52 protein-coding genes, 1 tRNA gene and 2 pseudogenes (1 of these 55 cut by a window edge) are annotated in these 57,203 nt (G+C 69.9%); 36 read left to right on the forward strand and 19 right to left on the reverse strand.

Annotated features, from left to right (window positions below; all coding sequences use genetic code 11):
• Positions 1-429, reverse strand: partial view of an SLATT domain-containing protein gene (locus OO52_RS18195; protein ID WP_030648344.1) — the 5' portion only. 321 nt of this gene lie to the left of the window's left edge; only the first 429 of its 750 coding nucleotides appear in the window; it begins with the start codon at positions 427-429; its stop codon lies beyond the left edge, outside the window.
• Between the two features lie 250 nt (positions 430-679).
• Here OO52_RS18195 and OO52_RS18200 point away from each other — a divergent pair, with 250 nt between their 5' ends.
• The 7 genes from OO52_RS18200 to OO52_RS18230 all read left to right on the forward strand — a co-directional run bounded on the left by OO52_RS18200 (position 680) and on the right by OO52_RS18230 (position 7,114).
• The gene (locus tag OO52_RS18200; protein WP_030648347.1) at positions 680-1,024 is read left to right on the forward strand and encodes a YbaB/EbfC family nucleoid-associated protein; all 345 of its coding nucleotides are present in this window, start codon (positions 680-682) and stop codon (positions 1,022-1,024) included.
• 73 nt (positions 1,025-1,097) lie between these two features.
• Positions 1,098-1,697: a recombination mediator RecR gene (recR, locus tag OO52_RS18205; protein WP_030342446.1), complete on the forward strand. Its 600-nt coding sequence runs from the start codon at positions 1,098-1,100 to the stop codon at positions 1,695-1,697.
• Positions 1,690-2,352: a DUF5063 domain-containing protein gene (locus OO52_RS18210; protein ID WP_030648350.1), complete on the forward strand. Its 663-nt coding sequence runs from the start codon at positions 1,690-1,692 to the stop codon at positions 2,350-2,352. Before recR ends, OO52_RS18210 begins: the two co-directional genes overlap by 8 nt.
• Positions 2,353-2,533: 181 nt before the next feature.
• Positions 2,534-3,805 carry an aspartate kinase gene (locus OO52_RS18215; protein ID WP_030342449.1) on the forward strand — a complete coding sequence of 424 codons (1,272 nt, stop codon included), beginning with the start codon at positions 2,534-2,536 and terminating at the stop codon, positions 3,803-3,805.
• Between the two features lie 16 nt (positions 3,806-3,821).
• A complete protein-coding gene (locus OO52_RS18220) occupies positions 3,822-4,883 on the forward strand; it encodes an aspartate-semialdehyde dehydrogenase (RefSeq protein WP_030648353.1) in 1,062 nt (353 codons plus the stop codon).
• 327 nt (positions 4,884-5,210) lie between these two features.
• The gene (locus tag OO52_RS18225; protein ID WP_078629588.1) at positions 5,211-5,891 is read left to right on the forward strand and encodes a SigE family RNA polymerase sigma factor; all 681 of its coding nucleotides are present in this window, start codon (positions 5,211-5,213) and stop codon (positions 5,889-5,891) included.
• Positions 5,892-6,034: 143 nt separating this feature from the next.
• Positions 6,035-7,114: a hypothetical protein gene (locus tag OO52_RS18230; protein WP_030648361.1), complete on the forward strand. Its 1,080-nt coding sequence runs from the start codon at positions 6,035-6,037 to the stop codon at positions 7,112-7,114.
• Between the two features lie 122 nt (positions 7,115-7,236).
• Here OO52_RS18230 and OO52_RS18235 read toward each other — a convergent pair whose 3' ends face one another.
• Both OO52_RS18235 and OO52_RS18240 read right to left on the reverse strand, forming a co-directional pair.
• Complete coding sequence (locus OO52_RS18235; RefSeq protein WP_196944764.1) at positions 7,237-8,028, reverse strand: SURF1 family protein; 792 nt, start codon at positions 8,026-8,028, stop codon at positions 7,237-7,239.
• Positions 8,029-8,071: 43 nt separating this feature from the next.
• Positions 8,072-8,851 (reverse strand): class I SAM-dependent methyltransferase, encoded by a 780-nt coding sequence (locus OO52_RS18240; protein ID WP_030648367.1) that lies wholly within the window; start codon positions 8,849-8,851, stop codon positions 8,072-8,074.
• 158 nt (positions 8,852-9,009) lie between these two features.
• Here OO52_RS18240 and OO52_RS18245 point away from each other — a divergent pair, with 158 nt between their 5' ends.
• Positions 9,010-10,836, forward strand: a complete 1,827-nt coding sequence (locus OO52_RS18245) for a S9 family peptidase (RefSeq protein WP_234339606.1) — start codon at positions 9,010-9,012, stop codon at positions 10,834-10,836.
• 2 nt (positions 10,837-10,838) lie between these two features.
• Here OO52_RS18245 and OO52_RS18250 read toward each other — a convergent pair whose 3' ends face one another.
• Positions 10,839-12,680 carry an NAD(P)-binding protein gene (locus OO52_RS18250; RefSeq protein ID WP_030648372.1) on the reverse strand — a complete coding sequence of 614 codons (1,842 nt, stop codon included), beginning with the start codon at positions 12,678-12,680 and terminating at the stop codon, positions 10,839-10,841.
• Positions 12,681-12,838: 158 nt separating this feature from the next.
• On the opposite strand from OO52_RS18250, the gene OO52_RS18255 reads away from it, so the two are divergent.
• Positions 12,839-13,849 carry a permease gene (locus OO52_RS18255; protein ID WP_030648374.1) on the forward strand — a complete coding sequence of 337 codons (1,011 nt, stop codon included), beginning with the start codon at positions 12,839-12,841 and terminating at the stop codon, positions 13,847-13,849.
• Positions 13,846-14,550 carry a TIGR03943 family putative permease subunit gene (locus OO52_RS18260; protein ID WP_030648377.1) on the forward strand — a complete coding sequence of 235 codons (705 nt, stop codon included), beginning with the start codon at positions 13,846-13,848 and terminating at the stop codon, positions 14,548-14,550. Before OO52_RS18255 ends, OO52_RS18260 begins: the two co-directional genes overlap by 4 nt.
• Positions 14,551-14,561: 11 nt before the next feature.
• Here the strand turns inward: OO52_RS18260 and OO52_RS18265 are convergent, their stop codons facing one another.
• Entirely contained in the window at positions 14,562-16,628 is a 2,067-nt protein-coding gene (locus OO52_RS18265) for an NAD(+) synthase (protein WP_030648380.1), read from the reverse strand.
• A gap of 92 nt (positions 16,629-16,720) precedes the next feature.
• Here OO52_RS18265 and OO52_RS18270 point away from each other — a divergent pair, with 92 nt between their 5' ends.
• From OO52_RS18270 to OO52_RS18305, 7 genes are all read left to right on the forward strand, one after another.
• Positions 16,721-17,092, forward strand: a complete 372-nt coding sequence (locus OO52_RS18270) for a hypothetical protein (protein ID WP_078876866.1) — start codon at positions 16,721-16,723, stop codon at positions 17,090-17,092.
• A gap of 257 nt (positions 17,093-17,349) precedes the next feature.
• Positions 17,350-17,439, forward strand: coding sequence for a K(+)-transporting ATPase subunit F (gene kdpF, locus OO52_RS46535; RefSeq protein WP_037629700.1), 90 nt, complete (start codon positions 17,350-17,352; stop codon positions 17,437-17,439).
• 7 nt (positions 17,440-17,446) lie between these two features.
• Positions 17,447-19,108 carry a potassium-transporting ATPase subunit KdpA gene (gene kdpA, locus OO52_RS18285; RefSeq protein WP_030648387.1) on the forward strand — a complete coding sequence of 554 codons (1,662 nt, stop codon included), beginning with the start codon at positions 17,447-17,449 and terminating at the stop codon, positions 19,106-19,108.
• 32 nt (positions 19,109-19,140) lie between these two features.
• Positions 19,141-21,240 (forward strand): potassium-transporting ATPase subunit KdpB, encoded by a 2,100-nt coding sequence (gene kdpB / locus OO52_RS18290; RefSeq protein ID WP_037629729.1) that lies wholly within the window; start codon positions 19,141-19,143, stop codon positions 21,238-21,240.
• A gap of 5 nt (positions 21,241-21,245) precedes the next feature.
• Positions 21,246-21,878: a potassium-transporting ATPase subunit C gene (locus OO52_RS18295; protein ID WP_030648389.1), complete on the forward strand. Its 633-nt coding sequence runs from the start codon at positions 21,246-21,248 to the stop codon at positions 21,876-21,878.
• Between the two features lie 766 nt (positions 21,879-22,644).
• On the forward strand, positions 22,645-23,619 hold the full coding sequence (locus tag OO52_RS18300; protein WP_030648390.1) for a daunorubicin resistance protein DrrA family ABC transporter ATP-binding protein: 975 nt from the start codon (positions 22,645-22,647) through the stop codon (positions 23,617-23,619).
• Entirely contained in the window at positions 23,616-24,410 is a 795-nt protein-coding gene (locus OO52_RS18305) for an ABC transporter permease (RefSeq protein WP_030648391.1), read from the forward strand. Before OO52_RS18300 ends, OO52_RS18305 begins: the two co-directional genes overlap by 4 nt.
• A 12-nt stretch (positions 24,411-24,422) precedes the next feature.
• Here OO52_RS18305 and OO52_RS18310 read toward each other — a convergent pair whose 3' ends face one another.
• Positions 24,423-27,659, reverse strand: a complete 3,237-nt coding sequence (locus OO52_RS18310; protein WP_030648394.1) for an ATP-binding protein — start codon at positions 27,657-27,659, stop codon at positions 24,423-24,425.
• A gap of 139 nt (positions 27,660-27,798) precedes the next feature.
• Between OO52_RS18310 and OO52_RS18315 the strand changes: the two genes are divergently transcribed.
• Positions 27,799-28,194: a DUF5958 family protein gene (locus OO52_RS18315; RefSeq protein ID WP_030648395.1), complete on the forward strand. Its 396-nt coding sequence runs from the start codon at positions 27,799-27,801 to the stop codon at positions 28,192-28,194.
• Positions 28,195-28,329: 135 nt separating this feature from the next.
• On the opposite strand, the pseudogene OO52_RS52750 reads toward OO52_RS18315, so the two are convergent.
• The 5 genes and pseudogenes from OO52_RS52750 to OO52_RS18340 all read right to left on the reverse strand — a co-directional run.
• A pseudogene (locus OO52_RS52750) lies at positions 28,330-28,602 on the reverse strand (GIY-YIG nuclease family protein); the annotation flags it as partial.
• 299 nt (positions 28,603-28,901) lie between these two features.
• Positions 28,902-30,236, reverse strand: a complete 1,335-nt coding sequence (locus tag OO52_RS18320) for a Dyp-type peroxidase (protein WP_030648400.1) — start codon at positions 30,234-30,236, stop codon at positions 28,902-28,904.
• 19 nt (positions 30,237-30,255) lie between these two features.
• Positions 30,256-31,269: a hypothetical protein gene (locus OO52_RS18325; protein WP_030648403.1), complete on the reverse strand. Its 1,014-nt coding sequence runs from the start codon at positions 31,267-31,269 to the stop codon at positions 30,256-30,258.
• A gap of 11 nt (positions 31,270-31,280) precedes the next feature.
• The gene (locus OO52_RS18330; protein ID WP_030648406.1) at positions 31,281-31,814 is read right to left on the reverse strand and encodes a hypothetical protein; all 534 of its coding nucleotides are present in this window, start codon (positions 31,812-31,814) and stop codon (positions 31,281-31,283) included.
• A 340-nt stretch (positions 31,815-32,154) separates the two neighbouring features.
• On the reverse strand, positions 32,155-32,676 hold the full coding sequence (locus OO52_RS18340) for a hypothetical protein (RefSeq protein ID WP_234339608.1): 522 nt from the start codon (positions 32,674-32,676) through the stop codon (positions 32,155-32,157).
• Between the two features lie 56 nt (positions 32,677-32,732).
• Here OO52_RS18340 and OO52_RS18345 point away from each other — a divergent pair.
• The 4 genes and pseudogenes from OO52_RS18345 to OO52_RS47400 all read left to right on the forward strand — a co-directional run.
• A pseudogene (locus OO52_RS18345) lies at positions 32,733-32,936 on the forward strand (tyrosine-type recombinase/integrase); the annotation flags it as partial.
• Positions 32,937-33,743: 807 nt separating this feature from the next.
• Positions 33,744-34,817 carry a hypothetical protein gene (locus OO52_RS18350; protein WP_030648414.1) on the forward strand — a complete coding sequence of 358 codons (1,074 nt, stop codon included), beginning with the start codon at positions 33,744-33,746 and terminating at the stop codon, positions 34,815-34,817.
• A gap of 217 nt (positions 34,818-35,034) precedes the next feature.
• Positions 35,035-35,844, forward strand: a complete 810-nt coding sequence (locus OO52_RS18355; protein WP_030648416.1) for a hypothetical protein — start codon at positions 35,035-35,037, stop codon at positions 35,842-35,844.
• Between the two features lie 18 nt (positions 35,845-35,862).
• Entirely contained in the window at positions 35,863-37,044 is a 1,182-nt protein-coding gene (locus OO52_RS47400) for a helix-turn-helix domain-containing protein (protein ID WP_078876883.1), read from the forward strand.
• 112 nt (positions 37,045-37,156) lie between these two features.
• Here the strand turns inward: OO52_RS47400 and OO52_RS50850 are convergent, their stop codons facing one another.
• From OO52_RS50850 to OO52_RS18375, 4 genes are all read right to left on the reverse strand, one after another.
• On the reverse strand, positions 37,157-37,771 hold the full coding sequence (locus OO52_RS50850; RefSeq protein WP_158712516.1) for a HEPN domain-containing protein: 615 nt from the start codon (positions 37,769-37,771) through the stop codon (positions 37,157-37,159).
• A gap of 2 nt (positions 37,772-37,773) precedes the next feature.
• On the reverse strand, positions 37,774-38,988 hold the full coding sequence (locus OO52_RS18365; RefSeq protein WP_199819937.1) for a DUF262 domain-containing protein: 1,215 nt from the start codon (positions 38,986-38,988) through the stop codon (positions 37,774-37,776).
• Positions 38,989-39,188: 200 nt separating this feature from the next.
• The gene (locus tag OO52_RS18370) at positions 39,189-40,436 is read right to left on the reverse strand and encodes a hypothetical protein (protein WP_030648423.1); all 1,248 of its coding nucleotides are present in this window, start codon (positions 40,434-40,436) and stop codon (positions 39,189-39,191) included.
• Positions 40,437-40,594: 158 nt separating this feature from the next.
• Entirely contained in the window at positions 40,595-40,987 is a 393-nt protein-coding gene (locus tag OO52_RS18375) for a GntR family transcriptional regulator (protein WP_030648425.1), read from the reverse strand.
• A gap of 503 nt (positions 40,988-41,490) precedes the next feature.
• On the opposite strand from OO52_RS18375, the gene OO52_RS18380 reads away from it, so the two are divergent.
• From OO52_RS18380 to OO52_RS18440, 13 genes are all read left to right on the forward strand, one after another.
• Positions 41,491-41,784, forward strand: a complete 294-nt coding sequence (locus tag OO52_RS18380) for a hypothetical protein (protein WP_030648428.1) — start codon at positions 41,491-41,493, stop codon at positions 41,782-41,784.
• Positions 41,781-42,785 (forward strand): DUF2637 domain-containing protein, encoded by a 1,005-nt coding sequence (locus tag OO52_RS18385; RefSeq protein ID WP_037629704.1) that lies wholly within the window; start codon positions 41,781-41,783, stop codon positions 42,783-42,785. The genes OO52_RS18380 and OO52_RS18385 overlap by 4 nt, the downstream gene beginning before the upstream one ends.
• On the forward strand, positions 42,785-43,165 hold the full coding sequence (locus OO52_RS18390; protein WP_030648434.1) for an RRQRL motif-containing zinc-binding protein: 381 nt from the start codon (positions 42,785-42,787) through the stop codon (positions 43,163-43,165). The genes OO52_RS18385 and OO52_RS18390 overlap by 1 nt, the downstream gene beginning before the upstream one ends.
• An 88-nt stretch (positions 43,166-43,253) precedes the next feature.
• On the forward strand, positions 43,254-45,479 hold the full coding sequence (locus OO52_RS18395) for a cell division protein FtsK (RefSeq protein WP_030648437.1): 2,226 nt from the start codon (positions 43,254-43,256) through the stop codon (positions 45,477-45,479).
• Positions 45,480-45,620: 141 nt separating this feature from the next.
• Entirely contained in the window at positions 45,621-45,872 is a 252-nt protein-coding gene (locus tag OO52_RS18400) for a hypothetical protein (RefSeq protein ID WP_030648441.1), read from the forward strand.
• Positions 45,873-45,910: 38 nt separating this feature from the next.
• Positions 45,911-46,552, forward strand: coding sequence for an XF1762 family protein (locus OO52_RS52085; protein WP_199819938.1), 642 nt, complete (start codon positions 45,911-45,913; stop codon positions 46,550-46,552).
• The gene (locus tag OO52_RS18410; protein ID WP_030648447.1) at positions 46,549-46,743 is read left to right on the forward strand and encodes a hypothetical protein; all 195 of its coding nucleotides are present in this window, start codon (positions 46,549-46,551) and stop codon (positions 46,741-46,743) included. Before OO52_RS52085 ends, OO52_RS18410 begins: the two co-directional genes overlap by 4 nt.
• A gap of 17 nt (positions 46,744-46,760) precedes the next feature.
• On the forward strand, positions 46,761-47,375 hold the full coding sequence (locus OO52_RS18415; RefSeq protein WP_030648449.1) for a hypothetical protein: 615 nt from the start codon (positions 46,761-46,763) through the stop codon (positions 47,373-47,375).
• Positions 47,372-47,602: a hypothetical protein gene (locus OO52_RS18420; protein WP_030648451.1), complete on the forward strand. Its 231-nt coding sequence runs from the start codon at positions 47,372-47,374 to the stop codon at positions 47,600-47,602. Before OO52_RS18415 ends, OO52_RS18420 begins: the two co-directional genes overlap by 4 nt.
• A 161-nt stretch (positions 47,603-47,763) precedes the next feature.
• Entirely contained in the window at positions 47,764-48,654 is an 891-nt protein-coding gene (locus OO52_RS18425) for a bifunctional DNA primase/polymerase (RefSeq protein ID WP_030648453.1), read from the forward strand.
• Positions 48,655-49,063: 409 nt separating this feature from the next.
• The gene (locus tag OO52_RS18430; RefSeq protein WP_030648455.1) at positions 49,064-50,215 is read left to right on the forward strand and encodes a DUF3631 domain-containing protein; all 1,152 of its coding nucleotides are present in this window, start codon (positions 49,064-49,066) and stop codon (positions 50,213-50,215) included.
• 224 nt (positions 50,216-50,439) lie between these two features.
• The gene (locus tag OO52_RS18435; protein ID WP_030648457.1) at positions 50,440-50,649 is read left to right on the forward strand and encodes a helix-turn-helix domain-containing protein; all 210 of its coding nucleotides are present in this window, start codon (positions 50,440-50,442) and stop codon (positions 50,647-50,649) included.
• A gap of 73 nt (positions 50,650-50,722) precedes the next feature.
• Complete coding sequence (locus tag OO52_RS18440) at positions 50,723-51,925, forward strand: site-specific integrase (RefSeq protein WP_030648459.1); 1,203 nt, start codon at positions 50,723-50,725, stop codon at positions 51,923-51,925.
• Between the two features lie 83 nt (positions 51,926-52,008).
• On the opposite strand, the gene OO52_RS18445 is transcribed toward OO52_RS18440, so the two are convergent.
• The 3 genes from OO52_RS18445 to OO52_RS18455 all read right to left on the reverse strand — a co-directional run bounded on the left by OO52_RS18445 (position 52,009) and on the right by OO52_RS18455 (position 53,988).
• Positions 52,009-52,082 (reverse strand) — tRNA-Pro (locus OO52_RS18445).
• Positions 52,083-52,147: 65 nt separating this feature from the next.
• Positions 52,148-52,906 (reverse strand): Pr6Pr family membrane protein, encoded by a 759-nt coding sequence (locus tag OO52_RS18450; protein ID WP_030648463.1) that lies wholly within the window; start codon positions 52,904-52,906, stop codon positions 52,148-52,150.
• A gap of 155 nt (positions 52,907-53,061) precedes the next feature.
• Positions 53,062-53,988, reverse strand: a complete 927-nt coding sequence (locus OO52_RS18455) for a metallophosphoesterase (RefSeq protein WP_030648465.1) — start codon at positions 53,986-53,988, stop codon at positions 53,062-53,064.
• Positions 53,989-54,082: 94 nt separating this feature from the next.
• Here OO52_RS18455 and OO52_RS18460 point away from each other — a divergent pair, with 94 nt between their 5' ends.
• Entirely contained in the window at positions 54,083-54,550 is a 468-nt protein-coding gene (locus tag OO52_RS18460) for a GatB/YqeY domain-containing protein (protein WP_030648469.1), read from the forward strand.
• Positions 54,551-54,801: 251 nt separating this feature from the next.
• Here the strand turns inward: OO52_RS18460 and OO52_RS18465 are convergent, their stop codons facing one another.
• Positions 54,802-57,141, reverse strand: a complete 2,340-nt coding sequence (locus OO52_RS18465) for a transglycosylase domain-containing protein (RefSeq protein WP_030648471.1) — start codon at positions 57,139-57,141, stop codon at positions 54,802-54,804.
• Positions 57,142-57,203: the final 62 nt, after the last annotated feature.

The following is a 57,203-nucleotide window of genomic DNA, read 5'->3' on the forward strand; positions in this document are numbered from 1 at the left end:
CCGCCGGTGCACCGCCTGGGCCGTGGCCACGTCCCTTATCCACCCGGACGTGACCCCGAAGAACCGGTCGATGCCGACGCAGGACACCGCGAGCAGCAGCGCCAGACAGCCCCAGGGCGCCACCCCGCCGGCCACCCCCGTCAGATCCAGCAGCGGCAGCGCCGCCCCGGCCACGGCCCCGGCCGCCGCCCCGACCCGCAGCACGCGCGCCCCGCGCCGCTTCCACACCCGGTCCCGCAGATACCAGGCGGCCGTCTCCAGTGCCCGCCGCTCCACCCACCGGTACAGCTCGTCCAGGCGCTCGGCGGGCTCGCCCCAGTCCCCGAGCGGAAAGGCCCGCCCGGTCAGATCGCCCGGCCGCAGCCCGGCCGCACCCTCGCCCCGCCCGTCCTGAGGCGGACCCTCGGGCTGCATCTCCGGCTGACCCACCCGGCACTCCCTACTGATCACGACCGGTCACGTTGCGTGACATTCCCTGCCGACGCGCGGCCACCTTCCTACCGCCCAACGGGTGGCGGAGAGGGGGCTTTCCCGGCTTTTCCGCCCGTAAGAGGGCCTTGATCAGGTATAGGACTCACGTTGTTCTCACTCGAAAGAGTGGCGGAGCAGTGGCCGCGTGGACCACGTAGGCTCATTCCCGACGGAGAAAAACGTCGGAGAAGACGGCGAGGAGCTGATCGTGATCCCCGGTGGTGGCCAGCCCAACATGCAGCAGTTGCTCCAGCAGGCCCAGAAGATGCAGCAGGACCTGCAGCGGGCCCAGGAGGAACTGGCGAACACGGAGGTCGACGGGCAGGCGGGCGGCGGTCTGGTGAAGGCCACCGTCACCGGCTCCGGTGAGCTGCGGGCGCTCAAGATCGACCCGAAGGCGGTGGACCCGGAGGACACCGAGACCCTCGCCGACCTCATCGTGGCGGCCGTCCAGGCGGCCAACGAGAACGCGCAGGCGCTCCAGCAGCAGAAGCTCGGCCCGCTGGCCCAGGGGCTGGGCGGCGGCAGCGGTATCCCAGGCCTGCCGTTCTGACGCCTCCGCCTTCCGGGCGGAGGCGCGAGGCAACTACCGTACGTACCGAAAGGTCTCCAGGAAGGGCAGTCCGTTGTACGAAGGCGTGGTCCAGGACCTCATCGACGAGCTGGGGCGGCTTCCCGGCGTCGGTCCCAAGAGCGCGCAGCGGATCGCCTTCCACATCCTGCAGGCCGAGCCGACGGACGTGAAGCGGCTCGCGCAGGCACTCCTGGAGGTGAAGGCGAAGGTCCGCTTCTGCGCGACCTGCGGCAACGTGGCGCAGGAGGAGCTGTGCGGCATCTGCCGCGACCCGCGCCGCGACCCCTCCGTCATCTGTGTGGTGGAGGAGCCGAAGGACGTCGTCGCGATCGAGCGCACCCGTGAGTTCCGGGGGCGGTACCACGTGCTCGGCGGCGCGATCAGCCCGATCGAGGGCGTGGGACCCGACGACCTGCGTATACGGGAACTTCTCGCGCGGTTGGCCGACGGGACGGTCACGGAACTGATCCTGGCCACGGACCCGAATCTGGAAGGCGAGGCGACGGCGACCTACCTCGCCCGCATGATCAAGCCCATGGGCCTGAAGGTCACCCGCCTGGCCAGCGGCCTCCCGGTGGGTGGCGACCTGGAATACGCGGACGAGGTGACCCTCGGCCGCGCCTTCGAGGGGAGACGACTCCTAGATGTCTGACGCCACACTGCACGCCTCGACGCAGAACCCGGACGACTTCGTGGTCCAGATCGCGGACCAGGTCGAGAGCTTCCTGGTGGCCGTCACGGAGGTGGCGAAGGGCGACGAGCCCGAATCGGCGGTTCCCTTCCTCCTCCTTGAGGTCTCCCAGCTCCTGCTGGCCGGCGGCCGGCTGGGCGCCCACGAGGACATCGTCCCCGAGGAGCGCTACGAGCCCGACCCGGGTCCCGAACCGGACGTGGACGAGCTGCGCGAGAACTACGCCCGGCTCCTGGACCCGATCGACGTCTACTCCGAGGTCTTCGACCCCTACGAGCCCCGCAAGGCGCCGGTGCCGGCCCGGATCTCCGACGACCTCGCCGACATCATCGCCGACCTCCGCCACGGCATGGTCCACTACCGCGCCGGCCGCACCACCGAGGCCCTGTGGTGGTGGCAGTTCTCCTACTTCTCCAACTGGGGCCCGACGGCCTCCGCGGTGCTGCGCGCCCTCCAGTCCGTCCTCATCCACGTCCGCCTCAACCAGCCCCTGGAGGAACTGGACGGCCTCGACACCGACCAGGCCGCCATGGGCGACGAGACCCTGGAGTTCGAGGCGGGCCGCGTCATGGCCGAGGAGATCGGCGCCCCCCTGGGAATCCGCCGGGGGCAGTAGCCGGCCCGGAGGTGTCCGGGCCCGGCGCGCTGTGAGCCAGGGCACTTTCCGAGTGGTGCGCCGATCGCTGGGCAGGGGTCGAGACCGGGCGGTCGGATGTCTCACCATGCGGGAGCAGGGTGGTGGAATTCGGACGCTCGATAGACTGAGCCGACACAAACGAACCGAGCGAGGAGCGCACGTGGGCCTTGTCGTGCAGAAGTACGGAGGCTCCTCCGTAGCCGATGCCGAAGGCATCAAGCGCGTCGCCAAGCGGATCGTGGAAGCGAAGAAGAACGGCAACCAGGTTGTCGTCGTCGTTTCCGCGATGGGCGACACGACGGACGAGCTGATCGATCTCGCCGAGCAGGTCTCTCCCATGCCTGCCGGGCGGGAGTTCGACATGCTGCTGACCGCCGGAGAGCGGATCTCCATGGCCCTGCTGGCGATGGCGATCAAAAACCTGGGCCACGAGGCCCAGTCCTTCACCGGCAGCCAGGCAGGCGTCATCACCGACTCGGTCCACAACAAAGCCCGGATCATCGACGTCACGCCGGGCCGGATCCGCACCGCGCTGGACGAGGGCAACATCGCCATCGTCGCCGGTTTCCAGGGCGTCAGCCAGGACAAGAAGGACATCACCACCCTCGGGCGCGGTGGGTCCGACACGACGGCCGTGGCGCTCGCCGCCGCGCTCGACGCCGAGGTCTGCGAGATCTACACGGACGTCGACGGCGTGTTCACCGCCGACCCGCGCGTGGTGAAGAAGGCGAAGAAGATCGACTGGATCTCCTTCGAGGACATGCTGGAGCTCGCGGCCTCCGGCTCCAAGGTGCTGCTCCACCGCTGTGTGGAGTACGCCCGCCGCTACAACATCCCGATCCACGTCCGGTCGTCCTTCAGCGGACTCCAGGGCACGTGGGTCAGCAGTGAGCCGATTGGGGACAAGAAGGTGGAGCAGGCCATCATCTCCGGTGTCGCGCACGACACCTCCGAGGCCAAGATCACGGTCGTCGGCGTGCCGGACAAGCCGGGTGAGGCCGCCGCGATCTTCCGGACCATCGCCGATGCCGAGATCAACATCGACATGGTCGTGCAGAACGTGTCCGCCGCGTCCACCGGCCTGACGGACATCTCCTTCACCCTGCCGAAGACCGAGGGCCGCAAGGCCATCGACGCGCTGGAGAAGAACCGCTCCGGCATCGGCTTCGACTCCCTGCGCTACGACGACCAGATCGGCAAGATCTCCCTGGTCGGCGCCGGTATGAAGACCAACCCGGGCGTCACCGCCGCGTTCTTCGAGGCGCTCAGCGACGCCGGTGTGAACATCGAGCTGATCTCGACCTCCGAGATCCGCATCTCGGTGGTCACCCGCGCCGACGACGTGCCGGAGGCCGTCCGTGCCGTCCACACCGCCTTCGGTCTGGACTCCGACAGCGACGAGGCCGTCGTCTACGGCGGCACCGGCCGATGAGCCGGGACACGCGCCGATGACCGGCAAGCCGACGCTCGCGGTCGTGGGAGCGACCGGAGCCGTCGGCACGGTCATGCTCCAGATCCTGTCCCAGCGCGCGGACGTCTGGGGCGAGATCCGTCTGATCGCCTCCCCTCGCTCGGCCGGCCGCAAGCTGGCCGTGCGCGGGGAGGAGGTCGAGGTGGTGGCCCTGACGGAGGACGCCTTCGCCGGGGTCGACATCGCGCTGTTCGACGTCCCGGACGAGGTCGCCGCCGAGTGGGCGCCGGTCGCCGCCGCGCGCGGCGCGGTCGTCGTCGACAACTCCGGCGCCTTCCGCATGGACCCGGACGTGCCGCTCGTCGTGCCCGAGATCAACGCGCACGCCGTACGGTCCCGGCCGCGCGGGATCGTCGCCAACCCCAACTGCACGACCCTGACGATGATCGTCGCCCTGGGCGCGCTGCACGCCGAGTTCGGGCTGCGCGAGCTGGTGGTGTCGTCGTACCAGGCGGTGAGCGGGGCCGGGCGGGCCGGCGTGGAGACGCTGCGGGCCCAGCTCTCCCTGGTGGCCGGTACCGAGCTGGGCACCAAGCCCGGGGACGTGCGGCGGGCCGTCGGGGACGACACCGGGCCGTTCCCGGAGCCGGTCGCGCTGAACGTCGTGCCGTGGGCCGGGTCGCTGCGGGAGGACGGCTGGTCGTCGGAGGAGATGAAGGTCCGCGACGAGTCCCGGAAGATCCTCGGCCTGCCGGCGCTGCCGGTCGCCGTGACCTGTGTCCGGGTGCCGGTGATCACCACGCACTCGCTGACCGTCCACGCCCGTTTCCAGCGGGAGGTCGGCGTCGACGGCGCCCGCGAGATCCTCGCGACGGCGCCGGGCGTGGTGCTGTGCGACGACCCGGCCGCCGGTGAGTTCCCCACCCCCGCCGACGTGGTGGGCACCGATCCGACCTGGGTGGGCCGGGTGCGCCGGGCCCTGGACGACCCGACCGCGCTGGAACTCTTCGTGTGCGGCGACAACCTGCGCAAGGGTGCCGCGCTGAACTGCGCACAGATCGCGGAGCTGCTCGCGGCGGAGTTTTCCGGCCACGCGTAGCCGTTGAACTTTGTAGGATCTGTGTAAGCACTGTGGCCGGGAGCATGGTCCAAATCTCTTGAACCACCCCTCTCGACGACGGAGGATTTCTCTCCCCGTCTTCCGCAACCGTACGGAAGGCGGGGAGCGTCTTTGCGGTCACCCTTGCGGGACCGGGGACGTGATGATCCTGGCGTGGGGACGCCGTGATCGGGGCGTGGGGGCGCCCGTTCAAATGGGACATAAGGGAAGAGCGGGACGCATGACGGCACTTGAGGTACCGCCGGTTGTCGCACATGTGACGCCCGGCACGTACAACCCCCGAGGGGGGAAGCGTGTCCAACAGGCGTGGCAGAGGTACTCGAACTCAGTGTGGCCCGCGGCGGTACGGCCCTGCGGCCTCGCGCGGCGCTCCGGCCCCGCCCGCCCGGCGGCATGCCGGTGATCGCGCCCATGCCCGCAGCGCGGCCCGCCCGCATACCCAGTCAGCGTGACGGCGCCGAGGAATCCGCGGGTGCCGTGGCGACCGAGGCCGCCGGCACGACCGTCGACCACCTCACCGAGACCTACCGGGCGCACTACCGCTCGCTGCTCGGCCTCGCCGCGCTCCTCCTCGACGACACCGCCTCCTGCGAGGACGTCGTCCAGGAGGCCTTCATCCGCGTCCACTCGGCCCGCAAGCGCGTCCGCGACCCCGAGAAGACCCTCGCCTACCTGCGGCAGACGGTCGTCAACCTCTCCCGCTCCACGCTGCGCCGGCGCATCCTGGGCCTGAAGCTGCTCTCCAAGCCGATGCCCGACATGGCGAGCGCGGAAGAGGGCGCCTACGACCAGTTGGAGCGCCGCGACCTCATCAAGGCGATGAAGGGGCTCCAGCGGCGCCAGCGCGAGGTGCTCGTGCTGCGTTACTTCGCGGACATGACCGAGGCTCAGGTCGCCGAGACGCTCGGCATATCCCTGGGCTCGGTCAAGGCCTACGGCTCGCGGGGCATCGCCGCGCTACGGGTGGCCATGGGGACACCGGCATGAGCGACCACTCCGAAGGGGGCGCTTCCCATGACGGTCACTCCCATGAGCGCCACTCCCACGAACGTCATGAGCCCTACGCCTGGCACGAGCCGACGGAACGCAACGGGCAACAGCACACGCCATCGCACGCTGGGAACGGAACTGTGAACCACGGCCCCGACGACAAGGGCCCGGAGAGGCTCGACGGAGTCCACAGCCTGGACGGACCCGACTCCGACGAACTGGCCCTGCGCCGGCTGCTGCACTCGGCGGTCGACGACCTCGAACCGCGCACCGGCACCCTGGACCACCTGCGCCGGGCCGTCCCCGCGCGCCGCGCCCGCAAGCGGCAGGCCGTGGTCGGCATGGCCGCGGCGGCCCTGTTCATGGGCACCGCGATCCCCGCCCTCGTGCACGTCTCCCAGGCCGGCGGATCTGACCCCAACACCGCGATGGCCGGCCAGTCCTCCCAGGCCCAGGGCGGCACCGGGGAGGGCAAGGACAAGGGCACCGGCAAGGGCGGCCCGAAGGACGCCGGCACTACGACCGTCGCGCCCGGCAAGGAGTCCGGCCGGCCCGACGACAAGGGCACGAAGCCCGGCAACGCCGGCGGCACCACCGCAGGCGCCGACCCTTCCGCCACGGCGGCTTCGGGCGTCCCGCTCTGTACGGCGACCCAGCTCGGCTCCGCCACCGGCAGCGCGAACGCGCCCGACACCGCGGGGGTCGTCTACGGCACCTTCCGCGTCACCAACATCTCCGGCACCGCCTGCGCGGTCGCCGGCGCGGGCAGCATCACGCCCACCGCCCAGGGCGCCGCCGATCCGGCCAAGGTCCTCAGCGCCCGGCATGCGGCCGGGGACGCGGCGACGGCCCTGCCCGACCCGACCCAGGAGGTCGCCGGGCTGGTGCTCCAGCCGGGCGCGGCGTACGAGGAGAAGTTCGCCTTCGTCCCCTCGGAGACCTGCCCCACCACCGGCGGCGACAGCGGTCCGGGCGACCCCGACCCGACCGGCCCGACGCCCGATCCGTCGCCCAGCCAGGAGGTGGGTGCCTCCGGCGCCACGACCGACAGCACCGGCTCGGAGGGCACGACCCCGCAACTCGCCACCGAGGACGGCCCGGCCGACGGCAGCGTCACGGTGACCCACACGGCACAGGGGGGTTCGCCGACGGCGACGGCCGTGGTGTCCGGGGCGTGCGCGGGGACCGTCTACTACACCGGGCTGCTCCCGGGCGCCTGACGCTCCGCTGTCAGAAGGGGCGCGTCGACGCCGTTCCTCCGGGGAAGCGTGCGCGCCCGCGGGTCCGCGTGGCTGGTCGCCCAGCTCCCCGCGCCCCTTCGGGGGCGCGGGTCGGGCGGGGGTCAGCCGCTCGGCACCGGCTCCCGGTCCGCCTCCTCCGCCACCAGGCCCAGCGCGGCGTCCCGTTGGAACTCCAGCTCCCGGCGCAGCAAGCGGAACCACATGAAGACCACGAAGCCCGCGAAGACGAACCACTCGCCGGTGTAACCGAGGTTCTGGAACGCCTTGAGGTCCAGCCCCGTACCACCCGGCGCGGTCGCGGGCACGGCCTTCATCCCGGCGTCGCCCTTGTCGAGGGTGACCCAGGCGTCGTACAGCCGGTACGGCACCAGGTTCACCAGCGACGCCGAGCTGATCGCCGAGGTCTGCCCGGCAGGGAGCCCGCCCTGCGCGCTGACCCCGTTGTCCCCCGGGGTCTCGGGTGCCTGCAACGCACCGGTGACGGTGACCTCGCCACGGGGCGGCGCGGGCGCCTTCGCCGCGTCCGCCGTACCCGGCAGCCACCCCCGCACCACCGGCAGCGCCTTGCCGGAACCGGTGCGCAGCAGGGTCAGGACGTAGAAGCCGCGCTTGCCGTCCAGCTCCCGTCCGGGCACCAGCAACTGCTCCCCGTACCGCCCGCTCGCCGTGACCCGCCGCCCCGACGTGCTCTTGTCCACGGGCAGCAGCGAGTCCAGCGGGCGCGCGGCCTCGCCCCGGTCGGAGGCGGCCTGCTCGGTGGCGGCGCGATGGTCCTGCACCCGCCCCTCGAACCGGCTCAGCTGCCACGACCCCATGAAGACGCAGAAGGGGATGGCGAGCAGCACGAAGACGTTGATGCCCCACCAGCGGGGTGTCAGCAGAAACCGGTACACGCCCTCCACGGTACGGCGCCCGGGCCCGTGCCTCGGCCTCGGGTCAGCTCTTGCTCGCCCTCAGGGAGTAGATCAGCGGGATCCGCGGGTGGTCCGCCGGGAACCGGTGGTAGCCGTCGCGCACCTCGAAGTTCTCGAAGCGCGGGAAGAGCGACACGTCGTGCTCGTGCAGGAATTCGATGCGCAGGCCCGCCGCGGCGAGCGCGGAGACCACGTCCCCGAGGGGGTGCTGCCACTCCACGCTGCGGTTGTGGACGGTGACGGCGTCCAGGTCGGCGTAGGTCCCCGGTTCGTTCCACACCTGTGCGTCCCGGGTGAAGTAGTCGCGCACGATCCGGGTGCCGGTCTCGTCGTCCAGGGTCTCGGTGATCGGGTGGAACTCGGCGAGGTAGAGGAACCCGCCGGGCGCGACGAGGGAGGCGGCCGTCTCCGCCCAGCGCCTGAGGTCCGGCAGCCAGCACAGGGCGCCCAGCCCGGTGTACACGATGTCGTACGACGGCTCGGGCACGGCCCCGGCCGCGTCGTACACGTCGCTGGTGACGAAGGCGGCCCGGTCGGGGCCGTAGCCGAGGTCGGCGGCGAGGGCGCGGGCCGCCTCGACCGCGGGTGCGGAGAAGTCCAGGCCGACGACGCGGGCGGCGCCGCGGTGGACCCAGGAGAGCGTGTCGGTGCCGATGTGGCACTGCAGGTGCAGCAGCGTCTTCCCGGTGACGTCCCCGACCTCGGCCCGCTCGAAGTCCCGCAGGTCGTCCCGGCGGGTGCGGAAGCCGTCGAGGTCGTAGAAGGTCCCGGCGACATGCAGGGGGACCCGCTCGTCCCACATGGCCCGGTTGTCCTCGCGCCAGCCCTCGGGGACGGACGGGGACGACGGTCCCCCGGGTGTGGACGCGGAAGTGGCGGAAACGCTCATGGCGCGGAAGTTATCCACAGGCTGGGCACACCCGCCACCCAATTGTCGGCGCGGCCAGGCACTATGGGCGCATGACTGGGGCCATGAACGAGAGCAGTACGCCGGACACGCAGCACACACCGGACATGCCGGACTGGGAGAAGCGCTTCCGGGCGCCGCGGGTGTCGCTGCCCGACTGGGCGGAGGACGCGCCGGACCGCGCCCTGTTCGTGTCGAACGCGACGGGGACGTACGAGCTGTACGCCTGGGACAGAGCGACGGGCGAGCAGCGGCAGGCCACGGCCCGGCCGAACGGCACGACGGACGGCGTGCTCTCCCCGGACGGCGCCTGGATCTGGTGGTTCGACGACAAGGACGGCGACGAGTTCGGCATCTGGCGCCGCCAGCCCTTCACGGGCGGCCCGGACGAGCCGGCCGTGCCCGGCCTCGACCCGTCCTACCCGGCCGGCCTGGCCCTGTCCCGCGACGGCCGCACGGCGGTCGTCGGCCGCTCCACGGACGAGGAGGGTACGACGATCCACCTGGCCCGCGAGGGCGCGGACCCGGTGGAGATCTACCGCCACCGCGAGTCGGCGGGCGTCGGCGACCTCTCGCACGACGGCTCCCTGATCGCCGTCGAGCACACCGAGCACGGCGACGCCATGCACGCGGCCCTGCGGGTGCTCCGCCCGGACGGCACGACGGTCGCCGAGCTGGACGACACCAAGGGCGGCACCGAGGAGCTGGGCCTGGAGGTGCTGGGCTTCGCCCCGGTCGACGGCGACACCCGGCTGCTCATCGGGCACCAGCGCCGGGGCCGCTGGGAACCGCTGGTGTGGGACGTGGCCACGGGCGAGGAGACCGACCTGGCCCTGGACCTGCAGGGTGACGTCAGCGCCGAGTGGTACCCGGACGGCTCGGCCCTGCTCGTCGTCCACGGCTTCGAGGCCCGCAGCGAGCTGTTCCGGTACGACGTGACGACCCGCGAGCTGACCCGCATCCCCACCCCGCCCGGCACGGTCTCCGGCGCGACCGCCCGCCCCGACGGCAGCGTGGAGTACCTGTGGTCGTCGGCCGCCGAGCCGCCGGCGGTCCGCTCCACGGCCGGCGGTGTGGTGCTGGACCCCCCGGGCATGGCGTGCCCGGCGTCGGTGCCGGTGGAGGACGTGTGGGTGGAGGGCCCCGGCGGCCGCATCCACGCGCTGATCCAGAAGCCGGCGGGCGCCACGGGCCCCCTCCCCACCGTCTTCGACCTGCACGGCGGCCCGACCTGGCACGACAGCGACTCCTTCGCGGCGGGCCCGGCCGCCTGGATCGACCACGGCTACGCGGTGGTCCGCATCAACTACCGCGGCTCCACCGGCTACGGCCGCGCCTGGACGGACGCCCTCAAGCACCGGGTGGGCCTGATCGAGCTGGAGGACGTGGCGGCGGTGCGCGACTGGGCGGTCTCCTCCGGTCTCGCCGATCCCTCCCGCCTGATCCTCACCGGCGCCTCCTGGGGCGGCTATCTGACCCTGCTCGGCGTCGGCACCCAGCCGGAGGCCTGGGCGCTGGGCATCGCGGTGGTGCCGGTCGCGGACTACGTCACCGCGTACCACGACGAGATGGAGTCCCTGAAGGCCATGGACCGCACCCTGCTGGGCGGCACCCCGGAGGAGGTCCCGGAGCGCTTCGAGGCGTCCTCCCCGCTGACCTACGTCGACCAGGTCAAGGCCCCGGTCTACATCTCGGCGGGCGTCAACGACCCGCGCTGCCCGATCCGCCAGATCGACAACTACGTCAAGAGACTGGAGACCCGGGGCGCGGTCCACGAGGTGTACCGGTACGACGCGGGACACGGGTCGCTGGTGGTGGACGAGCGGATCAAGCAGGTGAGGCTGGAACTGGAGTTCGCGGCACGGCACCTGCCGGCCTAGGGTCAGCGCAGCTCCGCGAGCCCTCGACGGGTGGCGGCGACCACCACCCGGTCGCCCTTCTCCAGCACGTGCGAGGAAGAGGTGTCGGCGCGGCCCAGCAGCGCCAGCACCCGCCAGGACCCGGCCCGGAAGGCCTCCCGCACGGTCCGGCCCTCCAGTTGGGGATGCCCGTCCACGTCCACCGCGGCGAACAGCAGCACCCTCCGCTCGACGGCGACGGCCCCGAGCACCTGCCGCCCCAGCATGGCCCCGGCGAACGCGGGGGCGGCCAGGTGGGTGACGCTCCGGCTCCGGGTCAGCGCCTGCGGGTAGGCGGTGCGGAGGGTGCGGTACACGGCGGTGGCGAAGTCGTCGTCGTACAGCCGCAGCACCACACGCAGATCGGGCCGTACGGACCGCGCGTAGAGCACGGCCTCCAGGTTGGTGGTGTCGGAGCTGGTCACCGCGAGCAGGGCCTGGGCCCGTTGGATCTGGGCGGCCTCCAGGACGCCCTCCTGGGTGACGTCCCCGAGCACCACCGGCACCCGCAGCCGGCGGGCGGTGGCCAGGCCCCGCGCCTCCGGGTCGGACTCGACGCACACCACGGGGATGCCCAGTTCCCGCAGCCGGGTCAGCACCCGGGTGCCGATCTTTCCGAGCCCGAGCAGGACCACGTGTCCGCTCAGGCCGCGCGGCGGCTTGCGCAGGGCGGAGGCGGTGCGGAAGGTGCCGAACGCTTCCAGCGCGGCGGCCAGCAGCACCGGCAGCAGCAGCAACCCGACGAATGCGGAGAGGAGTTGGAGGAGCTGGCGGCCCAAGGGCTCCCTGAGGGCGGGGTCGTCGATCGCGAACAGGTCGAGCAGGGTGATGTAGAACGCGCGCAGCGGATGGATGCCGGTGACCACCCGCAGGGCGACGGCGAGGCCGACCACGCAGCCGACGAGCACGGCCAGGGACCAGCGCAGCCGCCGGGAGAAGAGGGAGCCGAGCGGCGGTACCCCGGTCATCGCGCGGCGGGCGGGAGCGGCGGTCTCGGTGCCGGCCCCGGCGGAGACGTGCTCCAGCACCACGGCCTGCCGTCCGGTGGCCTGCCGGACCTCCTCGTCGTCGGGGAGCAGCCGGGGCTGCTGTTCCACGGCGCCGAACGGGCCGTCGGTGCCGGCCGGGTCGCCGCCCGAGAGCAGGGCGAGGGTGAGCAGCCCGGTCTCGGTGCCGGGACCGTCCCCGGACAGCGGCCGTTCCACGGCGCGCAGCAGCAGGCCCTCCGTCTGTACGACCCTGCTGGTGCCGGCGACGGCGGTGGCGGCCAGCGCGGGTGCGGCGGTGTCGGCGTCGGACAGCACGGTGGTGGAGGCCTCGACGGCGGCGCCCGGACCGCCGTCGTCCCCGGCGGCCAACGCGGCCGCCTGGTCGAGGAGTTCCTCGATGTGCTGGCCCAACCGCCGGTTGTAGAGCCGCAGGACGAGCCGCAGCCGGGGGTTGAGCCGGCGGGCGGTCAGGGCGGCCCGGATGTTGGTCTCGTCGTCGTCGTACACGAGGGCCAGCGCGGCGGCCCGGGCCACCCCGGCCTCGGCGAGCACCGCCTCGCTCAACTCGGCGGCCTCCAGCACCACCTCGCCCTCGGGGCGCCCGCCGGGGGGCGCGGCGGCGGGCTGCCCGGCCGTGCCGGTCCGGCCGACCGTGCCCACGGCGGCGCTGACCACGCGGTCGAACAGCGCGGCCGACGCGGACCGGGCGCGGCCGACCACCGGGGGCCGGACGGTGCGCTCGTTCGGCGGCACGACGAGGGTGACCTGCTCGCCGTAGACCCCGCGCAACTCGGCGGCCAGCCGGTGCGCGAGCCCGTCGTCACCGCACACCACCATGTGCGCCGGCGGGGACCCCGGCCCCCCTTGATACGGAACGCTCGCCACAAGGGGAAAGAGTGCACCAAGGAGTTGAGTGGTTCCAGCAACGGCCTGAACGTCCGCGCCGGAGACCGCGTAGGGAAGGGGAGGGAGAGCAGCAGCCGGAGGGAACCGCCGTGGCCATCACCGAAGACGCCCCGCCCGCCACGGACACGGCCGGTGCCGGGCCTCCGCGCGGCCGGCGGCTCAGCTCCCCGCTGGCGCTCACCCTGACGCTCGTGCTGGCCGTGCTCGCCCAGTCCCCGATCCGCGGCGCCCTCGGCACTCCGCTGATGCAGAGCTGGATGACGGTGTTCGTGGCGGTGACCGTCCAGGCGCTGCCCTTCCTCGTGCTGGGCGTGCTGCTGTCGGCGGCGATCGCGGTGTTCGTCCCGGCGTCCTTCTTCGCGCGCGCCCTGCCGCGCCGGCCCGCCCTGGCCGTGCCGGTGGCGGGGGTCGCGGGCGCGGTGCTGCCGGGCTGCGAGTGCGCGTCGGTGCCGGTGGCGGGCGCCCTGGTCCGCCGGGGCGTGACCCCCGCCGCCGCCCTGGCCTTCCTGCTCTCCGCGCCCGCGATCAACCCGGTGGTGCTGACCGCCACCGCCGTCGCCTTCCCCGGGCACCCGGAGATGGTCCTGGCCCGGTTCCTGGCGAGCCTGCTGGTGGCCTGCGCGATGGGCTGGCTGTGGCAGCGGCTGGGCCGGACCGACTGGCTGCGCCCCCCGGCCCACGGCGCGCACGAGGGCGCGACCAAGGGGGAGGCGTTCTGGGGCGCGGTCCGGCACGACGTCATGCACGCGGGCGGATTCCTCGTGCTCGGGGCGACGGCCGCGGCCACGCTGAAGGCGGCGGTCCCGGCGGACTGGCTGCGCGCGGCCGCCGGCACCCCGCTGGTCTCGGTGCTCGCCCTCGCCGTGCTCGCCGTCCTGCTGTCCATCTGCTCGGAGGCGGACGCGTTCGTCGCCGCCTCCCTCACCCAGTTCTCCCCGACGGCCAAGCTGGTGTTCCTGGTGGTGGGCCCGATGATCGACCTCAAGCTGTTCGCGATGCAGGCCGGCACCTTCGGCCGTGCCTTCGCGCTCCGGTTCGCGCCCGCCACCTTCGCGCTGGCCGTCGCGGGCGCCGTACTGACCGGGACGGTGCTGCTGTGAACCGCCAGGCCCAGGCGGCCGTCCTCTTCCTGCTCGGCGGCGCGCTGCTGCACGCGGGCGCCACCGACCTGTACCTGCGGTACGTCAAGGCGGGCCTGCGCCCGCTGCTGCTGGCCTCGGGCGCGGTGCTGATCGCGGCGGCCCTGGCGACGGCCTGGTACGAGCGCCGACGCGACCGGGAGCGGCACCCGCACCCCGAGCCGCGCGTCGCCTGGCTGCTCCTGCTGCCGCTCCTCGCCCTGATCCTGATCGCCCCGCCGGCCCTCGGTTCCTACAGCGCCCTGCGCTCCGGCACGGCCCTGCAGAAGCCGTACGGCTACGGCCCGTTGCCCGCCGGCGACCCGGTGCCGCTCTCCGTCGTCGACTACGCCTCCCGCGCGGCCTACGGCCACGGCCGCTCCCTGCACGGCCGTGCCGTCCGGGTCACCGGCTTCCTCGCCCTGGACCACGCGGGCCGGCCCTACCTGGTCCGCATGGCCCTCAACTGCTGTGCCGCGGACGCCCAGCCGGTGAAGATCGCGCTGACCGGGGCGCTGCCGCCGGTCCTCCGCCCGGACGCCTGGCTGGAGGTGACGGGCACGTACGCCCCCGGGCTCACCCACGACCCGGTGAACGACGGCCCCGTCCCCTACCTGAAGGTCACCTCCACCCGCCCGGTCACGGCACCGCGCGACCCGTACGACGAGACCTGGAACACCTGAGCCGCGCCCGGCTACCGCTCGGCCGTCGCGCTGTCGAAGTCGAAACGGGCGAGGTCCCTGAGCCACGCCTCCGCGTTGCCGTCGGACGGGGCCCGCCAGTCGCCGCGCGGGGAGAGGGAGCCGCCCGCCGACACCTTCGGGCCGTTCGGCATGGCCGAGCGCTTGAACTGGGAGAACGCGAAGAACCGGCGGCAGAACACCTCCAGCCAGTGCCGGATCTCCCGCAGGTCGTACGCCACCCGCTTGGCCTCGGGGAAGTTCGGCGGCCAGGCGCCGGACTTCGCGTCGTGCCAGGCGTGACAGGCCAGGAAGGCGATCTTCGAGGGCCGGAAGCCGTAGCGCAGCACCTGGAAGAGGGTGAAGTCGTGCAGCGCGTACGGGCCGATCTTCGACTCGGTGGACTGCATCTCCTCGCCCGGCACCAGCTCGGGGCTGATCTCGGTGTCCAGGATCGCGGCCAGGATCCGGCCGGTCTCCTCGTCGAACTGGCCGCTGGTGATCACCCAGCGGATCAGGTGCTGGATGAAGGTCTTCGGCACCCCGGAGTTGACGTTGTAGTGGCTCATCTGGTCGCCGACGCCGTACGTGGACCAGCCGAGCGCCAGCTCGGAGAGGTCGCCGGTGCCGAGGACGATGCCGCCGCGCTGGTTGGCCAGCCGGAACAGGTAGTCGGTGCGCAGGCCGGCCTGCACGTTCTCGAAGGTGACGTCGTACACCGGCTCGCCGGAGGCGAACGGGTGGCCGATCTCCTTCAGCATCAGCCGCGCGGTCGGCGTGATGTCCAGCTCGGCCGCGGTGACGCCGAGCGCCCGCATCAGCCTGTGGGCGTTGTCCTTGGTGTGGTCGCTGGTCGCGAAGCCGGGCAGGGTGAAGGCCAGGATGTCGCTGCGCGGGCGGCCCGCCCGGTCCATCGCCCGGGCGGCGACGATCAGGGCGTGGGTGGAGTCCAGACCACCGGACACGCCGATGACGACCTTCGGCCCGCCGATCGCCGCGAGCCGCTGCTGGAGCCCGGCGACCTGGATGTTGTAGGCCTCGTAGCAGTCCAGGGCGAGCCGCTCGGGGTCGGCGGGCACGAACGGGAAGCGCTCCACCCGCCGGCGCAGCCCGAGGTCGGTGAGCGGCGGGTCCAGCTCGAAGGAGACCGTCCGGAAGTCCCCGGTCCGGGCTGCGTGGGCCCGGCGGTTGTCGTCGAAGGTGCCCATCCGGTGCCGCTCCTGCCGCAGCAGGTCGAGGTCCACGTCGGCGACGGCGTACTGGTCGCCGAGGGGGAAGCGGTCGGTCTCGGCGAGCAGCACCCCGTTCTCGTAGATCATGGTCTGCCCGTCCCAGGACAGGTCGGTGGTCGACTCGCCGAGGCCGGCCGCCGCGTAGACGTACGCGGCGAGGCAGCGGGAGGACGCCGAGCGGCACAGCAGCTTGCGGTCCTCGGCCCGGCCGACCGTGATCGGGCTGCCCGAGAGGTTCACCAGCACGGTCGCCCCGGCGAGGGCGGCCTCCGCGCTCGGCGGCACCGGCACCCACATGTCCTCGCAGATCTCGGTGTGCAGCACGAGCCCCGGCACGTCCTCGGCCGCGAACAGCAGGTCCACCCCGAACGGCACCTCGGCGCCCGCGACCCGGATGGTCCCGCCCCGCTCGTCGTGCCCGTCGGCGATCTGCCGGCGCTCGTAGAACTCGCGGTAGGTCGGCGGGTACGACTTCGGTACGACGCCGAGGATCCGGCCGCGGTGCACGATCACCGCGCAGTTGTAGATCCGGTGGCGGTGGCGCAGCGGGGCGCCGACGATCAGCACCGGCAGCAGCTCCGCCGACCCGGCCACGATCGTCCGGAGCGCCGCCTCGACCTGGTCGAGCAGCGCGTCCTGGAGCAGCAGGTCCTCGATCGAGTAGCCGGTCAGGCCCAGCTCGGGGAAGACGGCGACGGCGACGCCCTCGTCCGCGCAACCGCGCGCCAGGCGCAGGACCGCCTCGGCGTTGGCCCGCGGGTCGGCGATGACGGTGTGGCCGGTGCACGCGGCGACGCGCGCGAAGCCGTGGCTGTAGAGCGACCAGAAGTTCAACGGGGCTTCCTTCATGTCTGGAAGCCTAGATCCCGGCCGCGCCGGGTCACTCGGGCACACCGGTCCGCCGGTACCCGGGCCCGGTACGCCGGGGTACTCGGGCGCACCTGAGCACGTTCGCCCTGGCCGGTGCCGGCGCGGACCGGGAGGCTGGGGGCAGGCTGGGCTGGGACCAGCGGCGGGACGTGCACCCGGACGGCTCGACGACCGGCCCGTACGAGGCCTGGCAGGTGATCGGGCTGGTGCTGACGCTGCTGGTGCCGGTGTACTGGGCCGTGTCCCGGGGGCACAGCGCGGGCGCGGTCCCCGGCACCACGGCCGGGCTGACGGCCGCGGCCCGGTACGACTGGTCGGACGACGCCGGCGTCCTCTTCGTGATCGGCGTGGGCCTGGTCACGACCGGCGGCCTCGCCGGGACCGCCGCCGTCTCCGGCGTGATCGCCATGGCCGGGCGGGGCGTGCGTCGCACCGCGTCCTGACCGGCCCCGCCCCAGGGGTGCGGGGCGGGTGAGGGGTGGTGCGGGCCGGGGGCGTAAGAGTCGCGTCAAGGCCGTGCGGGCGGCCGTAAGAGGGCCGTCAACGGGTGGCGTGTTCCGGCCGGACCGGCGTTTTCCTCGAAGCGTCCGTTCCCGCCGAACCTCACTCAGGAGTCCGCGATGGCCGACCTGGCCTTCGTCCTCACCGTGCTCGCCGCGTTCGCGCTGGTGGCTCTCGTCGCCAAGGGGGTGACGAAGCTGTGACCGCCGAGACCGTCGTCGGCCTGGTCGTCGCCGTCGCCCTGCTGGGCTATCTCGTCCTCGCCCTGGTCTTCCCGGAGAGGTTCTGAGCGCCCCATGGGTCCCGTAACGGCAGGCGTGCTCCAGTTGCTCGCCCTGATCGGCGCGCTGGCGCTCGCCTACGTCCCCTTCGGCAATCACATGGCCCGGGTCTACTCCTCGCCGCGGCACCTGCGCGTGGAGAGATGGATCTACAAGGGCATCGGTGCCGACCCCGACGCCGGGATGACCTGGCCCGCGTACCTGCGCGCGGTCCTCGCCTTCTCGGCCGTCGGCGTCCTCTTCCTCTACCTGCTCCAGCGGCTCCAGGGCGTGCTGCCCGGCTCGCTCGGCTTCTCCTCCGTCGACCCGGCGCAGTCGTTCAACACGGCCGTGTCGTTCGTGACCAACACCAACTGGCAGTCGTACTACGGCGAGCAGACGATGGGGCACGTCGTGCAGACCGCCGGTCTGGCCGTGCAGAACTTCGTCTCTGCGGCCGTGGGCATGGCCGTGGCCGTGGCCCTCGTGCGGGGCTTCGCCCGGTCGCGCACCGGTGAACTCGGCAACTTCTGGTCCGACCTGGTGCGCGGCACGCTGCGGATCCTGGTGCCGGTCGCCGCCGTCGCCGCGGTGGTCCTGGTCGCCTGCGGGGCGATCCAGAACTTCTCCGGCATCCACGAGGTCGGGCAGTTCATGGGCGGCTCCCAGCAGTGGAACGGCGGCGCGGTCGCCTCGCAGGAGGCCATCAAGGAGCTGGGCACCAACGGCGGCGGCTACTTCAACGCCAACTCCGCCCACCCCTTCGAGAACCCCACCCCGTTCACCAACCTCTTCGAGATCTTCCTCATCCTGGTCATCCCGTTCTCGCTGACCCGCACCTTCGGCGTGCTGGTCGGCTCGGTGCGGCAGGGGTACGCGATCCTCGGCACGATGGCCGCCATCTGGCTCGGCTTCACCGCCCTGATGATGGGGACCGAGTTCGCCCACCACGGCCCGGCGCTCCAGGCCGCGGGCGGGGCGCTGGAGGGCAAGGAGGTCCGCTTCGGGGTCGGGGGCTCCTCGATCTTCGCCGTGGCCACGACGCTCACCTCGACCGGTGCGGTGGACTCCTTCCACTCCTCCTTCACCGGCCTCGGCGGCGGCATCACCATGCTCAGCATGATGCTGGGCGAGATCGCGCCCGGCGGCACCGGCTCCGGTCTCTACGGCATCCTGATCCTGGCGGTCATCGCGGTGTTCCTCGCCGGCCTGATGGTCGGCCGTACGCCCGAGTACCTGGGCAAGAAGATCGGCGCCCGGGAGATGAAGCTCGCCGCCGCCTACATCCTCGTCACACCGGCCCTGGTGCTCGTCTTCACGGCCGCCTCCATGGCGCTGCCGACCCCGCCGCACTCGATGCTCAACTCCGGCGCGCACGGCTTCTCCGAGGTGCTGTACGCCTTCACCTCCGCCGCCAACAACAACGGCTCGGCCTTCGCCGGGCTGAACGCGAACACCGACTGGTTCAACACCATGACCGGGCTCGCCATGCTGTTCGGCCGCTTCCTGCCCATCGTCTTCGTCCTGGCGCTGGCCGGCTCGCTCGCGGGGCAGCGGCCGGTGCCGGTCACCGCGGGCACCCTGCGCACCGAGAAACCGCTGTTCACCGGCCTGCTGGTGGGCGCGATCCTGATCATCACCGGTCTCACGTACTTCCCGGCCCTGGCGCTGGGGCCGCTCGCGGAAGGGCTCGCGTGATGACCACCCGCACAGAGAAGTCAGAGGACTCCATGTCCACAGTCACACCCACCAGGGCGCCGCACAGTGACGTGCCCACCGGCCACAAGCCCACCGAGGGCCGTGTCGGCGGCGGTCTCTTCGACCCCAAGGCACTGATCAAGTCGCTGCCGGAGGCGTTCCGCAAACTGGACCCGCGGGTGATGGTCAAGTCGCCCGTGATGTTCGTGGTGTGGATCGGCTCCGTGCTCACCACGGTGTTCTCCTTCACGGACCCGGGCGACTGGTTCGGCTGGACCATCAGCGCCTGGCTGTGGCTGACCGTGCTCTTCGCCAACCTGGCGGAGGCCGTCGCCGAGGGCCGGGGCAAGGCGCAGGCCGACACCCTGCGCAAGGCCAAGACCGACACGGTCGCGCGGCGGATCGCCGGGGACCGTGAGGAGCGGGTGCCCGGCACCGACCTGCGGATCGGCGACCTGGTGGTCTGCGAGGCCGGTGACGTGATCCCCGGGGACGGCGACGTCGTCGAGGGTGTCGCGTCGGTGGACGAGTCGGCGATCACCGGCGAGTCCGCGCCCGTCATCCGCGAGTCCGGCGGCGACCGCAGCGCCGTCACGGGCGGTACGAAGGTGCTGTCCGACCGGATCGTCATCAGGATCACGACGAAGCCGGGCGAGACCTTCATCGACCGGATGATCGGCCTGGTCGAGGGCGCCGCCCGGCAGAAGACGCCCAACGAGATCGCCCTCAACATCCTCCTGGCGTCACTGACGATCGTCTTCCTGCTCGCGTGCGCCACGCTGCCGCCGTTCGCCGACTACGCGGGCACCCACCTGACGTTGGTCGTGCTGGTCGCCCTGCTGGTCTGCCTGATCCCGACCACCATCGGCGCCCTGCTCTCCGCGATCGGCATCGCGGGCATGGACCGGCTGGTGCAGCGCAATGTGCTGGCCATGTCGGGCCGTGCGGTCGAGGCGGCGGGCGACGTGTCGACGCTACTGCTCGACAAGACGGGCACCATCACGCTCGGCAACCGGCAGGCCGCCGAGTTGGTGCCGGTGCGCGGGACGACGGAGGCCGAGGTCGCCGACGCGGCCCAGCTGTCGTCGCTGGCGGACGAGACCCCCGAGGGCCGCTCGATCGTCGTGCTGGCGAAGGAGAGGTACGGGCTGCGGGAGCGCCACCAGGGCGAGTTGGCGCACGCCGAGTGGATCGCCTTCACCGCCCAGACCCGCATGTCGGGTGTGGACGTCGACGGCCGGAAGGTCCGCAAGGGTGCCACGGCCTCGGTCATCGCCTGGGTCGAGGAGCAGGGCGGCACGGTCGCCGAGGACGCCGGGGCGACGGCCGAGCGGATCTCCGCGGCGGGCGGCACCCCCCTGCTGGTCGCCGTACAGGACGACAAGGGCGCCCGTATGCTCGGCGTCATCCACCTCAAGGACGTCGTCAAGCACGGCATGCGGGAACGGTTCGAGGAACTGCGCCGCATGGGCATCAAGACCGTCATGATCACGGGCGACAACCCGCTCACCGCGAAGGCCATCGCCGAGGAGGCAGGCGTGGACGACTTCCTCGCCGAGGCCACCCCCGAGGACAAGATGGCCCTCATCAAGCGGGAGCAGGCCGGCGGCAAGCTGGTCGCGATGACCGGCGACGGCACGAACGACGCGCCGGCCCTCGCCCAGGCGGACGTCGGCGTGGCGATGAACACGGGTACGTCGGCCGCGAAGGAGGCCGGCAACATGGTCGACCTCGACTCCGACCCGACCAAACTGATCGAGATCGTGGAGATCGGCAAGCAGTTGCTGATCACGCGGGGCGCGCTGACCACGTTCTCCATCGCCAACGACGTCGCGAAGTACTTCGCGATCATCCCGGCGCTCTTCGCGGCGGTCTACCCGGGCCTGGACAAGCTGAACATCATGCGGCTGTCCTCGCCCGACTCCGCGATCCTGTCGGCCGTCGTCTTCAACGCGCTGATCATCGTCGTGCTGGTGCCGCTGTCGCTGAGGGGCGTGCGGTACCGGCCGATGAGCGCGGACCGGATGCTCCGGCGCAACCTCGCCGTCTACGGCGTCGGCGGACTGATCGCGCCCTTCGCCGGCATCAAGATCATCGACCTGATCATCTCTCTGATCCCCGGGATCCGGTGAAGGACATGAACCACTCCTTTGCGTACACCGCGCGGTTGCTCGGCGCGGGACTGCGGGCCCTGCTGGTGCTGACCGTGCTCACCGGCATCCTCTATCCGCTGGCGGTCACCGGTGTCGCCCAGGCGCTGTTCACGCACCAGGCGAACGGCTCCGAGATCACGGCGGACGGCAAGGTCGTCGGCTCGTCCCTGATCGGCCAACAGGGCTACAGCCTCAAGTACTTCCAGCCCCGCCCCGCCAACGGACTCGGACAGAACTCGATCAACACGCGGTACAAGCTGATCCTCTCCGGCGCGACCAACCTCGCCGCGGACAGCAAGGTGCTCCTGAAGCAGGTCGAGGACGCCAAGGCCGCCGTGGTGCGGGACAACTCGGTCCCCGGCCACCCGGTGAGGCCCTCCCAGGTCCCCGCCGACGCCGTCACCTCCTCCGGCTCCGGCCTGGACCCGGACATCTCCCCGGCCTACGCCCAACTCCAGGTCCGCCGGGTCGCCGCCCGCAACCACCTGCCCGTCCCCCAGGTCGAGCAACTGGTCAGGGCCCACACGACCGGCCGCACCCTCGGCTTCATCGGGGAGCCCCGGGTGAACGTCCTGGAACTGAACATCGCGCTCAAGGGGCTGATGGCGAAAAGCTGACGGGGGCGGCGACTCCGAGGCCCTGACTCGACGGCCGCGGAGCGATGCCCCTGGGTCGATGACCTGGGGTTGATGCCCCTGAGCCTGGTGGCGCCGGACTTGGTGACGCCGGGCCTGACGACGCCGGGCCTGGTGACCTCGGGCCTGGTGGCCCCGGCCTGGTGACCTCGGACCTGACGACGCCGGGACTGGTGGCCCCGGCCTGGTGACCTCGGGCCTGACGACGCCGGGCCTGGTGACCTCGGGCCTGGTGGCCCCGGCCTGGTGACCTCGGACCTGACGACGCCGGGCCTGGTGGCCCCGGCCTGACGACCTCGGGCCTGACGACGCCGGGCCTGGTGGCCCCGGCCTGACGACCTCGGGCCTGACGCTGACGACGCCTGGCCTGATGGCCCCGGGCCTGACGACTCCGAGACTGCTGATCCCGGGCCTGGTGACCTCGGGCCTGGTGGCCCCGGGCCTGACGACCCCGCGACTGATGACCCCAGGCTGATGACCCGGGGCCGGACGACCCGGGGCCGGACGACCCGGGCCTGACGACCTGGCCTGACGACCCCGGACCCACCGATGACCCGGACCGATGACCCCGCACCGACGCCCCGAGACCCATCCATGACCCCGGTCCGATCACCCGGACCGGGGTCACCCCGCACCGAGAACCCCCGACCGCGGAACGACGTGCGGTTTCACCGCCCCGACCCCGTCCCCGAGCGACTGAAACCGCGTTGAAGCCACGCTGAACCGCCCGGGCCGCAAGCTCTGCGGCATGACGACAACGGACGCAGACGAACTCGCGATCGCGGCCACCGGGCTGCGCAAGGCCTACGGGGACAAGACCGTCCTCGACGGCATCGACATCCACGTGCCCGCCGGCACCGTCTTCTCCCTCCTCGGGCCGAACGGCGCCGGCAAGACCACGGCGGTCAGCATCCTGTCCACGCTGATCTCCGCGGACGGCGGACAGGCGCGGATCGCCGGGCACGACCTCACCGCCGATGCGCAGGCGGTGCGGGCCGCCATCGGGGTCACCGGTCAGTTCTCCGCCGTGGACGGGCTGATCACCGGCGAGGAGAACATGCTCCTGATGGCGGACCTGCACCACCTCCCCAAGCGCGAGGGACGGCGCGTCGCCGCCGAGCTGCTGGAGCGGTTCGACCTCACCGAGGCCGCGAAGAAGCCCGCCTCCACCTACTCCGGCGGCATGAAGCGCCGCCTGGACATCGCCATGACCCTGGTCGGCAGCCCGCGGATCATCTTCCTGGACGAGCCGACCACCGGCCTCGACCCGCGCTCCCGCCACACCATGTGGCAGATCATCCGTGAACTGGTCTCCGGCGGTACGACCGTCTTCCTCACCACCCAGTACCTGGAGGAGGCCGACCAACTGGCCGACCGCATCGCGGTGCTCAACGGCGGCAAGATCGTCGCCGACGGCAGCGCCGAGCAGCTCAAGCGGCTCGTCCCCGGCGGGCACGTGCGGCTGCGCTTCTCCGACCCGGTGGCGTACGAGCGTGCGGCCACCGCGCTGCGCGAGGCCGCCCGGGACGACGAGGCACTCACCCTCCAGATCCCCAGCGACGGAAGCCAGCGCGAGCTGCGCGCCATCCTCGACTGGCTCGACGCCGCCGGCATCGAGGCCGACGAGCTGTCGGTCCACACCCCGGACCTGGACGACGTGTTCTTCGCCCTCACCGCCGCCCCCGTACCTTCCCAGCCCAGCGACAAGGAGACCGTCCGATGAGCGCCGCCGGCCACCCCCTCCGCGACAACCTCACCATGCTGCGGCGCAACCTGCTGCACGCCCGCCGCTACCCCTCCCTCACCCTGAACCTCCTGCTCACCCCGGTCATCCTGCTGCTGCTCTTCGTCTACGTCTTCGGCGACGTGATGAGCGCCGGCATCAACGGCGGACATGCGAACCGTGCCGACTACGTCGCCTACCTGGTCCCCGGCATCCTCCTGCTGACGGTGAGCATGACCTCGCTCGGCACCGCCGTGTCGGTGGCCACCGACATGACCGAGGGCATCATGGCCCGGTTCCGGACCATGGCGATCTCCCGCGCCTCGGTGCTGATCGGCCACGTGCTCGGCAGCGTGCTCCAGACGCTGATGGCCCTGGTGCTGGTGCTGGGCATCGGCCTGGCCATCGGGTTCCGGCCCGACGCGACGCCGCTGGAGTGGATCGCGGCGGCGGGGCTGATGGCGCTGGTCAGCCTGGCGCTGACCTGGATCGCGGTCGGCATCGGCCTGGTGAGTCCCAACCCCGAGGGGGCCAGCAACACCGGGACGCCCCTGGTGATGCTGCCGTTCCTGTCCAGCGCGTTCGTGCCGGTGGACGCCATGCCGGGCTGGTTCCGCTGGTTCGCCGAGTACCAGCCGTTCTCGCCCGCCATCGAGACCCTGCGCGGGCTGCTGCTCGGCAGCGGGATCGGCACGAGGAACGCGGTGCTCGCCGTCGCCTGGTGCCTGGGGCTGACCGTGCTGGGCTACCTGTGGTCCAAGGCGCAGTTCAACCGGGAGCCGCGGCGTTGAGCCCGGCGGGCCTCACCCGGCGCTCAGCTCCCGCAGTGCCGCGGCCCGCAGCTCGTCCCGCCCCAGGGCGGCGTACCTCGACCTCGCGTCGGCGTACGCCGCCCTGTCGGCGTTCTCGGCGGCCTGCCGGGACCGGGCCGAGGACAGGGTCGGGAAGTCCCGCACCACCGGCATCCGCTCCGCCAGCGCCACCAGCCGTACGGCCGCCGTCTCGCCCCTGGCCAGCCCGGCGAGACCGAGCGCCAGCAACACCGTGCCGTAGACCGGAAGTTCCACCGGGGACCCCGAGGCCGACGAGCTGGGGGAGCCGGCCCTACCGGCAGAACCGGCCGAACCGGAGGAGCCCGTAGGCTCGGTCGGACCGGACGCGTCGGAGACATCGGGAGCCGTCACGGCGCCGGACGAGCCGGACAGCATCCCGAGAAGCCGCTCCCGCAACTGCTCGGCCAGCCCCGCCACCGGCTCCAGCCGCCCGTGCTGCGCGTGCGCCGCCAGCGCGACCGACTGCACCTGAAGCGACCACGGATGCACGAACGGATCACCGGCATGCAGCAGGCTGTCCTCCCGTACCCGCTCCGCCGCCCGGCGCCACAGCCCGAGCCCGACCTCCGTCAGGCCCCGGGCCAGCGCGATCTCCGCCCGGGCCAGGAGATCGGGGGTGTAGATCTGCGGCGAATCCGGCGGCTGCTCCAGGGCCGCGAGTCCCAGCCAGTACTCCGCCTCGTCGACCTCCCCGCGCTGCAGACAGGCCAGCACCAGCCCCCAGCGCACGCCGACCGAGTCCGACCAGTCGCCGAACCGGTCGAGCGCGGCGAGCGCGGCGCGCAGATGGTCGTACGCCTCCGCGCCCCGCTCGGACTGGAGACACAGCTCGCTGATCCGCCCGTGGCAGAGCAGCTGCATGGCGGGGTTGGCGAGCGGCTCCAGCGCGGCGAGCATCCGGCGGGCGTACTCCAGCGCGCGCTCCGTCTCGTGCGCCGCGTCCCACACGTAGCTGGCGAAGCACGCCGCCACACCCGCCAGCAGGGGTTCCTCCGCGTCGCACAGCTCGTGCAGCAGCGCGTACTCCGGCGGGTGGATGTCCGGGACGGCGCACAGTACGACGGCCAGCGCCCGCAGCAGCGTGTCCGGTGGAGCGGGCGGCAGCCGGCGCAGCGTCAACAACTGCCGTACGGCGTGCGGGCCGTGGGCCATGAAGAGACTGGCCGTGCACGCGGCCGCCGCGGTGCGGGCCGGCTCGACGTCCTCCGGGCCGGGGTGAAAGCGGGACAGCGGCCCGCCGGTGTCGGCGATGAGGGCGGTGAGCCGGGTGAAGTGGGAGTCGGTGGCCCACAGGGAGGCCAGTACGGCGGTGAGCGCGGCGGTGGTGGGCCCGTCGGAGCGGGCCAGCGCGTGCCGGAGCGCGAGGACGAGGTTGTCCTGTTCGGCGCGGATGCGGTTCCAGGAGGGTGCCGGGTCGCTGCTGAACAGCACGTCGTGGTGCTCGCGGCCGAAGTCCCGGGCCCAGCGCAGGAACCGGCCGGTCACCACCTCCTCCTCGCCCGCCTCGGCCCGCCGGGCGGCGCTGAACTCCCGCAGCGTCTCCAGCATGTGGAAACGCGCCCCCGAAGGGCTGTCGTCCACCTTGATCAAGGACTGACCGGCCAGTTGCTCCAGCAGGAACAGCGCGTCCCCCGTCTCACCGAGCAGGTACTCCGCGGCGTCCTCGGCGAAGCCGCCCGGGAACACCGACAGCGCGCGCAGCGCCGCCCGGCCGTCCGGCTCCAGCAGGTTCCAGCTCCACTCGACCACGGCGTGCAGCGTGCGGTGCCGCTCCGGCGCGTCACGGGCGCCGCCGCGCAGCAGCGCGAAACGGTCCCGGAGCCGACGCGCTATGTCGGCCACGGAGAGCACCCGCACCCGGGCCGCGGCCAGTTCCACGGCGAGCGGCAGCCCGTCCAGGTGGCGGCAGATCTCGGCGACCCGGTCGGCGGGCAGGTCCACGCCGGGCCGGGCCGCCCGCGCCCGCTGCTCGAAGAGCTCGACCGAGGTGGCGAGGGACAGCTCCGGCAGGGCGTACACGGACTCCGAGCTCAGCCCCAGCGGGGCCCGGCTGGTGGCCAGGACCCGCAGCTCCTTCGACCGCGACACCAGCGCCTGGACGAGGTCGGCCACGCCGGCGATCACCTGCTCGCAGTTGTCCAGCACCAGCAGCGTGGGCCCCGTACCCAGCGCGCCGACGATGCCGCCCACCGCGTCGCCGCCCCCGGTGAACTGCCGGCCTTCGCCCGCGCCGACCGCCGAGGCCACCTCGGCGGCCACGTCGTCGTCGGCGGTGACACCGGCGAGGGCGACGAAGTGCACCACGGGCTGCTCGGCAGCCCGGCCCACCGCATGGGACAGCCGGGTCTTGCCCAGCCCGCCGGGGCCCACGACGGTGACCACCCGGGCCGCGCGCAGCAGCCCGGCCACGGCGGCGATGTCGGCGTCCCGCCCCAGCAGCGGATTCGGCTCGTGCGGCACTCCCTGCCGGACTCGAGGCGCGTCCGCGTTCAGCAACTGCTGGTACAGCGACCGCAGTTCAGCACCCGGATCGGCGCCCAGCCCGTCGCGCAGCCCGCGCCGGTAGGCGTCGTACCGGGTCAGCGCCGCGGCCCGGCCCACGGTGACCGCCTCACAGCGCAGCAGCTCCGCCAGCACCTCCTCGTCCCGCGGCAGCTCCCGGGCCAGCTCGGCCAGCGGCGCCGTGGCCTCCTCCCGCCGCCCCAGCCGGGCGAGCGCGAGCGCACGGGAACGCACGAGGGAGCGGTGCGCCCGAAGCCGGTCGGTACGGAGCGCGACCACCGGATCGTGCAGGTCCTCTCCCGCCCCGGCGCCCACGCTCCCGTCCCACAGGGCCAGGCCCGCCTCGGCCCGCGCCAGGGACCCCGCGTGGTCCCCCGCCCGCGCCCGCTCGGCGCTCGCCGCGTCGTGCAGCAGCAGCGCGGAGCTGTCGACCTGCGCCTCGTCCAGCGCGAGCCGGTACCCGGTCGGCGTACTGACGACCAGCTCACCACCCACCTGCGCCCTGAGCCGCGACACCAGCACCTGCACCGCCTTGCCGGGCCGCTCGGGCAGCCCGTCCGGCCACAGCCCCTCCACCAGCCGCCCCGTACTGCACCCGGCCCGCAGGTCCCCGGCGAGCAACGCCACCAGCCCGCGCAGCCGGGGAGCGGTGATCTCCCGCCCACGACAGGCGACTTCGGCCAGCACCGTCAACTCGATGGTCACGCACGAAGCGTAGCCATCCCCGGCTCTCCCCACCCCCGCGCGCGGATAAGAAGGGCGCGTCCACCAGGAGACGCGAAACCGGGCTGCTCGCGGGCGGTCGTGCGCGTATGGTCGGCGTGAACCATGGGGGTGAAAGCCTGTGCTGTACGCACACGAGGTGATCCTGAACGAACTCGCCCAGGGGATCAGGCCGGTGGCCGAGGGCGTCGAGTGGTTCGAGGGCCTCCCGGAGGATGACCGACGCAAGGTGCTGCACGCACTGGTGCTGTTCTGCGGGCAGGCCCGCGCCCGCGAGGAGGACGTGCCGGAGAGCATCGTGCTCTCCGGTGTCCGCCCCACTCACACCCAGGCGGTGATGCTCACGAAGTGGCGCTTCGGAATGGCAGCACTCCCGCTCTACGAACTCACCAAGTCCTTCCGCCTGCTCGTCGCCCTCTTCACCATCGCGGACACCCGTCGACGGACGCTGTACTGCACCGGGGGATGCAGTCACGCGTGGCACAACCTGCCGGCCCCGACACGGGACACGACCTGAGACCAGGGACGGCGGTCCCACGCGCGCGCTGATCGCCGTTGGCCACTGTCGAACGACCTCGGACGACCCGGAGACGTCGTCCGCCATCCACTGGCTCAGGGCGGCTTCACCCGTCTTGCCGAACGTCATCCGCCTACGACTGCCCACGCGTCGCAGTTCGAGGCCGAGCAGGCACCCGAGGGTCAACCGCAGCGTCGAGCCGGCCGCGTTGCCCCGGTAGTGGTAGCGCACCCGCTTGCGAAGGTTCTGCGTGCCGGTCGGAGTGGGGTGGCTGTTCGAAATGCCACCCGTAGACCTCTGCTGCCGCCGGAACAGGGCTCGGACGCACCATGACCGATCACCGCAGGCTACTGGTCGACGCTCACTGAACGTTCCCGGAACGCACCGGTGCTCGACCACAGGCCGCACTCACGACAGCGAAACACCCCGACTGGTCGGAACCTGCCGGGGTGTTTCTGAGACCCCTCTGAAAGGAGGGATGGGAAGCATAACTGACCTGAGGCCGGTGGGGGGACGACCTTCGGCCGGTACCGGCGCATCCACGCTCCGCCCTGGGTGCATCATCCCGGCCACCGGTACAGTCACGGACGACTCCGGCGAACTGCTGGTCTGGGTGAGCGCCCGGCGGCGAACATGGTGGCCGCGATGAGGACGACGGTGACGGCGTTGAGCGCCAGGTGCAGGGTCTCCATCGGGCTTCCCCACCGTCAGCCGCTCAGTTCGCCGAGCCAGCGCAGGGCGGTCAGGCTGGGCAGGAAGCAGTACTCGCCTCCTCGGGTGACGACGAACCGCGGCAGCGCGGCGAGGCGTCGGCGCAGCGGCCTGCGGGGAATCGTGAAGTCGGCTGAGCCGTCGCGGGATCCGGTCACGGGGTCCTGGGCGTCGTTCGCGCCGAAGAAGACGCCGTCGTTCATCCACTGGGACTGGACGAACTCGAACTGCCGCCCCAGGTGCGCGCCGATGAACGCGAACATCAGGCCGCGGTCGGCTCCGTCGTCCTCCAGTACTCCCTCGGGCAGCGGCGGACCGTAGACGGCGCCGCGCCGGATCATGCGGTGCAGTCGTACCTCTCCCGCCACGGCCGCGTCGCGGGGGTTGGCCCGGCGGATGTGGCAGCCGCCGGGCGTCTTGAACCCCGCCGGGTCGTCGCTCTCGTACAGGAAGGTGTTACGGCGGTACGGGTCGGCGCCGAGCGCCGGCTCGTCGTGGTCCGGGGCCAGCGCCAGGGGAGTTCCGCTGCGCCAGCGCCCCATGATCTTGGCCGCGATCAGTTCCTCGTCCTGGGGCCCGGTGGAGTTGTCCTTCAGATAGCGGCGGAACGCGGCGACGTCCTGGTGGAGCTTGCGGAAGACGGCGTAGCTGCCGTTGCGTCCCAGCACGGCCGGTTGCGGGGACTGGATCCCGCCCAGTTCGTCCCGGTGGCCGAGGACGAACTCGCCGGCCTTCAGCGGCACTTCCAACTGGTTGGAGCCCGGTATGCCGCTGCCTTCGACGGCGGGATGGCTGACCCCGTCGCGGTAGCCGAAGTGCTCGGTCTCGGTGGGCAGCGCGTAGCAGTCCTGCCGCCAGACCGCCGTCACGCCGGGGAGCCGGTCGTACGCGGGGCGGGCCCTGTCGAGGGCAGCCTCCAGTCGTGCGGCTTCCGGCGCGACCGCGGTGAGGACCACGTGCACATCGGGGCTGCCCAGCGGCGTCTCCCAGTGTTCCGGGCTGCTGTCGCCCACATCGCCCAGCGCCCTGGCACGGGCCGCCATCCCCTGGCGGAACTCCCAGGCGAACGTCTCCAGCGCGGCGGGCGGCACTCCCAGCGCCTCCAGGCCGCGGCAGGTGACGGCCGCGCTCACCCAGGTCTCGTCCAGGGGGCTGACCGAGTCCGCCACGGAGGTCACCGCCGTACTCGCCCGCCGCATCAACTCCCGGCCGTCGCCCCGGTCGTCGATGCGGAAGGCGAGGTAGGTCGCCGCGTAGGGCGTCGGCCGGGGGCTGAGGACCCCGCGCTGGATGTCGTCGAGTTCCATTGAGACGTCCGTGTGCACACTCACGGCTGACCTCCCCGCTGCCCTATCCGGAGACGACGTTCCGCCAGAAGTTCCGCAGGCTGTCGTCACCACCGAAGAGGGAGCTGAAGATGGTCGAGTCCGCCAGCAGCAGATCGGCCGCCCGGTCACCGCTGGGCGGCATCCACAGGAACATGTTGAACTCGGTGTTGCCGGCCTCGGTGAACGGATGCGGCCGGGAGGCGTCGATCGGCTGCCTGGCCAGCACGCGGATGGCTTCCGGATCGTCGGTCGTCACGTCGTAGTGCGGCAGGTGCATGTGGAAGTTGAAGTTCGTCACCCCCTCCAGCCAGCCCTTCGGGTCCAGCTCCCGGACCGTGGACAGCGGGGCGATCTGGTTGCCCTCGCGCGTGGCCGGACGCAACCCGTACCGGTTCATGACCGGAACGCCGAGACCCCGCATCAGGTCCCTGACGTAGGTGGCGAACCGCTGCTGCCGGGGCACCAGCGGATCGCCGTGATGCCGGTACTCCATCTCCCGGACCTTCAGGTCGTCCGAGGAACCGACATCGTGGTGCGGGCCCAGGACGAGGCAGGCGTCCTCCCGCGCGAGGAACGCCCGCAACGCCTCGATCTCCCCCGGCTGGGCCTCCTGCTCGGTGACGGCGTGGTCCAGCCCGAACACGAACAGCACGTCGGTGTCGTCGAGCACCCGCTCGTCGAGCGGGGTGAGGAAACCCGCCTGGTCGATGCGCTGGTACACCGGGACGGGGTGCCCCGTGACCTCCTCGACGTAGTCCTGGAACGGCACCCAGGCCCAGAAGAACAGCTCCAGTGACCCGGCGATGCCCTGCTGGAACCGGTACGGGTCCGACCACTTCGGGTCCTCGTACGCGGGCCAGGCCACCCGCCTGACCTCGGTCATCGTGGAGAAGCGGTTGTCCAGCTCGGCCGCGTTGCGACCGGCCTCCGCCGGATAGCTCCAGGAGACGTAGATGCTCACCCGCCGCCCGCCAGGGGTGTACTCCCGCGGAATGTGCCGCTGGTTGTACGTGCGTGCGGTCCTGACCTCGCTCATTTCGCCCAGCCTCACTGCATCTGGTCGAGCATCTCCGACAGGGCGCTCTTGACCCGCAGCGCCTTCTTGATCTCGTCCGACGTCACGTACGGATACTCTCCGTACTCGATGAAGCTCGGACAGTGGTGTTCACGGACGTACCTGACGAACCCCTCGGGGTTGGTCCGCCAGTCCTCGGGAAACCCTTCGAGGTTCTCGAAGACGGTGCTCGCGCCGACCTTCGTGAAGAGCGCAACGGCGTCCTCGGTGTACTTGTCGAAGTCGGTGTCGAAGATCCCCTGATACATGAACCGCGTGTCGTCGTCGAAGAGAACCCAGCGCAGATAGTGCAGCTTCAACGGCGCCAGCAAATACGGATCCTCCTCCAACGCCTTGACCAGCGTGTGGCCGTGCGCACGCACCACCTCGGCCCGGCCCGGCTTGATCGGCGCGATGATGGTGAACCCGTAGGACGCCGGGGTCCTGGGGAGAACCGGACCGTACTTCCCCTGCTCGAGGTGGTCGGTTTCCTTGGGGATGGCAACCATCTGCGGCTTGATCTCCATGTCCGCTCCTCACACGATCCAGCGGCCGGGACCAACCTCCAGCGTGGCACCGGACCGCTGGGCGCGCCCGCTGAGCGACAGGGGGACTACAGACCGGTCAGGAGCCGCTGCGAACGATCCGCTTGCCCCGCAGGCCGCGTGTCATGGTCGCGGGGACGACGACATGTGGCAGCCCGAAGGCCCCAGGCGCGCACTCTTCGCCGGCTGTCGGTCCTTGCCACACGTGCGGTGCCATCCCGTCGAGGGTTTGCATCGGGTCGGCGCACGTCGCGGCCATCGCCTCCGCGTCACCGCGGTTGAAGGCATCGACGTACTGGACCACCCCCACTGGAAGACGGAATCAGTGGTGAAGGGTGGACTTGGCGACCACGATGACCAGGCCGAGCACCAGGTTCACCAGACCGGAGGCCACGACCAGTCGGCGAGAGGCTCCGGCTCGCCCGGCGGCGATGGTCGACCACGCGACCTGCTCGATCAGGGCGACCCCCAGTGCGAACCATGCCGTTCCGGCGAGCCCCAGCCTCAGCAGGGGGCTGATCGCCACTGCGACGGCTGGGGGAACCGCGGCCTGGACCATCGGCCACTCATGCCGGGCCACATGGCGTACCTCGCTCCAGCTCAGAGGCTGTCCGTGCGCCCGCTCGCCGGCCAGACGGGCGTAAACGTGGGCGGCCCAGAACACGATGCCGGTGACGAGGAGGAGCAGTACGAGTCCGAGGCGGGGGAACGGGCCGAACGTTGCGGTCCCGGCTATGACGGACGCGGCCAGGAGCGCACCGTAGATCGCACCCGAGTAGTCGGTCCGCGGCAGGTCCGGACGGTGCTCTGCGGTGCCACCGTTCGCGAGGGGGACGCTGGGCACCTCTCCAGGATCGCCGGGACCACCGCATAGTGCACGACGAAGGACACCCGCTTACAGCACTCGGCAGACCGGTCCCCGCGACCAACGTCCGCCGCGCCTTCCGCCAGGCCCTCAAGGGCATCGACGGGATCAGCCAGGACGAGTGGACGCCGAGGGAGCTACGGCACAGCTTCGTGTCCCTGCTTTCCGACCGGGATGTCCCGCTGGAGGAGATTTCGCGGCTCGTCGGCCACTCCGGGACCGCCGTCACCGAGGAGGTCTAACGGAAGCAGATCCGGCCCGTGATCGTGTAGGGGTGGCGGGATTGGAACCTACGACCGCTTCGTCCCGAACGCGATCAGAGCGTGCATGGCCTTGATTCGGAGCACTGACCTGCGCGTGCGCCGTCCAGGTCCGTCCGCTTCAGTCCGGGACGGTCGTGGTTCGGCCGCTCCGTTTGGCCCCCTGTTTGGCCCCCCAGGGACGGGCTTCCGGCCCCGTGAAGGCGGATGGTTCGGGCCCGCCGCGTGCGCCATAGGAGCAGGCTCTCCTAGGCTGCCCACGGACGGCGGGCCGAGCCGATTACCTACGGATGTGAACCGTGATCTGCCATCCAGCGGCAGCGGCGACGATCGCCGTCCCGAGCGGTACGTTCGCGGTGAGGCCGATCACCGCGCCAGCCCCAACACAGAGGGTAGAGAATCCGATCTGAGCCCAGGCCAGCGCGCTTCCGCCGGTCTCAGGGGACCCGGTCGGTGCCGCCGGGCGGTCGTGCTGTTCGCCCGGTCCTGGGGTACGTTCAACAGTGCTCAATGTAGAAGTTCCTCGCTTTTCTGGGGAACCGCAGGCACCAGGGCGCTGTGCTGCCAGGCTGGTGGCCCTGGCGCCTGCGTAACTGTCCGCGGCCATGGGCCCGTTACACCTCGGGGCCCTTGCCGCTCACCTCAAGATTCCCCTCGGATTTCCGCCTGGTCGGGTAGACTGGCGGACGGATTGATCCTCATGAGCGCTGAGTTAACTTGAAATGGATAAATAGTGACTTAGCCCACATACGGATCAATCCGTAGCGCTCAAAGGGGAGGGGAAAGTTGCCGCCGAAGGACGGGAAGGTCGAGGTTCGACTAGAGACGCTACGGGTGCTACGGCGCAGCGAGTTGCCTGCCGTAACCGCTGAGACGCTGCGCCTCTGGCGGGAAGGCCGCCAGCCGGCCGGTATTCGCCTACGGCGCGCTTACCTTCGGAACGACGAACTCAAGTCGGTGGAGGACGAGCGGAAACCCTTGCCGATGGAGGACCGGCCGCTGGCGGCTCGCATGATCACTCCCAAGGGCGTCGCCCTGAAGCTGCATCTCGTGCTTTTGTTCGCCGCGCAGTGTGCTGTGAAGCCGGGCAAAACCTGGAAGACCCCGCACCCGGTTGAGCCGACGCCGCAAAGCGATCACTCATGGGTGGGCTTGATGGCCACCGTCGCCAAATATCGGGGCCCAGGCATCCAGGGTGCCTCGGTCGCGACCAACAAGCGTCGGCAAGTCACGGAGGCCCTCAAGAAGTTGGAGGGGCTCGGCCTGATACGCCCCACCAAGGGGCCAGGGCGAGCGCGGCAAGGGTTCGACCTGTTGCACGAGAACGGGAAGAGCACGCCAGCGGCCGGAGTGCCGTACACGGTGCCGGTCGACGCCGAGCCGTTCGTGGAGATCCCTCGGGAGTTCTTCACTGAGGGCTGGGTGCATGTCCTGACGAACAGTGAGATCGCCGCGCTGCTCATGTGGCTCGATGCTCTGAAGTACGACGCATCGCCTACCTCTGATCCATCAGTGTTTGTCACGCGGGTGACGAGCGCGGTGAGGCAAGGGGCCTACGGGCTCGGGCGGGAGGCCTACGAGACTCATCAGCAACTCGACGCCTTCCAGCTGCTCGATGTGCTTCGACCCGAAAAGCGCCACTACGACGGCAGGTGGCAGGAGTTTGCGGAGGACAGCAGCGACCTAGCCTGCCATCGCGTCGCGTTGACGCCAGACGGGTTCACCAGGGACGCCGGCGAAGTGGTGCAAGAGGTGCTGCAACGCCGGGATGCCCGTGGGGACTGGTCTCGCCCCCCGAACGCACCACGCCGCTACTCAGGCATCAGGCTGCGCAAGCCTGAACGTGACCAGAAGAAGTAGCCCTCTGGGCGGCATGTATGCAGGCTTGCGGGTCTCCTTGCTCCGGCAGGTCACTCAGCTCTGCCTAGACAGCCTGTCGCAGGCCTGGTGCAGGGCTGGCCAAGAGGGTAGCTTTCCCTCAAAATAGATCACTTGTTCGGTTTCCTGGGGCACGCCTAGACGGCTGCCTGGTTTATTTTCCTGCGCCAATTACTGGGATGCGGTACAGTCATGCGTCATGAGCGAGCAGCAGGATGCGCTTGAGGACCTTGGGTCCAGTGGTGTGCTCTCCGCCCTTGCCTGGGCCAACACGTCGGCTTACCGGCGAACGATGGAGGACTACGACCCCGAGACGGGTCATGATCAGGGGTGGGTTGGAGGCACTGCCCACAGGCTCTACTGCGATCGCCTGCACAGGGTGTTCTCCACCGGGAGGCATGCCGTGGATTCCCCCGAGGCTGCTTCCGCAGGCTTGGACGCCGTGGCGGCCGGCTTGTTCCCTGGTGAGTACCGCAAGATGCCGATCATCGCTCCAGGTGTGGTCACCTGGTCGGATCTCAACCAGTCGCCGGGGTGGCGGTGCGGAAGGTGGCGCCTCCTCCTCGCCTCGTTCGTCTACGGGGAGAGCAACCGGATCCCTTGGCCTCAGAAGAGCCCCACCAAGCGACTTGTTGCGTCTCAAGCGAAGCCTGACGGGTGGGTCGACCCTCACCCCATGCTCCCATTCGACGATGAGTCCCACCCGTCCCTTGCGGCCGTCCTTCAGACAGTGAGCGAGGAGGACGAAGACTCGGAGCTGACAACGCTCATTGTCGCCCACAGCGTTGAACTTGAGTTGGGTATCCGAGAACTTTACCTAGGGCGCTCTCGTTTGAACCGTGGGGGAGGGGAAGCTTGGTACTGGAAGCATGATCTACTTGCTACCGAATTCGGGACTCCCGGTACAGGAACGATTCCGGCAGCCCCCGGCCCCCGCCCCGGAGCTTCGGGCGTGCAGGACGCTCCTGTTCGTCTCCGCCGCGAGGCGCGGGAGGGGAACGACAAGTGATGAAACGAGTGGATGGTCATGGATTCCTCGCGCCGCACCGAAGTGCAGGTGGGTGACGCCTCTCGCCTCTTTGATGGACAACGCTTGACGCTGGCACGGCAGTTGGTCGGTCTCCGCAAGAACGCACTTGCGGCGAAAATCGACAAAAGCGCAACTGCCGTCGCTGCGTACGAGAACAACACAAAGCGACCGGCGCCGGCAACAGTCGCCCAGTTGTGCTTGACGCTTGGTGTCGACCCGAGTTTCTTCCTGCCTGGCCCCCATCAGCCTGCGATTAACAGCACGGTTCCGCATTTCCGGTCTCTGCGGTCCACAACGCAGTTGGCACGAGATCAGGCTCTTGCTTATGGGATGATTGCCGGAGATGTTGGCGCTGCTCTTGAACGGCATGTCGAATTTCCTGAACCGAACCTTCCGAGGCTGAGCGTAGACGTCGACGACGAAACAAGTGCTATGCCGGAAGAAGCTGCCAGGCTGCTGCGCAAGCACTGGGACATCAAGGCTGGTCCAGTCGGTCACCTAGTCCGTCTAGCAGAGAATAACGGCGTAGTGGTGGTCTTCAGCCCTGCGCAAACTGCGGCAGTCGATGCCTATTCATTCGATGATGCGTACAGGCCGACGATAGTGCTGAATCCTGCCAAGGAAGATTACTATCGTCAGCGATTTGACGTCGCTCACGAACTTGGTCATCTGGTAATGCACGTAGACGCGGAACCGGGAAGCAAGGTGGTAGAAAATCAGGCGCACCGGTTTGCCGCCGAACTGCTACTTCCAGAGGGGGAGTTGAGAGACGTCCTGCCAAGTAAGGCCGACTGGAGGATTCTTGCGGCACTGAAGGAAACCTACGGTGTTAGCCTCCAAGCATTGCTTTACCGGTCCAGGTCGCTCGGCGTCATGAGTGACGTGACGTATCGCAATGCGATTGCCTACTTGTCCTCAAAGGGCTGGCGGAGACGTGAACCTGGAGAGATGCCAGCTGTTGAACAACCCTCCCTTTACCCAAGGGCTGTTGAAATTTTGTCCAGCGTCGGGATGAATGAACTGGCATTGGCCAACGAAGCCAGGGTCACTCCCGGGCTTTTCCGTACTGTCACGGCAAGGGTTCCGGTCAGTGAGGATCTTTTCGTTGATCCGCAGGCGATCGCGGTCCAAGACTCCGCAAGCGAAGGTGTGATTCCGTTGTTCGGAAAAAGGAACTAGCCCGAGTGTAGAGCCTCGGGCTAGTTCCTCCGTGATGTGCGGCCTCCGCCGACCTGTCAGTCATGTCAGAGACCCGGATAGATGTTAATGCGGGTGACTGGGTGGCCTCTTCCTATTTATTGACCATTTGCCCATCGAGATCCTGAAAACCTTTCAGGATCTCCTTTACGGTGTCCCACTCGTGTTGCGGATCTGGGCGCACTTGCATCTTGGCAGTCTTGTGCGCAGAGTCTCCCCGGGCGGTCGCCCAAGTTTCCGTTGTGCTCAGCCAGGCGGAGTTTATCTCCTCCTCGGTGAATCCCAGAGGCATGAGCATGCGAAGGATATTCTTTTCCTTGATGCCGTTGTTCTTTGTGCGCACGTACCGGTTGAAGTCGTTTTTTGCTGCCTCTACTCGCGCCTTCAGATCCGGGTACTTCTTTTTTTGGCCGGCGGCGTCTAGTGATTCAGGTATCGCGTGAAGTGACTCTTTATAGGCCACTACAGCAAGGAGGCTAGTGGAGATGGCTCCGGATGAGACCCATAGTTTGAACGCCTCATTTACCACTTCGATGCAGCGATCTTCGATGAACGATTCAAACTCTGCGTGAGCTAGTACTCTGAAGGCTCTCGTGTGCTCGTAGACGATGTCGTCGTACGAGCCTGTGGGGTCGAAAGCGGCAGGTAGTAAATGGGCTCGAAGTTCCGCTACGCGACGGTTCAATTCATCAAAGCGCGTTGAGGGCATCGCTACCCCTCGATAACGATGCGATTTTCGCGCAGGATAGGGATCTGCAATTCGATATCAAGCGCTTCGGCCAGTTCGCGCCCCCACAAGGAAAGCCTGCGATGTGTCGCCTGTGCGGTCTTAGTGGTAGTTTGGATCGACTCCACGAATCGCGTATTTCTTTCGCAGAGTGTACGGAAGGCGGAACTGACCGCCTCTTCGCGACCCGTAGTAGCTTCCCTGATCTCTGGGTCGGCGAAGTAGTAGGTCATGATGTCGAAGACTGCGCGGTTGAACCTACCCTCATAGCGTCCATTCGACCAACGGAAGAACGCGTCGTCGCCGAAAATCTCGAATGTTGTCTCGATGGCGGCGTCGCACTCTTTGCCGACCTGCCTGATGGACTCCTCTTCGTCCTCCCAATCGGAGTTAAGGTGATTCACCGTATCGTCAAGGAACTTTTTGAGATTCCCGGTGTAGTCTTCGAGAAGATACTGGAAGCCGAAGTATCGCAGGAGAATTTCGACATCCCGCATCCGGAAGTCCGGCTTATCATTTCGTAGGGCGGCCCGTAGCCAGCTGCTCTCAGACGCGGCATCGTCAAGGTAGTCCGTGAAAGGACCGGGATGTAGCGCTTGTCGGAGCTCCTGAGGAGAAAGTTTCACGCTGCCCGTGTTCAGTCGCAGAAACACGAGGTTCAGAAACTCTTCGTTGGGCCAGCGGCGGACGACTACAGTTCTGATTGTTTCATTCAGGAAAGCATTCAAATCATCTAGATATTTGTCCTCTTTTTCCATTTTTCTCAGCGTGGCCAGCCTGAGATCTTGTCGAACTTCGAGTCCTGACAGTGAAAATCCCTTGAAGTCCTCTTCTCCTTCGGCAGAGAAAGAGGACCCGGCCGCGAACTGTCGGAGTGCCAACAGTCGCTGCTTCCCGTCAAGCACAATAAATTTTCCCCGACGGTTCTTATCTTCAGCTAGAACGATCTGGGGAATGGGAAGTCCCAACACAAGAGACTCGATGAACCGACTCTTCCTGGGTTTACTCCACGCGTCCCGTCGCTGGAAACGAGGGTTCAGTTGAATGTTTCCTCGACGCAACTGGCTGAGAATCGTCTCAGCTGTCCAGTCTGTGTCCGTGACTACGGCCCGGGTGACGTCGTCAGAACTGACGCCTGTCCCCGCGTCATCCTCTTCTCCGTCGAGGTCATCCCACTCAAGTTCGTTAGCACTCGCCACAGCTCTCCACTCCTCACGTCCGGAGACACGTGGCACAAACTTACTCAAAGCAAAGGGACTTGCACATCTACATCCGCCGTCTCGCGGCAGACGACCCATCGTGCCAGCACTGTGACCAACCATCAGCCTGGATCATCTGTGGCCAGCCTGGCGGTGCAGAGGGGACCGAACAGGGCATGCCAGAACTTGCTGCGGACCCATCACTGCGGCAGGAAGCCCGGTTTCTCTAGGCCGAGAGCCTGGAGGCGTGCCAAGTAGTCCTGTGCTGCCGGTTCCGAGTTGTAACGGCGTTTGACCTCCGCGGCAAGCTCCCGGCTCGTCATGATCAGGGACGGCACAGATTGGCGGTCGCCGTTGAGAGCCCGTGTCCCCATGGTGAGCGCCTGCTCCAAGTCGCCCTCGCGTGCCGCAGTGACCCCCAGCGTGACGCGAGCTTCAGCGTTGCGCATCGGCGAACGCTCGGTGCCGTCGAAGTCCGTTCCCGCCCTCAGCACCTCTTCGGCGAGCGTGCGCGCAAGTTTGTCTTCGCCCACGAGCCGGTAGCAGTCCATCGCGTAGAAGTCGAACTTGGCAGGGTCCACCACAAAGTGGTTGTCCAGGTTCTCGGGGTACGGCATCCCCTCGAGCAACCGCCGCCCCTTGTCCAAGGCCACCTCGACCTGCCGGCGGTCCCCGATGCGGGCCCACGCCTTGGCTTCCTGCGCGGCGAGCTGCACGGCCACGCCGTGGTGCTGCGCCTTCTCGGCTCCGGCCTGCGCTGCCGCGATGACGCCGCGGTAGTCGCCGGTCGTGAGCGCGAACCATGCCCGCATCTCGTGCGCCCACCCGGCGACCTCCGCATGGTCGGCCTCGGTCGCGAGCGATAGCGCGGCCTGTCGCGTCGACTCGGCCGCGTGGCGGTCGCCCGTGTCGTACTCGACACAGCCGACCAGAAGTGCCAGCCAACCGGACAGTGCCAGCACCTCGCGGTGCTGCGCGAGCGTGAGGCTCTTCGTGTGGAGGTCGACGACACGACGGAGCCACTGCCTCCCCTCGATGAGGAGCTGCTCGCTCGGCATGAACGGGTATTCCGAGGCGAGTCGATCCGTGGTGATTCGCAGGGCATCGAGCGTGGCGTTGTCGACGTCAGACCGGTTGAGACGGCTCACGATCTCCAGCGTTTCCATCCCAGACGCTGCCAGGATCTCCTTGTCTCCGTCCCGCCGCGTGGGTGCTGGGAAGAGCGCACGTGTCACGGTGCCGAAGAGGGCCGCGATGATCGGTTGGTAGAAGTCGTTCGGCATCTGCCCCGACTCCCAGCGCTTCCACTGACGGATCATGCTCTCTTCTGCAGGGAGCTCCGTGGGAGCGTGCGCACGCAGTGCCCTGACTGCGTCCCGCTGCGACCAGTCGCGTGCCGCTCGCTCAGCCGCGATGCGCCGTGCCCATACGGGCCTGTCGTCGGTCATGCGCCCTCCTCCGAGTGCCTACTCCGAGTCTCGCCCGCGAGCCAGGGGGACAGGGAAGAGGACACCGGGGTGTCACCAGACGTGTCCCCGCCCCTGCCTCGCCGTCCCCTAGCTGTCACTTACCTCACAACTCCCGTTCCTCGCATGCTGGTTGCAGATCACGCACCACCCGGACCGGAGCGCTCGCCGAGCGCTTCGAGCCGTTCGACCCTGCCCCGTAGATCTGAGACTTGGGACGTGAGATGTTCGAGCTGACGCAGGACTTCGGGAAGGTCGACGCCGGCGCTCGCCTCCTGGGGTTCGGTCGCCTGCTCGGGGTCCCGAGCGTAGCTACCGCGGGTCGTGGTCGTGATGAGCCCATCCTCGCGCAGGATCGCGAGCGCACGCTGCACGGTCATTCCCGAGATCTTGAATCGCGTGGCCAAGTCCCGGACGGAGCCCACATGGGCCCCGGGCGGGATGGAGCCGTTCGCGATCTCCTGTCTCAGGATGTCGGCCGCTTGCTCGGACTCCGTCCGCGGGTCGTCTTTCGAGATTTCAGCGCTGGTCACGCCATCGAGCGTACCCACCGCTAGTACGCCCTAGCACGAGATCTCCGCGGACCTCTTGCGCAGTGGTACGTGCTAGTACATGCTGTTACGTATCAGCACGGCGAACCCTGTAGGGCTCGGCCGGCTGTGCCTGCAAGTGCTTGACCTGCAAGACCGCACAACCCAATGGGGGTCGCGTCCACGGACGCGACCTCAAGGGGCCCGGGACAGAGCGGGCCGAGGGCGGACCCGACCCTTTTCACTTTCGGGACGGCTTAGACCGAAAGGTCACGTCTTCATACGCCTACAACGGGGTCATGCCGCGCTACCTGGTACGGGCACGGCGCCCCCGAAGGAGACACGTTCACCGCCCCGGCATCCCGCCGCGAGGGCGTCGGGTCAAATCCGACCCCGGGCACTTCCCCTTGCCGTGCTGCGGCTCGGGTTCTTCCGGATCAGTCGCCGTCTCACCAAAACGCCTGCGGCTGCTCTGGCTCCCTGTCCCTCCGTTTTCAGGAGCTCTCATGCGCACGTACGTCGGCCGCCAACAGGCCGTTTCCGTTGATGACTTCGCCGAACTCGCGCTCGGTACCCCGGTTGAGCTGTGGCTCGGGGTTGAGGGCGAGACGGACGAAGAGCGCGCGGCTCGTCTGGACGCGGCGCGTGACATCCTCGCCGACCCGGAGTACTGCGACCTCCCCGACGACCTGGTCCGCCTGGCCGCGGGGATCGTCGAGGACCACCCGGAGCTGTTCGACGTGGTTCCGCTCCGCCGCCCCACCCGCCGTCGCTCGGCACGCCGGGGGGTGGCGGCATGACCACCGCGACGATCACCCCAGAGGCGCCGCCGTCTGGGGTGCCGCCGTTGACGAAGCCCGAGATGGGGCTCGCCGGAGTCGGTGCGCTCGCCGCGGCCGGCGTGGGCGCGCTCGGCCTCGTCTCGTCGTTCGACGCCGTGTCGGCCGCCGCGGCCCGCTGGGGCTTCGGTGAGCCGTGGATGCTGCCGGTCGGCATCGACGTGGCCATTCCCGTGTTCACCGTGGCCAACCTGCTGTTGATCCGGATGGACATGGCATTGGCTTGGGTGCGGTTCGTCCCCTGGGCACTCACGCTGGTCACGTGCGGCCTGAACGTCGCCGCCGGGCAGGGCATGTGGGCCAAGGTCGCGCACGGCACGATGCCGCTCCTGTGGGTCGTGTTCTCCGAGATCGGCGCACACATCTACGCCGTGCGCATCGGCGCTGCCACCGGGCGGCGCATGGAGAAGATCCGGTGGTCGCGGTGGCTGCTGGCCCCCGTGTCCACGTTCGCGCTGTGGCGCCGCATGACGCTGTGGGAGGTCACCTCCTACGCTCTGGCTCTCGCCTGCGAGCGGGAACGGCTGCTGGCCCGCGCAGACCTGCGCGAGAGGTACGGCCCGCTCTGGCGTTGGAGGACGCCGCGGCGCGAGCGCGTCATGCTGCGCATGGGCGAACTGGCCCCGGCCACCGAGCAGGAGGTAGCCGCGCCGCCTCTGGTGGAGGAACCGCCGGCTCCTCCGGCTGAGTCCAAGCCGCGCCCGCGCCGACGCGCCGCCATCAGTAAGGCCAAGGGCAAGGCTCAGCGCACCTTCGAGGAAGCGCTGATCGAGGCTCGGACGGTCACAGCGGAGTGGACGGACGCGGAAGTGACCGCGGACCGTCTCCGCACGACCCTGCACGTCTCCCAGGCCAATGCCCGGAAGCTGCGCGACACCCTGAAGTCAGAGCGCGCGCACGACCGTTCGCTGCGGTCTGTGGATGACTCGGAGGGCGAGGCACCCGCAGCTGAGGCCGCCTGATGGCCCCGGCATTGAGCAAGTGTTACGACCCCTCCGGTAGCCAGTACGGCATCCCCACCTACCCGTGGCGCTACGCCCCGGACGGGCTCGCAACGCGCCGCCAACTGCGCGCCCGTGGTCTGCGCCCCGGGGGCCAACCGATCGCGGCACAGGTGCTGCGCCCGCGCTACCGGCGCGGCCCGCTCGTCGCCTACCTGTACCGCGTCGACCGTGCCAAGCCGGTCCGGCCGATGACGCCGGGCAAGCGGTCCGCGCTCGCCAAAGCGATGCTCGCCCGACGTACCTGCCCGTCCTGCCGGACAGATGCCGGATACGTCATTCCCGTTTCGCTCGGCATGTGCGTGACCTGCGCCTACCCCGAGGAACAGCGCGCCGCCTGAACTTCGCACACGAGCCGGCGGGGCCGGTCCGCTCACCTCCTACAGCGACGGACCGCCCTCGCCTCTCCTCCCGATGGAAGGGACTGCAGTGAAGCACCCCGACGACGAAAACGAACTGTTCAACCGACTCGAAGCCGAGATGGGCGCCGACTCCGGGGGAGAGGTGGTCGACCTCGACAAGGCGCGGTCGGCCCGCGCCGGGTCAACCGACCCGACCACCCGACCCGACTCGGACCCGTCGGCCGACCCGGAGAACGGTCGGTCGGGCACCGAGTCGGCCGACCCGACCGTCCGCGCGATGGTCGACCAGCCGACCCCGACCGCGGCCGGTCCGGGCTACCTCGGTCGGCTGGTCGCCGCGCAGCGCCGCCCGGTCGTACCGCAGTGGCTCAAGTCCGTGGCGGAACTGCGGACCGCATCGGCGTGGGTGGCCCGCCACTATGCCCACTCGGTCGGCTATCACGCGCTGCGCACCCCGGTCTACGCCGCGCGCCTCGCGCTGCAAGCGCCGTCTGGCGCCGCGAAGTTCGTGGGCGGCACGATGCGGTGGGTGGCCGACCGCGAGGGTGAACCGGTCCGACTCGCCGCGGTCCGGCGCGAGGACGCCGCGGAGTACCTGAAGCTGTCGCGGCAGCGCGACGGACGGGTCCGACTGCGCACCCTCGTGACCGTGCTCGCGATGTTCGTCGGGCTGGGCGCCGCGCTCGCCATGTACGTGCTCGCACCTGACTGGCTTCAGGCTGTCTCCGTGAGCGCGGTCGTGATGGCGCTCGGTTACGCCGGCCGGAAGGCGGATGCCCCGGTCATCCACCGCGCGGTGGAGCTGCCCAAGGCGGTCAAGCTCACCAGTGACATCGTGCTGAGGGCGCTCGGCTCGCTCGGCATCCCCGCCATCAACCAGGCGCAGGCTAAGGGGCGCGATGGGTTCGAGTTCACCGCGCCCATCACGCGCGACGGCCCCGGCTGGCGTGCGGAGGGCAACCTCCCGTACGGCGTGACCGTGACCGACATCATCGAGCGGCGCGAGCGTCTCGCCTCCGGCCTGCGTCGGCCGCTCGGATGCGTGTGGCCCGAGGCGGTGCCGGACGAGCACACCGGACACCTGGTGCTGTGGGTCGGTGATCAGGACATGTCCAAGGCCAAGCAGCCCAAGTGGCCGCTGCTCAAGACCGGCTCCGTCGACCTGTTCAAGCCGGTCGCCTACGGCACCGACCAGCGCGGTCGGTGGGTCGCGGCAACGCTGATGTACATCGCGGGCGTCATCGGCGCCATCCCGCGCATGGGCAAGACGTTCCTGCTCCGTCTCCTGCTCCTGATCGCGGCGCTGGACCCGAGGGCGGAACTCCACACGTATGACATGAAGGGCACCGGTGACCTCGACCCGGTCGGGGACGCCGTGTCGCACCGGCACGCCGCGGGGGACGATGACGACTCCATCGAGTACTGCCTGAACGACTTCAGGGCGCTGCGCGAGGAACTCCGACGCCGAACCAAGGTGATCCGGTCCCTGCCGCGGGACATCTGCCCGGAGTCGAAGGTGACCAGCGAACTCGCCGACAAGCGGTCGTTGGGCCTGCACCCGATCGTGATCGGCGTAGACGAGTGCCAGGTTCTCTTCGAGCACCCCGAGCACGCGAAGGAGTTCGAGGAGATCGCGACCGACCTGGTCAAGCGCGGTCCGGCCACCGGCATCGTTCTGCTGCTGGCCACCCAGCGACCGGACGCGAAGGCGCTGCCCACGGGCATCTCCGCGAACGCGTCCGCGCGCTGGTGCCTCAAGGTCATGGGCCAGTTGGAGAACGACATGGTGCTCGGCACGTCCGCGTACAAGCGAGGCGTGCGCGCGACCATGTTCGCCTGGGGTGACAAGGGCATTCACTACTTCGTTGGTGAGGGCTCGGACGCCCGGATCGTGCGTTCCGTCTACATCGACGGACGCGAGGCCGAAGCCATCGGCGCTCGTGCCCGCCGGCTGCGTGAGGAGGCGGGCACCCTCTCCGGGCACGCGCTCGGGGAGGCGCCGGAACCCACCGCTGCTGCCTACGACCTGCTCGCCGACATCCTCGCCGTCGTCGCCGCCAAGGAAGCCAAGGTCTGGTCCGAGACTGTCGTGAGCCGGCTCGCCGAACTGCGGCCCGAGGTCTACGACGGTTGGGACCCCGACGCGCTCGCCGCGGCCCTGAAGCCGCACGGCATCTCCACCATCCAGGTGGGTCGTCGCGTCGATGGGAAGGTCGTCAACCGGCGCGGCATCGACCGCTCGCACATCACCTCCGCGATTGCGGAGCGTAGCGGAAAGCGGGACGCGGGCTGACGCTCCGGGGCCGCTAGCGCTAGCGGCACATCCCGCTAACGTTAGCGGCCCCGCTAGCGCCTCAAACCTACTCTGATCAGGCCACTAGCGGATAGCGGCCTACCTGCGGAAACCCCTGGAAACCGCCTTGGAGGGCCCTTCATGACCCTTGCCCTGCTCGCTATCACCCTTCTATTCGGCGTGACTCTGTGCTACGTCGCCGTGTGTACCGCGTCGCCATTCGGCAACTGCCGCAAGTGCCGCGGCTGGGGCTTCGAGATGAAGACGGACCGTAAGGGCCGTATGAAGCGCGGCAAGGACTGCCGCCGCTGCAACGCCACCGGCAAGCGCATCCGCATCGGCCGGTGGCTCTACAACCGCTGGGCGCGCATCTACCGCGCCGGCGCACAGTGACCGCTCCGCCGGGCGCTGAGCGGCTCCACATCCGGCCCATGAAGTGGAAGGCCGCATGTGCCTACGTAGATGAGCATCACCGCCACCACGACCCGCCGCAAGGACATCAGTTCTCCCTCGGTGTCCAAACCGGCGGCGGACGGCTGGTCGGGGTAGCCATCGTGGGCCGCCCTGTGAGTCGCCACTTCGACAACGGGCTGACCATCGAGGTCACTCGCGTAGCCACCGACGGCACCACGAACGCCTGCTCCGCCCTGTACGCAGCTGCATGGCGCACCGCCCGCAGCGCGGGCTACCGCCGCGCCATCACCTACACCCAAGACGGCGAAAGCGGCGCGAGCCTGCGCGCCGCGGGCTGGCGCAAGGTCGCTGACCTGCCCGCCCGCGCGGGCTGGAACGCCCCGAGTCGTCCCCGCCGCACGCTCGGCACGGAGAACGTAGCCCGCGCACTGTGGGAGATCACCACCCACGACGCCCCGCCGCTGCCCGAACTGCGTGACGAAACGCGTGACGAAACCAAGCCCGTCGGCCGCCGCTCGCAGCGCTGCCCGGAGTGCAAAAACCCGATCACTGCGGCCCCCACCGGGCGGCCTCCGCGCTACTGCTCACCGGCATGCCGCCAACGCGCCTACCGAAGCCGCATCACCCGGACCACACCCCCGAGGAGTTCGCTCACATGATCCTCAACATCTCCGCCGTCCTGCTCTTCGGCGCCGCCTCCGCGTTCGCCGTCAAGACCAAATCGGCCGGAGGCGGTGCCGCCCTCGCGCTGTTCCTGTTCGGCTTCTTCACCGCCGGCACCGGCGCCTACGAGCCCATCCACAACCTGGTGCAGGCGTTCGCCACCGCGCTCAGCGACCTCGGCAACTGAGAAAGGAGACCACGACCATGAACGAACCCATCGTCGTGCGGCACTGGCTCGCCATCGTCGCGCCCAAGGCAGTGCCCGCGCTCGCCACCACGACCGTGCTCGCGCTCGCCCGGATCTGGAATGCCAACGGAGCCGAACACTCCGTCGGCAACGCCGTGCTGATGACCGCCCTGTCCCTGGGGGCCGCGGCGGCCGGCGCGTGCGCCAGCGTCGGACGGGCGGGAGACTCCGTCATCGCCGGAACCGCCTTCGCCGCGTCCGGCGCGCTCGCCTTCGCGGGCGTGGCCGGGTACGCCGACGGCATGTCCCTGCCGCTGCTGCTGTGGTCCGTGGCCACCGCGGGCGCGTACGGGCTGGCTGCCAGGTACTGGCGCCGCGACCGCCGCGACACGCTCACGTACGAGCGGCACGTGAGCGAGCGGCGCGAGGAGCGCGCCCACATCGAGCGCGTCGAGACGCTGCGCGCCACGACCCAGGTCGAGGTGGCGCGCGCCGGCGCTGCCTACGCCGAACAACTCGCCGCGGCGCTCACCGCCCGAGCCGCGCTGCCCGGCTTCGACTCGAAGAGCATCGAGACCGCGGGTCTGCCCGCGCTGCCCGGTGCCGAGATCAGCAAGGAGCGTGGCTGGTGACCGGCAACCAGACCCGCCGCACGGATGCCCTGCTCTCCGAGGCGCACCGCAACCCGCACGGCCCGATCACGACCGGCAGCGTGATGCGCCTCTACGCCCGGCTCGGGATCGCGCCCAAGAGGGCCACGGCCCGGGGTGACCTGAAGACGCTCGTCCGGCAGGGCCTGCTCACCGAGCACGGCCCGAGCCACCAGCGCCACTACGCGCTGCGCACCACCCACCAGTAGCTACGCCCGAGGCGGGCGCCGTCTCACCACAAGCCTGCGCCCGCCCCGGTTCTCCAGTCCCTCCATAGAGAACAGGAGACCTCAAGCATGACCCAACGTCGTGCATTCGGCGAGGGCCGTCCGGCCCATGCCACCCCATCGAGCACGCTGGGGGTGAGGGTATGAACCGCCACCTCCTCTACGCCGCACTCGACGCCGCGGAGCGCGGCTGGGCCGTCCTCCCGCTCCGCCCCGGCGGCAAGCGCCCCGCCCTACATGGTGAGGACGTGTGCCCCGGCATCGGAGACTGCGCCGGCGGTCACCGCAAGTGGGAGGAGCGCGCCACCATCGACCCGGACCGCATTCGTCGGGCGTGGGGCGAGCTGCCGTTCAACGTCGGCATTGCGACCGGCCCGTCCGGGCTGGTCGTGGTCGACCTCGACATGCCCAAGCGGAAGAGCAGCACGGACACGCCTAGCGGCGTGACGACCTTTACGGCGCTCTGCGAGCGCGCCGGACAAGCTGTGCCTACGACCCGCACAGTGCGGACCGCGAGCGGTGGCGTCCACCTGTACTTCACCGCTCCGGCCGACTTGCGGCTCGGCAACACGGCCGGACGGCTCGGCAAGCGCATCGACACCCGGGCGTGGGGCGGTTACGTGGTCGCCCCCGGCAGCATCACCCGTGCGGGTACCTACGCGCTCGTCAACGACGTGCAGCCCGCCCCTCTGCCCGAATGGCTCAGCGCCCATCTGACGGGTTGTCACTCCGCGCGGGCACTAACGGCTGCACCGTCGGCTGTCCGAGCGTCCAAGTACGCCGCAGCGGGCTTGAACGCCGAAACGGCGTCCGTACGGCAGGCTCCGGAGGGCGAGCGCAACGCCACCTTGCTCCGGGCGGCGCGAGCCCTGGGGCGGTTCGTCGCGTGGGGCGACCTCCCCAGGGAGCAGGTTGAGGAGGCTCTTCAGTTGGCGGGGGAGCAGGCCGGTCTGTCCCCGCGGTCCTGCATGGCCACCATTCGCAGCGGGCTGAACTGGTCGATTGCCCGCAACCAGCAGCGGAGGGCAGCGTGAGTCCCCGCTCTCGCTCCTCGCTGAGGTTGGTCCACTCCGCGGAACGGCCAGCGGACGGCGGCACGGCCACCCGCTCCCGCCCTCCACTGAAGAGCCTTCCCGCAACCCCGTCCGGCCCGCGCGCCGCGGGCAACGCCGAGTCCACTCCGGCCGTGGGCGAGCCGAAAGGCGCCGCCCGCAAGGGCGACCCTTCTGCTCTTCGTTCTGACCCGCACACGGTCACCGTGACCGGCATCATGCCGGGTCTCCAGATCCGCACGACCGGCGTACCGGTGGCCGACTGGCTTTGCTCCTGCGGGCACCACGAACGGGCTCGTGGCCGCGCCGCCGTCACCGAACTCACCGGACGCGTACACGTCGGCGTCTGCCCTCACCGCACCACCCCTGTACAGGAAGGGAGGACCCTCGCATGACTTCCACCACGAACGGCGCGGTCCTGCTCGATGAGGTGGAAGCCTTCCACCGCCGTTTCAACATCTTCCCCCTCGACGCCGCGTACGTCGCCGTGACGCTGTGGGACGCGCACGCACACCTGCTCGACTGCTTCGACTCCACCCCGCGGCTCGCGTTCCTGTCGCCGGAGCCGGGCTCCGGCAAGTCCCGAGCGCTGGAGATCGTGGAAACCCTCGTGCCGCAACCGATGGTGGCGGTCAATGCCTCCGCCTCCGCGCTCTTCCGCGCGGTGTCGGGAATGGAGGGAAGGCCCACGATCCTGTTCGACGAGATCGACACAGTCTTCGGTCCCAAGGCCGGAGAGAACGAACAGCTCCGAGGCTTCCTTAACGCCGGCCACCGCCGCTCCGGCGTCATGTGGCGCTGCGTGGGCGACGGCTCCAACCAGCAGGTACAGGAGTTCCCGTCGTTCTGCGCCGTCGCGGTTGCCGGGCTCGGCTCGCTGCCGGACACGATCCTCACGCGCTCGGTCATCGTCCGCATGCGGCGCCGCGCCCCGAACGAGCAGGTGGAGCCGTTCCGGCAGCGCATCCACGAGAAGGAAGGGCACGCGCTGCGCGAGCGGCTTTCCACCTGGGCCCAGTCCGTCCGCGACCAGGTCGACGGGGTGTTCCCGGAACTCCCGGAGGGCATCACCGACCGGCCCGCGGATGTGTGGGAACCCCTGCTCGCCATCGCGGACGCCGCTGGAGGCACATGGCCGGCGCGGGCTCGCGCCGCCTGCATCGAGCTGGTGAACGCAGCCAAGACCAGCGACAAGGGCAGCATCGGAATCCGCCTGCTCACTGACCTCCGCGACTACGTGTTCAACGGCATCGACCGTCTGCCCACCGTCGCCATCCTCGACAGGCTGCACAGCCTTGAAGAGGCGCCGTGGGCGGACATGAGCGGCAAGCCGCTCGACGCGCGCGGGCTGTCGAGGATGCTCCGGGAGTACATGACCGCGGACAACACCCCGATTGCGGCCCGCAACATCAAGACCGGTGGGAGCGTCATGAAGGGCTACTACGCGACCGATCTGCACGACGCGTGGCAGCGCTACTGCCCGCCCCCCGCGGAAAGTCCGCTACTTCCGCTACCGGCGCTACCGGGCAGGTCAGAGCCCTAGAAGGGGTAGCGGATCGGTACTCCGTATCCGCTACCGCGACGCTCCATCCGCTACTCGCCCCGGCCACGACTCCAGGGCCGGTAGCGGCTCCATCCGCTACTGCTGTCTCCATCCGCTACTTGGATCACGCCTTTGACCAGGGCGGTAGCGGAGGTAGCGGAAGTAGCGGACCTGACAGGAAGGGGGCCACAGCCCCCGGAACCCTGCCGAGGAGGCACCGCCGCATGAGCACCGTTGCCGCACCCGCCGAACAACTCCTCTACCGACCCGAGGAAGCGGCCAAGGCTCTCCGCATCGGACGCTCGATGGTCTACGAGGAGATACGCCTCGGACGACTTCAGACCGTCCGCATCGGCCGTCGCCGACTCGTGCCGCCGGAGTACATCGCGCAGTACGTCGAACTCCTCAAGCGCGAGGCGGAAGCCAACGCCTGAATTCCCCAACACCCGTTCCACAGGGCCGCGTCCTTCAGGGCGCGGCCCTGTACTTTTGGAGGCACGACGCAGCATGAGCGAAACCCCGAAGCGCGCCACCAGGGCCGGTCATGGCCAAGACACCATCTATTGGGACGCGGCCAAGAAGCGGTACGTCGGGGCCGTTTCCCTGGGCTACGCCCCGAACGGCAAGCGCCGCCGGCCGAAGGTCTACGGCAAGACGAAGACCGAAGTGCGGCAAAAGATCCGGGACTTGAAGAAGGAAGTACAGACCGGCGTCAAGTCACCGGTGAACTACACCGTGGCCGACGCTGTGAACGACTGGTTGGAGCGCGGCCTCAAGGGACGCGAGGAACTGACTCTCAGCAAGAACCGCAGCATGGCGAACAAGCACCTGGTTCCGCTGCTCGGCAAGGCGAAGCTGAAGGATCTCAGCGCAGACGACGTTGACGACTGGTTGGACGACAGGGCCGAAGTGCTCGCCACGCGAAGCCTGCGCGACCTGCTCGCTATCCTGCGTCGCTCCATCGCGCACGCCCAGCGCAGGGACAAGGCGGCGCGGAACGTCGCCCTGCTCGTCACCGCCCCGGAGGGGCGCCCCGGCCGGCCGAGCAAGGCACTGAACCTGGAGCAGGCCAAAGCCGTGCTCGCCGCCGCGCGAGGCTCGCGGCTGTACGCGTACCTGGTGCTGTCACTTCTGAGCGGCGTCCGCACGGAGGAGGCGCGCCCCCTCACCTGGGACCACGTGTTCCTGGAGACGAAGGACGGCATCCCGCCGCACGTCGCGGTGTGGCGCTCGGTGCGCAAGCACGGCGAGACGAAGACCAGGAAGAGCCGGCGGACCATCGCTCTGCCGAAACAGGTGGTCGACGTCCTCGAAGAGCACCTGCGGTGGCAGCAGCAGGAGCGGGCATCGAGGGGGATGGAGTGGAGCCGGAGCGGCCGTGTCTTCACGACCAGGACCGGCGAGCCGCTCGACGCGGCCAACGTCCGGCGCGACTTCAAGGCCATCGTGCGAAAGGCGGGCCTGAAGCCGGAGTGGACGCCGCGGGAGCTCCGGCACAGCTTCGTGTCGCTGCTCTCTGACCATGGCATCCCGCTGGAGACGATCGCTCTGCTGGTCGGTCACAGCAGCCAGGCGACGACCGAGGCGGTCTACCGGAAGCAGCTCCGACCCGTGATCACGAAGGGTGCCGAAGCCATGGACGACATCTTCGCCGATGATCAGGAAGGGGAGGAGGCGGAGGAGCAGGAAGAGGGCGGCGCGGTGGCCTGATCAACTTCGTTTGGCCCCCCGTTTGGCCCCCCGAGCACGACAAAGGGCCAATCGCGATCATGCGATTGGCCCTTTGACCTGTGTCGGGGTGGCGGGATTTGAACCCACGACCTCTTCGTCCCGAACGAAGCGCGCTGCCAAGCTGCGCTACACCCCGGTGTCGCTGCTCTCGCGGCGACGACGTTTACTTTAGCCCACCGGTGGCTGTAGACGAAATCCGGTTTAGGCGGGGTGGCGGACCGGGGTCGGGCGGGCGTGGTCGAGGGCCACCAGGAGGACGGCCAGGGCGTAGATCGCGAGGCCGATGAGGAGGGCGTTGGCCAGGATGCTGCGGTAGCCGTGGGTCGCCACGTCCAGGAAGGGATAGAGGTACCGGGACGGGCTGGCCGGTGGCAGGAACGCGGGCCTCGTGAGGGAGAAGACCAGGTAGGCCAGGGGGTAGAGGAGCCAGGCCGCGGTCTGGCGCAGGTGCAGGCGGGCCGCGGGGGTCAGGAGGAGCCAGTCGAGCAGGGCCGCCACCGGGACCACGAGGTGGAGGACCTGGAGGGCTGCCCACTGGGCGTGCCAGCGCTCCGGGGGTGCCGTCGCTCCGGTCATGGAGAACGGGGGCGTCGTGTGGGCCAGGAGCAGGTGGTAGACCAGCGCCGAGGTCAGGACGTAGAGGAGCGTCGCCCCTGTCACGGCCGACGGGAGCGGACGGCGGGCCCGCCAGGCCCTCGACGCGGACAGGAGCATGACTACGGTCAGCAGGATGCCGGCCTGGACGCTGAAGTAGCTCAGGATGTCGGCCGGGGGGCCCAGCAGGAGTTCCAGCGCGACGCCGGCGGCCGCCGCCACGGCGGTCACCAGGCGGAACACCGCGGCCCGGGGGCGGCGGACCGGGGCCACCACCGCCGTGGCCGGGACCGGGGCGGGCAGCAGCAGGGGCGGGCCCGGGACCGCGGGCAGGTCCGGGATCTCCCTGGGTATCGGGGCGGTCATGCCCTCACGCTAGGAGCGGGGGAGGGGGGCGGCCATGTGGACTCGTCCGTTTGGGGGACGGGGGTCCGGTCCGGTTTCCCGGTTGGCAGGCGGGCCGTGGTCCTGGCCCGGCCGCCCCCTCGCCCCCGCCCCTTGCCGCTTACCGTCTCGCCCCTTTACTCCTTCCCCACCAGCGTCAGCAGGGTCGCCTCCGGTGGGCAGGCGAAGCGGACCGGGGTGTAGCGGTTGGTGCCGCAGCCCGCCGAGACGTGGAGGTAGGAGGTGTGGCCCTCCGCCGTGTGCGTGGAGAGGCCCTTCACGCGGTCCGTGTCCAGGTCGCAGTTGGTGACCAGGGCGCCGTAGAAGGGGATGCACACCTGGCCGCCGTGGGTGTGGCCGGCCAGGATCAGCGGGTAGGCGTCCGCCGCGAAGGCGTCCAGGGCCCGCAGGTACGGCGCGTGGACCACGCCGAGCGAGAAGTCGTACGACCCGGACGGGCCGCCGGCCACCTGGGCGTAGCGGTCCCGCTTGATGTGCGGGTCGTCCAGTCCCGTCAGCTCGATCGAGACGCCCTCGACCTTCAGCACGCCCCGCGTGTTCGTCAGGTTCAGCCAGCCCGCCTCGTCGAAGCCGTCCCGCAGGTCCTCCCACGGGTTGTGGATCGCGCCGACGACCGGCGGGTTGCCGTTCAGGCCGTGCCGGCCCTGCACCTTCTCCAGCAGGTAGCGGGCGGGGTTGCGGGGCCTGGGGCCGTAGTAGTCGTTGGAGCCGAAGACGTACGCGCCCGGGAACTCCATCAGCGGGCCCAGGGCGTCCAGGACCTCGGGGACGCCCTCGGGGTCCGACAGGTTGTCGCCCGTGTTGATCACGAAGTCGGGGCGCAGTCCGGCCAGCGACTGCAGCCAGCGCTGCTTCTTGCGCTGCCCGCTCACCATGTGGATGTCGGAGACCTGCAGCACACGCAGCGGGCGCATGCCCGGGGGCAGGACCGGGACGGTGACCCGTCGGAGGCGGAAGGAACGGGCCTCGAAGCCCGCCGCATAGACCAGGCCGGCGGCGCCGGCCGCCACGATTCCCAGGGGGATTCCGTATCGCGCGCGCATGTGCCCATCGTGTCAGACGCGTTGGCCGTGGTGAGACCGCCCGCCGGGTAAATCGGCGGGCGTACCGTGCGGTGCACCTGCGACAATCGTGACCATGACCACCACGCTCAAGTCGAAGCTGCACGCCGACCTCAACGCCGCGATCAAGGAGCGTGACGAGCTCCGCTCCTCGACCCTCCGGCTGACGCTCGCCGCGATCACCAAGGAGGAGGTCGCGGGCAAGGAGAAGCGTGAGCTCTCCGACGACGAGGTGCTGAAGGTGATCACCCGTGAGGCCAAGAAGCGCCGTGAGGCCGCCGAGGCCTTCGCGCAGGGCGGCCGTGCCGAGCAGGCGGAGCGGGAGAAGGCGGAGGGCGAGGTGCTCGCCGGGTACCTGCCCAAGCAGCTGTCCGACGAGGAGCTGAACGCGATCGTCGCCCAGGCCGTGGAGGAGGCGAAGGCGGCCGGTGCCGAGGGGCCGCGGGCCATGGGCGCCGTCATGAAGATCGTGAACCCGAAGGTGGCCGGCCAGGCCGAGGGCGGCCGGGTCGCCGCCGCGGTGAAGAAGCTGCTCCAGGGCTGACACGCGGAGCCGAAGAGCGAGGGCGAGCCCCTCCCTATGGGCTTCCCTCCCTATGGGCCTCCCTCTCTACGGGCTTCCCTCTCTACGGGCTTCCCTCTCTATGAGCTCCGGCTCCCTGCGGGCCCCGGCTCCCTGCGGGCTCCGCCTTGCTCTGCGGGCACCCGTTCTTCACGGCCCCCCGTTCATGACAGCGGGGCCGCACCCCTGACAGAGGTGCGGCCCCGCAGTCGTACCCGGCAAAGGGCTACGGGCTACCTTCGCCCGCCCCCGATCCCGTTCCCGTTGTTCCCGCCGTTGACCTGGCCCTCGATGAAGTTCCCGGGGATGGAGATGGTCGGGGTGGGGAAGGTGCCGCCGAGGGTGCCGCCGGTCGCGTCACCCGTGCTGCCGTCGGTCGTTCCCCCGTCCGTCGGTCCGCCGATCAGTCCCCCGGTCAGCCGTCCCGTCGTGTCCCCGTTGTTGCCGTCCTCCGTCCCCCCGTCGCCTTTTCCCTGATCATCACCCTCGTGGGTGTCGTCGGGGATGTCGACCAGGTGGAAGTCCTCCACGGGCTTGTCCTCCAGCGCGCCGCTCATCATGTCGCGCCAGATCGGGCCCGGGACCTCACCGCCGTAGACCTTGTCGTGCGGGACGCCGCCGATGGTGATGTTGGTCATCTTCCGCTTGTGCTGCGGGTCGCCGACCCAGACCGCGCCCGCCATGTTCGGGGTGTAGCCGACGAACCAGGCCGCGAAGCGCTCGTCCGTCGTACCCGTCTTGCCCGCGCTCGGGCGGCTGCCGAGACCGGCCTCCTGACCGGTGCCGTCCTCGACCACGCCCTTGAGGAGCGTGCTGACCGTGTCGGCGGTCTTCTCCGACATCGCCCGCGAGCAGGTCGACTTCGGCACCGGCAGGGACTTCTGCTCGCTGCCGACCTTCTTGGTGACCGATTCGATGGCGACCGGGGTGCAGTACATCCCGCGCGACGCGAAGGTGGCGTACGCGTTCGCCATCGTCAGCGGGGACATCTCCTGGGTGCCGAGCGCGATGGAGGGGGCCTGCTGGATCGTGCGGCCGTCCGCGCGCTGCACGCCCATCTTCTTGGCCATGTCGATGACCGGGCAGATGCCGATGTCGCTGATCAGCTGCACGTAGTAGGTGTTGACCGACTTGGCGGTCGCCTCCTTCATGGCGTACGGGCCGCGCTCGGACTCGTTCTCGTTGGTCAGCTTGGTGGGCTTGTTCGGGTCGTCGTGCCAGGTCTTGCCGTCGCACGCGGAGACCGGGCTCGGGTACGTCATCTCGTACGGCGACGAGTACTCCTGCGTCGGGGGCTTGCCCCCCTCGATGGCCGCCGCGGCGACGATCGGCTTGAACGTGGAACCGGGCTGGTAGCCGGCGCCGCCGCCCATGTCCCCGTTGACCGACAGGTTGATCGTCGTCTCGTCGTTCTTGACGTTGACGCCGTACGGGCGGGACTGGCCCATGCCGAGGATCTTGCCGGTGCCGGGCTCGACGATGGTCGCGGCGGTCGCCACGGCGTCGCTCTTGTAGACGTGGTCCTTGATCGACGCCTGCACGGACTGCTGGGCCTGCGGGTCGAGCGTCGTACGGATCGTCAGGCCGCCCCGGTTCCAGAGCTTGGCCCGGTCCTCCTTGGTCTTGCCGAAGACCGGGTCGGTGAGGACGACCTGGCGGACGTAGTCACAGAAGAAGCCGGCGCCCTTCACCGCGGTGATGCAGCCGTTCTTGGGGCGGCTGGTGTGCAGGCCGAGCGGCTTCTCCTTGGCCTGGTCGGCCTCCTTCTGGGAGATGTCGCCGACCTCCGCCATGCGCTGGAGGACGGTGTTGCGCCGCTTGGTGGCCTCCGCCTCGTCGTTCACCGGGTCGTAGCGGCTCGGGGACTGCACGATGCCGGCCAGCAGTGCCGACTCCTGGAGGTTCAGGTCCTTGGCGTGCTTGGAGAAGTAGCGCTGGGCGGCGGCCTCCACGCCGTAGGCCTGCTCGCCGAAGAAGGTGATGTTGAGATAGTTCTCCAGGATCTTCTTCTTGCCGAGCTTGTCCTCGATCTGGATCGCGTACTTCAGCTCGCGGATCTTGCGGCCCAGGGTCTGCTGGGTGGCCTCGGCGACCTTCGTCGGGTCGTCGCCGGCCTCCTCGATGAAGTAGTTCTTCACCAGCTGCTGGGTGAGCGTGGAGGCGCCCTGGGCGACCCCGCCCTCCTGCGCGTTCTTGTTCAGGGCACGCAGCACGCCCTTGAGGTCGACGGCGCCGTGCTTGTAGAAGCGCGAGTCCTCGATCGCGACGATCGCCTTCTGCATGTACGGCGAGATGTCCTTGAGGTCCACCACCGTGCGGTCGCGGGAGTAGACGGTCGCGATCTGTTTGCCCTGGTCGTCCAGGATCGTCGTGCGCTGGCTGAGCTGTGGGCTCTTCAGATTGGCCGGGATCTCGTCGAAGCCCTTGACCGAGCCCTTGGCCGCGAGGCCCAGCGCGCCGGCAGCGGGCAGCGCGATGCCCGCCATCACGGCTCCGGCGAGCACACTGACACCGAGGAACTTGGCGGCCTGCTGCATGGGCGACAGACCGCCGCCCGGGCGCTTCTTTGGCATGGGGGCAGCCTAATCCGTACTGTTGAGCGTTCCGAAGGAGCGACCGCATCACGGCACGGCAA

Source organism: Streptomyces flaveolus (assembly GCF_000716535.1).
In the GTDB taxonomy this organism is placed as follows: Bacteria; Actinomycetota; Actinomycetes; order Streptomycetales; family Streptomycetaceae; genus Streptomyces; species Streptomyces flaveolus_A.

What these genes read in the sequence shown, in the direction of transcription:
- kdpB (WP_037629729.1), top strand. Translation starts at nt 19,141, where the DNA reads ATGTCCACAGTCACACCCACCAGGGCGCCGCACAGTGACGTGCCCACC.
- OO52_RS18410 (WP_030648447.1), top strand. Translation starts at nt 46,549, where the DNA reads ATGATCCTCAACATCTCCGCCGTCCTGCTCTTCGGCGCCGCCTCCGCG.
- OO52_RS18435 (WP_030648457.1), top strand. Translation starts at nt 50,440, where the DNA reads ATGAGCACCGTTGCCGCACCCGCCGAACAACTCCTCTACCGACCCGAG.
- OO52_RS18300 (WP_030648390.1), top strand. Translation starts at nt 22,645, where the DNA reads ATGACGACAACGGACGCAGACGAACTCGCGATCGCGGCCACCGGGCTG.
- OO52_RS18430 (WP_030648455.1), top strand. Translation starts at nt 49,064, where the DNA reads ATGACTTCCACCACGAACGGCGCGGTCCTGCTCGATGAGGTGGAAGCC.
- OO52_RS18415 (WP_030648449.1), top strand. Translation starts at nt 46,761, where the DNA reads ATGAACGAACCCATCGTCGTGCGGCACTGGCTCGCCATCGTCGCGCCC.
- OO52_RS18390 (WP_030648434.1), top strand. Translation starts at nt 42,785, where the DNA reads ATGGCCCCGGCATTGAGCAAGTGTTACGACCCCTCCGGTAGCCAGTAC.
- OO52_RS18305 (WP_030648391.1), top strand. Translation starts at nt 23,616, where the DNA reads ATGAGCGCCGCCGGCCACCCCCTCCGCGACAACCTCACCATGCTGCGG.
- OO52_RS18440 (WP_030648459.1), top strand. Translation starts at nt 50,723, where the DNA reads ATGAGCGAAACCCCGAAGCGCGCCACCAGGGCCGGTCATGGCCAAGAC.
- OO52_RS18450 (WP_030648463.1), bottom strand. Translation starts at nt 52,906, where the DNA reads ATGACCGCCCCGATACCCAGGGAGATCCCGGACCTGCCCGCGGTCCCG.
- OO52_RS18370 (WP_030648423.1), bottom strand. Translation starts at nt 40,436, where the DNA reads ATGACCGACGACAGGCCCGTATGGGCACGGCGCATCGCGGCTGAGCGA.
- OO52_RS18295 (WP_030648389.1), top strand. Translation starts at nt 21,246, where the DNA reads ATGAACCACTCCTTTGCGTACACCGCGCGGTTGCTCGGCGCGGGACTG.
- OO52_RS18455 (WP_030648465.1), bottom strand. Translation starts at nt 53,988, where the DNA reads ATGCGCGCGCGATACGGAATCCCCCTGGGAATCGTGGCGGCCGGCGCC.
- OO52_RS18385 (WP_037629704.1), top strand. Translation starts at nt 41,781, where the DNA reads ATGACCACCGCGACGATCACCCCAGAGGCGCCGCCGTCTGGGGTGCCG.
- OO52_RS18400 (WP_030648441.1), top strand. Translation starts at nt 45,621, where the DNA reads ATGACCCTTGCCCTGCTCGCTATCACCCTTCTATTCGGCGTGACTCTG.
- OO52_RS18240 (WP_030648367.1), bottom strand. Translation starts at nt 8,851, where the DNA reads ATGTGGGACGAGCGGGTCCCCCTGCATGTCGCCGGGACCTTCTACGAC.
- OO52_RS50850 (WP_158712516.1), bottom strand. Translation starts at nt 37,771, where the DNA reads ATGCCCTCAACGCGCTTTGATGAATTGAACCGTCGCGTAGCGGAACTT.
- OO52_RS18265 (WP_030648380.1), bottom strand. Translation starts at nt 16,628, where the DNA reads ATGAAGGAAGCCCCGTTGAACTTCTGGTCGCTCTACAGCCACGGCTTC.
- OO52_RS52085 (WP_199819938.1), top strand. Translation starts at nt 45,911, where the DNA reads ATGAAGTGGAAGGCCGCATGTGCCTACGTAGATGAGCATCACCGCCAC.
- OO52_RS18330 (WP_030648406.1), bottom strand. Translation starts at nt 31,814, where the DNA reads ATGGAGATCAAGCCGCAGATGGTTGCCATCCCCAAGGAAACCGACCAC.
- OO52_RS18355 (WP_030648416.1), top strand. Translation starts at nt 35,035, where the DNA reads ATGAGCGAGCAGCAGGATGCGCTTGAGGACCTTGGGTCCAGTGGTGTG.
- OO52_RS18465 (WP_030648471.1), bottom strand. Translation starts at nt 57,141, where the DNA reads ATGCCAAAGAAGCGCCCGGGCGGCGGTCTGTCGCCCATGCAGCAGGCC.
- OO52_RS47400 (WP_078876883.1), top strand. Translation starts at nt 35,863, where the DNA reads ATGGATTCCTCGCGCCGCACCGAAGTGCAGGTGGGTGACGCCTCTCGC.
- OO52_RS18380 (WP_030648428.1), top strand. Translation starts at nt 41,491, where the DNA reads ATGCGCACGTACGTCGGCCGCCAACAGGCCGTTTCCGTTGATGACTTC.
- OO52_RS18325 (WP_030648403.1), bottom strand. Translation starts at nt 31,269, where the DNA reads ATGAGCGAGGTCAGGACCGCACGCACGTACAACCAGCGGCACATTCCG.
- OO52_RS18425 (WP_030648453.1), top strand. Translation starts at nt 47,764, where the DNA reads ATGAACCGCCACCTCCTCTACGCCGCACTCGACGCCGCGGAGCGCGGC.
- kdpA (WP_030648387.1), top strand. Translation starts at nt 17,447, where the DNA reads ATGGGTCCCGTAACGGCAGGCGTGCTCCAGTTGCTCGCCCTGATCGGC.
- OO52_RS18460 (WP_030648469.1), top strand. Translation starts at nt 54,083, where the DNA reads ATGACCACCACGCTCAAGTCGAAGCTGCACGCCGACCTCAACGCCGCG.
- OO52_RS18250 (WP_030648372.1), bottom strand. Translation starts at nt 12,680, where the DNA reads ATGGTGGTGTGCGGTGACGACGGGCTCGCGCACCGGCTGGCCGCCGAG.
- OO52_RS18245 (WP_234339606.1), top strand. Translation starts at nt 9,010, where the DNA reads ATGACTGGGGCCATGAACGAGAGCAGTACGCCGGACACGCAGCACACA.
- OO52_RS18210 (WP_030648350.1), top strand. Translation starts at nt 1,690, where the DNA reads ATGTCTGACGCCACACTGCACGCCTCGACGCAGAACCCGGACGACTTC.
- OO52_RS18220 (WP_030648353.1), top strand. Translation starts at nt 3,822, where the DNA reads ATGACCGGCAAGCCGACGCTCGCGGTCGTGGGAGCGACCGGAGCCGTC.